Source organism: Arthrobacter agilis (genome assembly GCF_006494655.1).
Lineage (GTDB): Bacteria > Actinomycetota > Actinomycetes > Actinomycetales > Micrococcaceae > Arthrobacter_D > Arthrobacter_D agilis.
On sequence record NZ_VHIM01000009.1, the window covers coordinates 56322 to 112794 of the forward strand.

At 68.2% G+C, this 56473-nt stretch carries 55 protein-coding genes, 5 tRNA genes and 1 other RNA gene (1 of these 61 running past the window's edge); 25 read left to right on the forward strand and 36 right to left on the reverse strand.

From position 1 onward, the window contains the following. Positions 1-115, reverse strand: partial view of a mycothiol-dependent nitroreductase Rv2466c family protein gene (locus FJV46_RS13625; protein WP_087026526.1) — the 5' portion only. 503 nt of this gene lie to the left of the window's left edge; the window shows 115 of its 618 coding nt (coding positions 1-115); it begins with the start codon at positions 113-115; its stop codon lies off the left edge, out of view. A 211-nt stretch (positions 116-326) separates the two neighbouring features. Here FJV46_RS13625 and FJV46_RS13630 point away from each other — a divergent pair, with 211 nt between their 5' ends. Beyond that, positions 327-1820 (forward strand): glyceraldehyde-3-phosphate dehydrogenase, encoded by a 1494-nt coding sequence (locus FJV46_RS13630; RefSeq protein WP_256940803.1) that lies wholly within the window; start codon positions 327-329, stop codon positions 1818-1820. A gap of 129 nt (positions 1821-1949) precedes the next feature. On the opposite strand, the gene clpX is transcribed toward FJV46_RS13630, so the two are convergent. From clpX to FJV46_RS13655, 5 genes are all read right to left on the reverse strand, one after another. Beyond that, entirely contained in the window at positions 1950-3242 is a 1293-nt protein-coding gene (gene clpX, locus FJV46_RS13635; protein ID WP_087026529.1) for an ATP-dependent Clp protease ATP-binding subunit ClpX, read from the reverse strand. A 121-nt stretch (positions 3243-3363) separates the two neighbouring features. Next, positions 3364-4038 (reverse strand): ATP-dependent Clp protease proteolytic subunit, encoded by a 675-nt coding sequence (locus tag FJV46_RS13640; RefSeq protein WP_087026531.1) that lies wholly within the window; start codon positions 4036-4038, stop codon positions 3364-3366. Between the two features lie 43 nt (positions 4039-4081). After that, entirely contained in the window at positions 4082-4708 is a 627-nt protein-coding gene (locus FJV46_RS13645) for an ATP-dependent Clp protease proteolytic subunit (protein WP_269461561.1), read from the reverse strand. A 253-nt stretch (positions 4709-4961) separates the two neighbouring features. Then, on the reverse strand, positions 4962-6542 hold the full coding sequence (tig, locus tag FJV46_RS13650; protein WP_087026536.1) for a trigger factor: 1581 nt from the start codon (positions 6540-6542) through the stop codon (positions 4962-4964). A 69-nt stretch (positions 6543-6611) separates the two neighbouring features. Then, a tRNA-Pro gene (locus FJV46_RS13655) sits at positions 6612-6685 on the reverse strand. A 113-nt stretch (positions 6686-6798) separates the two neighbouring features. Here FJV46_RS13655 and FJV46_RS13660 point away from each other — a divergent pair. Next, positions 6799-6872: transfer RNA gene (locus tag FJV46_RS13660), tRNA-Gly, on the forward strand. A gap of 90 nt (positions 6873-6962) precedes the next feature. Here FJV46_RS13660 and FJV46_RS13665 read toward each other — a convergent pair. Both FJV46_RS13665 and FJV46_RS13670 read right to left on the reverse strand, forming a co-directional pair. Then, positions 6963-7841 (reverse strand): Fpg/Nei family DNA glycosylase, encoded by an 879-nt coding sequence (locus FJV46_RS13665; RefSeq protein WP_087026541.1) that lies wholly within the window; start codon positions 7839-7841, stop codon positions 6963-6965. Further along, positions 7834-8304 (reverse strand): ribose-5-phosphate isomerase, encoded by a 471-nt coding sequence (locus FJV46_RS13670; RefSeq protein ID WP_087026544.1) that lies wholly within the window; start codon positions 8302-8304, stop codon positions 7834-7836. Before FJV46_RS13670 ends, FJV46_RS13665 begins: the two co-directional genes overlap by 8 nt. A gap of 216 nt (positions 8305-8520) precedes the next feature. Between FJV46_RS13670 and pepN the strand changes: the two genes are divergently transcribed. From pepN to FJV46_RS13690, 4 genes are all read left to right on the forward strand, one after another. Further along, positions 8521-11079 carry an aminopeptidase N gene (pepN, locus tag FJV46_RS13675; RefSeq protein ID WP_087026780.1) on the forward strand — a complete coding sequence of 853 codons (2559 nt, stop codon included), beginning with the start codon at positions 8521-8523 and terminating at the stop codon, positions 11077-11079. 171 nt (positions 11080-11250) lie between these two features. Continuing rightward, entirely contained in the window at positions 11251-11727 is a 477-nt protein-coding gene (locus FJV46_RS13680) for an OsmC family protein (RefSeq protein WP_087026547.1), read from the forward strand. A 119-nt stretch (positions 11728-11846) separates the two neighbouring features. Beyond that, complete coding sequence (locus FJV46_RS13685; protein ID WP_087026550.1) at positions 11847-12470, forward strand: mechanosensitive ion channel family protein; 624 nt, start codon at positions 11847-11849, stop codon at positions 12468-12470. Positions 12471-12595: 125 nt separating this feature from the next. Then, positions 12596-13024, forward strand: coding sequence for a globin (locus FJV46_RS13690; protein WP_269461570.1), 429 nt, complete (start codon positions 12596-12598; stop codon positions 13022-13024). Positions 13025-13044: 20 nt separating this feature from the next. Here the strand turns inward: FJV46_RS13690 and FJV46_RS13695 are convergent, their stop codons facing one another. Together FJV46_RS13695 and FJV46_RS13700 are read right to left on the reverse strand one after the other, a co-directional pair. Continuing rightward, entirely contained in the window at positions 13045-13743 is a 699-nt protein-coding gene (locus tag FJV46_RS13695; RefSeq protein WP_087026553.1) for a DUF8185 domain-containing protein, read from the reverse strand. A gap of 9 nt (positions 13744-13752) precedes the next feature. Then, complete coding sequence (locus FJV46_RS13700) at positions 13753-14217, reverse strand: acyl-CoA thioesterase (protein ID WP_087026556.1); 465 nt, start codon at positions 14215-14217, stop codon at positions 13753-13755. A gap of 180 nt (positions 14218-14397) precedes the next feature. Here FJV46_RS13700 and tesB point away from each other — a divergent pair, with 180 nt between their 5' ends. Further along, a complete protein-coding gene (tesB, locus tag FJV46_RS13705) occupies positions 14398-15312 on the forward strand; it encodes an acyl-CoA thioesterase II (RefSeq protein ID WP_232008396.1) in 915 nt (304 codons plus the stop codon). Between the two features lie 186 nt (positions 15313-15498). Here tesB and ettA read toward each other — a convergent pair whose 3' ends face one another. Beyond that, positions 15499-17181 carry an energy-dependent translational throttle protein EttA gene (gene ettA / locus FJV46_RS13710; protein WP_087026786.1) on the reverse strand — a complete coding sequence of 561 codons (1683 nt, stop codon included), beginning with the start codon at positions 17179-17181 and terminating at the stop codon, positions 15499-15501. Between the two features lie 246 nt (positions 17182-17427). Beyond that, positions 17428-18036, reverse strand: coding sequence for a single-stranded DNA-binding protein (gene ssb / locus FJV46_RS13715; RefSeq protein ID WP_087026559.1), 609 nt, complete (start codon positions 18034-18036; stop codon positions 17428-17430). A 203-nt stretch (positions 18037-18239) separates the two neighbouring features. Between ssb and FJV46_RS13720 the strand changes: the two genes are divergently transcribed. Then, positions 18240-18683 carry a DUF6098 family protein gene (locus FJV46_RS13720; RefSeq protein ID WP_087026562.1) on the forward strand — a complete coding sequence of 148 codons (444 nt, stop codon included), beginning with the start codon at positions 18240-18242 and terminating at the stop codon, positions 18681-18683. Between the two features lie 58 nt (positions 18684-18741). Here FJV46_RS13720 and FJV46_RS13725 read toward each other — a convergent pair. From FJV46_RS13725 to mptB, 3 genes are all read right to left on the reverse strand, one after another. Next, positions 18742-18814, reverse strand: a tRNA-Arg gene (locus FJV46_RS13725). A gap of 42 nt (positions 18815-18856) precedes the next feature. Then, complete coding sequence (locus FJV46_RS13730) at positions 18857-19276, reverse strand: DUF3224 domain-containing protein (RefSeq protein WP_087026565.1); 420 nt, start codon at positions 19274-19276, stop codon at positions 18857-18859. Positions 19277-19369: 93 nt separating this feature from the next. After that, complete coding sequence (mptB, locus tag FJV46_RS13735) at positions 19370-20890, reverse strand: polyprenol phosphomannose-dependent alpha 1,6 mannosyltransferase MptB (protein WP_087026567.1); 1521 nt, start codon at positions 20888-20890, stop codon at positions 19370-19372. Positions 20891-21181: 291 nt separating this feature from the next. Between mptB and orn the strand changes: the two genes are divergently transcribed. The 4 genes from orn (at position 21182) to def (ending at position 23902) form a co-directional block, all read left to right on the forward strand. After that, on the forward strand, positions 21182-21784 hold the full coding sequence (gene orn, locus FJV46_RS13740; protein WP_087026570.1) for an oligoribonuclease: 603 nt from the start codon (positions 21182-21184) through the stop codon (positions 21782-21784). Positions 21785-21918: 134 nt separating this feature from the next. Then, positions 21919-21991: transfer RNA gene (locus FJV46_RS13745), tRNA-His, on the forward strand. Between the two features lie 160 nt (positions 21992-22151). After that, positions 22152-23324 carry an acyl-CoA dehydrogenase family protein gene (locus FJV46_RS13750; RefSeq protein ID WP_087026573.1) on the forward strand — a complete coding sequence of 391 codons (1173 nt, stop codon included), beginning with the start codon at positions 22152-22154 and terminating at the stop codon, positions 23322-23324. Between the two features lie 5 nt (positions 23325-23329). Then, on the forward strand, positions 23330-23902 hold the full coding sequence (def, locus tag FJV46_RS13755; protein ID WP_087026576.1) for a peptide deformylase: 573 nt from the start codon (positions 23330-23332) through the stop codon (positions 23900-23902). Between the two features lie 78 nt (positions 23903-23980). Here the strand turns inward: def and FJV46_RS13760 are convergent, their stop codons facing one another. Beyond that, positions 23981-25288, reverse strand: coding sequence for an MFS transporter (locus FJV46_RS13760; protein WP_087026579.1), 1308 nt, complete (start codon positions 25286-25288; stop codon positions 23981-23983). Positions 25289-25853: 565 nt separating this feature from the next. Beyond that, positions 25854-26249, reverse strand: an RNA gene (gene rnpB / locus FJV46_RS13765) — RNase P RNA component class A. Positions 26250-26363: 114 nt separating this feature from the next. Between rnpB and FJV46_RS13770 the strand changes: the two genes are divergently transcribed. Further along, a complete protein-coding gene (locus tag FJV46_RS13770; protein ID WP_087026582.1) occupies positions 26364-27125 on the forward strand; it encodes a YaaA family protein in 762 nt (253 codons plus the stop codon). A 33-nt stretch (positions 27126-27158) separates the two neighbouring features. Here FJV46_RS13770 and FJV46_RS13775 read toward each other — a convergent pair whose 3' ends face one another. From FJV46_RS13775 to FJV46_RS13785, 3 genes are all read right to left on the reverse strand, one after another. Next, entirely contained in the window at positions 27159-28097 is a 939-nt protein-coding gene (locus tag FJV46_RS13775; protein WP_087026585.1) for a reverse transcriptase-like protein, read from the reverse strand. Further along, the gene (locus tag FJV46_RS13780; protein WP_087026587.1) at positions 28094-28843 is read right to left on the reverse strand and encodes a zinc ribbon domain-containing protein; all 750 of its coding nucleotides are present in this window, start codon (positions 28841-28843) and stop codon (positions 28094-28096) included. The genes FJV46_RS13775 and FJV46_RS13780 overlap by 4 nt, the downstream gene beginning before the upstream one ends. 130 nt (positions 28844-28973) lie before the next feature. Beyond that, positions 28974-29909: a Nif3-like dinuclear metal center hexameric protein gene (locus tag FJV46_RS13785; protein ID WP_087026589.1), complete on the reverse strand. Its 936-nt coding sequence runs from the start codon at positions 29907-29909 to the stop codon at positions 28974-28976. A 106-nt stretch (positions 29910-30015) separates the two neighbouring features. On the opposite strand from FJV46_RS13785, the gene msrA reads away from it, so the two are divergent. The 3 genes from msrA (at position 30016) to epsC (ending at position 32249) form a co-directional block, all read left to right on the forward strand. Continuing rightward, on the forward strand, positions 30016-30540 hold the full coding sequence (gene msrA / locus FJV46_RS13790; protein WP_087026592.1) for a peptide-methionine (S)-S-oxide reductase MsrA: 525 nt from the start codon (positions 30016-30018) through the stop codon (positions 30538-30540). Positions 30541-30663: 123 nt separating this feature from the next. Further along, entirely contained in the window at positions 30664-31599 is a 936-nt protein-coding gene (cysK, locus tag FJV46_RS13795) for a cysteine synthase A (protein ID WP_087026595.1), read from the forward strand. A 62-nt stretch (positions 31600-31661) separates the two neighbouring features. Then, on the forward strand, positions 31662-32249 hold the full coding sequence (epsC, locus tag FJV46_RS13800) for a serine O-acetyltransferase EpsC (RefSeq protein ID WP_087026597.1): 588 nt from the start codon (positions 31662-31664) through the stop codon (positions 32247-32249). Positions 32250-32314: 65 nt separating this feature from the next. Here the strand turns inward: epsC and gnd are convergent, their stop codons facing one another. Next, positions 32315-33754 carry an NADP-dependent phosphogluconate dehydrogenase gene (gene gnd / locus FJV46_RS13805; RefSeq protein WP_087026599.1) on the reverse strand — a complete coding sequence of 480 codons (1440 nt, stop codon included), beginning with the start codon at positions 33752-33754 and terminating at the stop codon, positions 32315-32317. A gap of 228 nt (positions 33755-33982) precedes the next feature. Here gnd and rlmN point away from each other — a divergent pair, with 228 nt between their 5' ends. Then, the gene (gene rlmN, locus FJV46_RS13810; protein ID WP_232008397.1) at positions 33983-35209 is read left to right on the forward strand and encodes a dual-specificity RNA methyltransferase RlmN; all 1227 of its coding nucleotides are present in this window, start codon (positions 33983-33985) and stop codon (positions 35207-35209) included. Positions 35210-35308: 99 nt separating this feature from the next. Next, positions 35309-35381, forward strand: a tRNA-Val gene (locus FJV46_RS13815). A gap of 87 nt (positions 35382-35468) precedes the next feature. On the opposite strand, the gene FJV46_RS13820 is transcribed toward FJV46_RS13815, so the two are convergent. The 4 genes from FJV46_RS13820 to FJV46_RS13835 form a co-directional block, all read right to left on the reverse strand. After that, positions 35469-36254 carry a hypothetical protein gene (locus tag FJV46_RS13820; RefSeq protein ID WP_140995581.1) on the reverse strand — a complete coding sequence of 262 codons (786 nt, stop codon included), beginning with the start codon at positions 36252-36254 and terminating at the stop codon, positions 35469-35471. A 225-nt stretch (positions 36255-36479) separates the two neighbouring features. Continuing rightward, on the reverse strand, positions 36480-37439 hold the full coding sequence (locus FJV46_RS13825) for an NAD-dependent protein deacetylase (RefSeq protein WP_087026608.1): 960 nt from the start codon (positions 37437-37439) through the stop codon (positions 36480-36482). A gap of 30 nt (positions 37440-37469) precedes the next feature. Continuing rightward, the gene (locus FJV46_RS13830) at positions 37470-37934 is read right to left on the reverse strand and encodes a redoxin domain-containing protein (protein ID WP_087026612.1); all 465 of its coding nucleotides are present in this window, start codon (positions 37932-37934) and stop codon (positions 37470-37472) included. Positions 37935-37937: 3 nt separating this feature from the next. Further along, the gene (locus tag FJV46_RS13835; RefSeq protein WP_087026615.1) at positions 37938-38357 is read right to left on the reverse strand and encodes a DUF3052 domain-containing protein; all 420 of its coding nucleotides are present in this window, start codon (positions 38355-38357) and stop codon (positions 37938-37940) included. Between the two features lie 358 nt (positions 38358-38715). On the opposite strand from FJV46_RS13835, the gene aceE reads away from it, so the two are divergent. From aceE to fabF, 6 genes are all read left to right on the forward strand, one after another. Then, the gene (gene aceE / locus FJV46_RS13840; RefSeq protein ID WP_087026618.1) at positions 38716-41469 is read left to right on the forward strand and encodes a pyruvate dehydrogenase (acetyl-transferring), homodimeric type; all 2754 of its coding nucleotides are present in this window, start codon (positions 38716-38718) and stop codon (positions 41467-41469) included. 116 nt (positions 41470-41585) lie between these two features. Continuing rightward, positions 41586-42878: a PucR family transcriptional regulator gene (locus FJV46_RS13845; RefSeq protein WP_087026621.1), complete on the forward strand. Its 1293-nt coding sequence runs from the start codon at positions 41586-41588 to the stop codon at positions 42876-42878. A 98-nt stretch (positions 42879-42976) separates the two neighbouring features. Further along, positions 42977-43942, forward strand: a complete 966-nt coding sequence (locus FJV46_RS13850; RefSeq protein ID WP_087026624.1) for an ACP S-malonyltransferase — start codon at positions 42977-42979, stop codon at positions 43940-43942. Continuing rightward, a complete protein-coding gene (locus FJV46_RS13855) occupies positions 43939-45000 on the forward strand; it encodes a beta-ketoacyl-ACP synthase III (RefSeq protein WP_087026625.1) in 1062 nt (353 codons plus the stop codon). Before FJV46_RS13850 ends, FJV46_RS13855 begins: the two co-directional genes overlap by 4 nt. Before the next feature lie 75 nt (positions 45001-45075). Further along, positions 45076-45321: an acyl carrier protein gene (locus FJV46_RS13860; protein ID WP_087026628.1), complete on the forward strand. Its 246-nt coding sequence runs from the start codon at positions 45076-45078 to the stop codon at positions 45319-45321. Between the two features lie 115 nt (positions 45322-45436). Then, positions 45437-46672: a beta-ketoacyl-ACP synthase II gene (gene fabF / locus FJV46_RS13865; protein ID WP_087026631.1), complete on the forward strand. Its 1236-nt coding sequence runs from the start codon at positions 45437-45439 to the stop codon at positions 46670-46672. Positions 46673-46839: 167 nt separating this feature from the next. Here fabF and FJV46_RS13870 read toward each other — a convergent pair whose 3' ends face one another. The 6 genes from FJV46_RS13870 to FJV46_RS13895 all read right to left on the reverse strand — a co-directional run bounded on the left by FJV46_RS13870 (position 46840) and on the right by FJV46_RS13895 (position 52521). Then, positions 46840-47343 (reverse strand): DUF3145 domain-containing protein, encoded by a 504-nt coding sequence (locus FJV46_RS13870; RefSeq protein ID WP_087026634.1) that lies wholly within the window; start codon positions 47341-47343, stop codon positions 46840-46842. Positions 47344-47566: 223 nt separating this feature from the next. After that, complete coding sequence (locus FJV46_RS13875) at positions 47567-48505, reverse strand: tyrosine recombinase XerC (RefSeq protein WP_420836680.1); 939 nt, start codon at positions 48503-48505, stop codon at positions 47567-47569. A 153-nt stretch (positions 48506-48658) separates the two neighbouring features. After that, positions 48659-49306 carry a methylated-DNA--[protein]-cysteine S-methyltransferase gene (locus FJV46_RS13880; protein ID WP_087026641.1) on the reverse strand — a complete coding sequence of 216 codons (648 nt, stop codon included), beginning with the start codon at positions 49304-49306 and terminating at the stop codon, positions 48659-48661. A 118-nt stretch (positions 49307-49424) separates the two neighbouring features. Continuing rightward, positions 49425-50624 carry a DNA-processing protein DprA gene (gene dprA / locus FJV46_RS13885; protein WP_087026645.1) on the reverse strand — a complete coding sequence of 400 codons (1200 nt, stop codon included), beginning with the start codon at positions 50622-50624 and terminating at the stop codon, positions 49425-49427. Beyond that, entirely contained in the window at positions 50621-52156 is a 1536-nt protein-coding gene (locus FJV46_RS13890; RefSeq protein WP_087026790.1) for a YifB family Mg chelatase-like AAA ATPase, read from the reverse strand. The genes dprA and FJV46_RS13890 overlap by 4 nt, the downstream gene beginning before the upstream one ends. After that, on the reverse strand, positions 52156-52521 hold the full coding sequence (locus FJV46_RS13895; RefSeq protein ID WP_179195189.1) for a YraN family protein: 366 nt from the start codon (positions 52519-52521) through the stop codon (positions 52156-52158). The genes FJV46_RS13890 and FJV46_RS13895 overlap by 1 nt, the downstream gene beginning before the upstream one ends. 308 nt (positions 52522-52829) lie before the next feature. Here FJV46_RS13895 and FJV46_RS13900 point away from each other — a divergent pair, with 308 nt between their 5' ends. Continuing rightward, positions 52830-53159: an Rv3202a family protein gene (locus FJV46_RS13900; RefSeq protein ID WP_087026647.1), complete on the forward strand. Its 330-nt coding sequence runs from the start codon at positions 52830-52832 to the stop codon at positions 53157-53159. 136 nt (positions 53160-53295) lie between these two features. Here FJV46_RS13900 and FJV46_RS13905 read toward each other — a convergent pair whose 3' ends face one another. The 5 genes from FJV46_RS13905 to rplS all read right to left on the reverse strand — a co-directional run bounded on the left by FJV46_RS13905 (position 53296) and on the right by rplS (position 56368). Beyond that, positions 53296-53622 carry a DUF2469 domain-containing protein gene (locus tag FJV46_RS13905; RefSeq protein WP_087026650.1) on the reverse strand — a complete coding sequence of 109 codons (327 nt, stop codon included), beginning with the start codon at positions 53620-53622 and terminating at the stop codon, positions 53296-53298. A gap of 7 nt (positions 53623-53629) precedes the next feature. Next, positions 53630-54370 (reverse strand): ribonuclease HII, encoded by a 741-nt coding sequence (gene rnhB / locus FJV46_RS13910; protein WP_087026653.1) that lies wholly within the window; start codon positions 54368-54370, stop codon positions 53630-53632. Further along, a complete protein-coding gene (lepB, locus tag FJV46_RS13915; RefSeq protein ID WP_087026656.1) occupies positions 54367-55224 on the reverse strand; it encodes a signal peptidase I in 858 nt (285 codons plus the stop codon). The genes rnhB and lepB (FJV46_RS13915) overlap by 4 nt, the downstream gene beginning before the upstream one ends. A gap of 91 nt (positions 55225-55315) precedes the next feature. After that, entirely contained in the window at positions 55316-55999 is a 684-nt protein-coding gene (gene lepB, locus FJV46_RS13920) for a signal peptidase I (protein ID WP_240046478.1), read from the reverse strand. A 9-nt stretch (positions 56000-56008) separates the two neighbouring features. Further along, positions 56009-56368: a 50S ribosomal protein L19 gene (gene rplS, locus FJV46_RS13925; RefSeq protein WP_087026661.1), complete on the reverse strand. Its 360-nt coding sequence runs from the start codon at positions 56366-56368 to the stop codon at positions 56009-56011. Positions 56369-56473: the final 105 nt, after the last annotated feature.

Here is a 56473-nt window from a genome sequence, read left to right on the forward strand (position 1 = left end):
CCGAGATATTGCGTACCTGCTCCACCTCGCCGATCCAGCGTGAAGTGATCCACGCGAAGGGGCAGAGGGGATCGAACCAGAAATCAGCCATTTCGGGGGCAGCGGACTCGCTCATGCAGTACTCCTTCAGACGTGGGGAAGGCCAGCAGGCCTTTTCCGGTGCAACCCGCCGCGTCCGTCCGCTATTCCGCCCGGATTGGTGCAGCGCACGCCGAGGCGGTCTAATGAAGGGACACGACCAGTCGACGATGCCTGGCGCTCTCCCTGCGTCACCTCCGACTGGATTCAGCCGCATCGGGCAACCCGATGCAGGAAGGGGCGCCCTCTTGCCGCACGACCGCACCGAGAACCACGAGGCCTGGCTTCACCGGGAAGAGCTCGCGGAGGCCATGATCCCGCTGATCGGCCACCTCTACCGCAGGAACAACGTGGTGACGAGCATCCACGGGCGGAGCCTCATCAACAAGTCTGCGATGAACATCCTCAAGGCCCACCGCTTCGCGCGCCGCATCACCACCGAGGAACTCCGCCTCGAGGACACCGCCCCCCTGCTGCGCCTCCTCACCGAATTGGACCTCGGCGCCGCAGCCATCGATCTCGGCCGGCTCCGCCTCGCCTACGACAGATGCGACGACGGCCGCAGCCTCGAGGAGTTCGTCCGCGCGGAACTCGCCGGGATCGTCGGGCAGGGCGGGCGCGACGAGCGCACCAGCACCGATGTGGTCCTCTACGGCTTCGGCAGGATCGGCCGGCTCGTGGCACGGCTGCTCATCGAGAAGGCCGGAGGCGGTCATGGCCTGCGACTCCGCGCCGTCGTCGTGCGCCGAGGCTCGGACAACGACCTCGCCAAGCGGGCCAGCCTGCTCCGCCGCGACTCGGTCCACGGGTCCTTCGAGGGCACCATCCAGGTCGACGAAGCGACCAACACGATCACGGCCAACGGCATCAGGATCCAGGTCATCTACTCGGACGATCCGGCGTCGATCGACTACACCGCCTACGGGATCCAGGACGCGATCATTGTCGACAACACCGGCCGGTGGCGCGACGCCGATGGTCTCTCCCAGCATCTGCGCAGTACCGGCGTCGCGAAGGTCCTGCTGACGGCGCCCGGCAAGGGCGACCTCAAGAACATCGTCCACGGCATCAACCAGGCAGCCATCGAGGACACGGACCGCATCATCACCGCGGCCTCCTGCACCACGAACGCGATCACCCCGGTGCTGAAGGCCGTCAATGACCGCTTCGGCGTGGTCCATGGGCATGTGGAGACGGTGCACTCCTTCACGAACGACCAGAATCTCATCGACAACTTCCACCGCGGTGACCGGCGGGGCCGCTCCGCCGCCCTGAACATGGTGCTCACGGAGACCGGCGCGGCGACGGCAGTGGCCAAGGCGCTGCCCGAGCTGGCGGGCAAGCTGACCGGCAGTTCCATCCGCGTGCCCACTCCGGACGTATCCATCGCGATCCTCAACCTCACGCTGCAGCAGGGGACCACGAAGGAGGAGGTCAACACCTACCTGCGTGAGATGTCCCTGCACTCCGGCATGCGGAAGCAGGTCGACTACATCGACAGCCCCGAAGTGGTCTCGACGGACTTCGTCGGTTCACGACGCGCGGGAATCGTCGACGGGCTCGCGACCATCGCCGACGGCACCTACCTCGTGCTCTACGTCTGGTACGACAACGAGTTCGGCTACAGCTGCCAGGTGGTGCGCGTTCTGGAGGAGATGGCGGCCGTCCATCCGCCGTCGTTCCCCACGGCCGCCACGGTCGCAACCGAGGCGAGGGACGCCGGGGTCGCGGCCGGCGTCTGACCATCACCGGGCTCCCCAACTGCTCGGCACCGGCACTCACCGGCCGTCAGGGGCCCGGAACGGCACGGGTGCGGCCGGACGCACGAAGGGCCCGACCACGATGGCCGGGCCCTTCGCACGCCGTACCGCTCAGGCGGACTTGTTCCTGCGCTTGGCGACCACCTCGTGGGAGATGAGTGTGGGCTCGGCACGCTTGGCGACGACGTCGTCCGTGATCACCACGGTCGCGATGTCCTCGCGGCTCGGGAGGTCGAACATGACCGGAAGCAGGACTTCCTCCATGATGGCGCGCAGGCCACGGGCCCCCGTTCCACGATCCAGTGCGAGGTCGGCGATGGCCTCGAGCGCCTTCGGCTCGAACTCGAGCTCCACCCCGTCCAGCAGGAACATCTTCTGGTACTGCTTGATGAGGGCGTTCTTCGGCTCGGTGAGGATCTGCATGAGCGCCGGCCGGTCCAGGTGCGTGACCGTCGTGATGACGGGCAGGCGGCCGATGAACTCCGGGATGAGGCCGAACTTCAGCAGGTCCTCCGGCATCACGTCACCGTAGCTCGCCTCCTCGTTCTTGAGGGAGCTGAGCGGCGCACCGAAACCGATGCCCTTCCGGCCGGCGCGTGAACCGATGATCTCCTCCAGGCCGGCGAATGCCCCCGCCACGATGAACAGGACGTTCGTCGTATCGATCTGGATGAACTCCTGGTGCGGATGCTTGCGCCCGCCCTGGGGCGGCACCGACGCGACCGTGCCCTCGAGGATCTTCAGCAGTGCCTGTTGCACTCCCTCCCCCGAGACATCACGCGTGATGGAGGGGTTCTCGCTCTTCCGGGAGATCTTGTCGATCTCGTCGATGTAGATGATGCCCTGTTCGGCCTTCTTGACGTCGTAGTCGGCCGCCTGGATGAGCTTCAGCAGGATGTTCTCGACGTCCTCGCCCACGTACCCGGCCTCGGTGAGGGCCGTGGCATCGGCGACGGCGAAGGGGACGTTCAGCCGCCGGGCCAGGGTCTGCGCCAGGTAGGTCTTGCCGCAGCCGGTCGGTCCGATCAGCAGGATGTTCGACTTCGCGATCTCGACGTCCTCAGCCTCCGCCGCATCTGCGAGGGTGCCGGAGGTACGCGGCGCGCTGCCGGACTGGATGCGCTTGTAGTGGTTGTACACGGCCACCGCGAGGGAACGCTTCGCGGGCTCCTGGCCCACCACGTACTCCTGCAGGAAGTCGAAGATCTCGCGGGGCTTGGGGAGCTCGAAAGTGCCCAGGTCCGCGACCTCGGACAGCTCTTCCTCGATGATCTCGTTGCACAGGTCGATGCACTCGTCGCAGATGTACACGCCGGGCCCGGCTATGAGCTTGCGAACCTGCTTCTGGCTCTTCCCGCAGAAGGAGCACTTGAGCAGATCGGTGCTCTCACCAATGCGAGCCATGGTTCAATCCCCTTAGGTATAACGCGATTGCTATGTCCACTCTAGGCCACATGCCTGACGGAGCCAGTAACGAAATGCCCGTGATGCCTCTCGGCGTCACGGGCATTTCGGCGACCGGGGATCAGGGCGTGTTGATCTTCGGCGGGGTGATCTTGCGGGAGTTCAGGACTTCGTCGACCAGTCCGTACTCCACGGCGTCGGCCGCGGTCAGGATCTTGTCGCGCTCGATGTCGATGTTGACCTGCTCCGGGGTGCGTCCCGAGTGCAGGGCCAGCGTGTCCTCGAGCCAGGTGCGCATGCGCATGACCTCGTTGGCCTGGATCTCCAGGTCGGAGGCCTGTCCGCCCTGACCGCCGGACAGGGCGGGCTGGTGGATGAGGACCCGGGCGTTCGGCAGCGCGAGGCGCTTGCCCGGAGCTCCGGCGGCCAGCAGCACCGCGGCCGCGCTGGCTGCCTGGCCGAGGCAGACCGTCTGCACCTCGGGGCGGATGAACTGCATGGTGTCGTAGATGGCCGTCATGGCGGTGAACGAGCCACCGGGCGAGTTGATGTAGAGCGTGATGTCGCGCTCCGGATCGGTGGACTCGAGGACGAGCAGCTGCGCCATGACGTCGTCCGCCGAGGCGTCGTCCACCTGCGTACCGAGGAAGATGATGCGGTCCTCGAACAGCTTCGTGTAGGGGTCCTGGCGCTTGAACCCGTAGGGCGTGCGCTCCTCGAACTGGGGAAGGATGTAACGGCTGGTGGGAAGGTTCTGCGCCTTGGATCCCGCGGCTGCCTGGAAATCGTGGTTCATGGTGTCTCCTGTTGGACGACTGGTCGGACGGGGGCTGCTGCGGTTACTCGCTCTGCTCGGTGCCGCCGCCGCCGGCGACGGAGCCCGAGTGGGCGGAGATGTGGTCGAAGAAGCCGTACTCGAGCGCCTCCTGGGCCGTGAACCACTTGTCGCGGTCGTTGTCCTTGAGGATGGTCTCGACGCTCTGGCCGGTCTGCTCGGCCGTCAGTTCCGCCATGACGCGCTTCATGTGGAGGATCAGCTCGGCCTGGATACGGATGTCCGTCGCCGTACCGCCGATGCCGCCGGAGGGCTGGTGCATCAGGATGCGGGCGTGGGGCGTCGCGTACCGCTTGCCCTTCGTCCCGGACGACAGCAGGAACTGGCCCATGGAGGCCGCCAGGCCGGTCGCGACCGTGACGACGTCGTTCGGGATGAACTGCATGGTGTCGTAGATCGCCATACCGGCGGTCACCGAGCCGCCCGGCGAGTTGATGTAGAGGAAGATGTCGCGCTCGGGGTCCTCGGCCGACAGCAGGAGCAGCTGCGAGCAGATGGCGTTCGCGTTGTCGTCGCGGACCTCGGAACCGAGCCAGATGATGCGCTCCTTGAGGAGCCTGGTGTAGATGTATTCGTCACGACCGCCCATTTCGGGGCCGGCCATGCTCGGGGTGCTTGGTTCGGTTGCCATTGACGTTAGCCTCTCACTCTGGCGGGCCGCTGCCATTCCGGCCGACCCGTCCGTTTCTCTCTCCATGGACACTAACCCGCTGCGGCGGGCAATTGCTCCCGCGCCTCGAACTGTTCGCTGACGGCGCACGGTCGCCGGACCGGGACGTGGCCGGCGTTCGCTGAGGGCTCCCGGCTGCTCGCGGCAAGCTTAACCGAAGACAGCGGCGCCACCGCCCGGAGGCTGTGGCACCGCTGTCGGTGATGCGGGGTCGCTACTCGGCAGCAGGCTTCTTCGCTGCGGCCCTCTTCGCGGGTGCCTTCTTGGCGGGTGCCTTCTTGGCTGCCTTCTTCGGAGCCTCGTCGGCGTCTGCCGCCTCGGTTCCTGCTGACTCGGTCTCAACGGGAGCATCGGCTGCCGCTTCGGCGGGTGCTTCGGCGGGTGCTTCGGCGTCGGCCGGGGCCTCGGCGGGAGTCTCGGCTGTCTCGCCGGCCTGAGCGTCCTCGACGGTGTCCTGCTCGGTCTCGAGGTCCTCCGCGTTGATCGTCTCCGCGTCGTCGCCTGCAGGGCGGACGAACTCGGTGAGGTCGATCGTGGCACCGGTCGTGTCGGTGACGGCGGCGTACTCGAGGACCTTGGCGAGAGCCTTGCGACGGCGCACCTCGCCGACGATCATGGGCACCTGACCGCTCTGGTCGAGCATCTGGGCGAACTGGTTCGGCTCCATGCCGTACTGGCCGGCGGTCGAGACGATGTAGTCGATCAGCTCGCTCTGGCTGACGCCGACCTCTTCCTTCTCTGCGACGGCGTCGAGGATGACCTCGTTCTGGAAGGCGCGCTCGGTGTTGGTCCGGACCTCGGCACGGTGCTCCTCGGTGTCGTGGTCCTCACCGGCGCTGTGGGCGTTCTCGCCGTTGAAGTGCTGCTCGAGCTGCTCCTCGATGACGCTCTCGGGGACGGGTACGGCCACGAGCTCGACGAGCTTGTCGAGCACCTTGTCGCGCGCCTCGACGCCCTGGTCCATGAGCTTGGACTCGGAGGCCTGCTTGGCGAGGTCGCTGCGCAGTTCCTCGGCCGTGTCGAACTCGGACGCCAGCTGGGCGAACTCGTCGTCGACCTCGGGGAGCTCGCGCTCCTTGACGGCCTTGACCAGCACCTTGACCTGCGCGTCGGAGCCGGCGTGCTCGCCGCCGGCGAGCTTGGTCTCGAAGGTGGCATCCTCATCGGCGGAGAGTCCGGTGACGGCCTCGTCCATGCCCTCGAGCATGGTTCCGGAACCGATCTGGTAGGAGAGGTCCTGCGCCGAATCGACGTCCTCGCCGTCCACGGAGGCCGTGAGGTCGATGGTGAGGAAGTCGCCGTCCTTGGACGGGCGGTCGACGGCGGTGAGGGTGCCGAAGCGCCCGCGCAGCTCGTCCATGGCCTTCTGGACGTCCTCGTCGGAGGCCTCGACGGGCTCGACGGTGACCTCGAGGCCCTTGTAGTCGGGCAGCTCGATCTCGGGCCGGATGTCCAGCTCGACGGTGAAGGTGAGCTGTCCGTCCTTCTTCGACGGATCGGGAACCTCGGTGATCTCCACCTCGGGTCGGCTGAGCGGACGGATCCCGGTCTCCTGCACGGCGCTCTGGTAGAAGCCGTTGAGGCCGTCGTTGATGGCCGTCTCGATGACGTAGCCACGGCCCACGCGCTGGTCGATGAGCTGCTGCGGGACCTTGCCCTTGCGGAACCCCGGAACCTGGACCTGGGTGGCGATGGTCTTGTAGGCCTCGTCGATGCTGGGCTTCAGCTCCTCGAAGGGAACCTCGACGTTCAGCTTCACCCGGGTGGGGGAAAGGGTTTCAACAGCGCTCTTCACAGCGTAGGACTCCTGAGATGATTGGGATTGGTTCTGCAGCGGAGGCACTTTCCTCATCACACGACAGAGTCGGGGTGACAGGAGTTGAACCTGCGACTTCCTGCTCCCAAAGCAGGCGCTCTACCAAGCTGAGCTACACCCCGTAAGTGCGAGTGTCAGTCTACGCATCTTTGCGCCAACCACGCACATTTGGCGATAGCCTCCGCGCTGTGGTGTAGTTATATGCGTTCCGCGAGGCCCTCAGAAGGTCCGCTGCGGGGATGTAGCTTAATGGTAAAGCCTCAGTCTTCCAAACTGATTACGCGGGTTCGATTCCCGTCATCCCCTCCATCTCACCACCGACACCCGGACCCTTGGTCCGGGTGTTCTCGTTTCTGCGGCCGGCTCCTGTCGGAGGTTCCGCCCGCGCCCGCAGGAGCGTCAGTCCGCCTGGCAGGAGGGACACCAGTAGACCGTCCGCGCTGCCATGTCGTCGCTGAGGATGGCTGTCCCGCAGCGGCGGCACGGCTCCCCCGTCCGCTTGTACACGTAGTTCGGCGCTGACCGCTTCGGCCGTCCGTTGCGGGCCTCGGGCGTCGTCGTGATGATGCGGCCCTCGCGAACGCCGTCCTTCATGAGCCTGACTGTCTCGCTCCAGATCGCCCGCGCCTCGTCCTCCCGCAGGAGCTTTCCCGGCCGGCGGGGGTTGATGCCCTGGAGGAAGAGCACCTCGGCCCGGTAGATGTTGCCGATCCCCGCGATGACCGCCTGGTTCATGAGCTGGATGCCTACCGGCGTGATGCTGGCCATGATCTTCGCGACGAACGCCGAGCCGTCCGATCGGGGCTGCAGCGGGTCGGGTCCGAGCTTCGCGCGGGCAAGCTTCTCCTCCGCGGTGGTGATCACCTCGCAGGCGGTCGGTCCACGGAGATCGGCCCAGCCGTGGTCGGACACGAGCCGCACGCGCACGGCGCCGACAGGCGCCGGCGGGCCGGCATAGACCGGCGGACCGCTCTCGGAGGGCGCCTCGCTCTCCCCGACCCTGCGGGGTGCGCCGATGCTCGACGCCCCCCGGAACGTCGCATCGCCGCCGAAACTCCACGCCCCGTAGAGCCCGAGGTGCACACGGAGCACGCGGTCGTTGTCGAAGCGCAGGAACATCTGCTTGCCGTGTGCCAGGGCGCTGAGCAGCGTGGCACCGTCGAGCTGCTCGGCGCCGGCGGCGAATCGCCCCTGGGGGCTGGAGACGGCGAGGCGCTGTCCGCTGAAGACCGAGGTGAACTGCTTCGCCAGGCGGTGGACCGAGTGGCCCTCAGGCAACGCTTCCCGTCTCCTCGAACCGTGCCACCTGGGCGATCCTCCTGCTGTGCCGCTCCGCCCCGCTGAAGGGTTCCGCCAGGAAGGCCTCGATGATGGCTGTTGCCTCGTCCACCGAATGCTGGCGCCCACCCACGGCCACGACGTTCGCGTCGTTGTGCTGCCGGGCGAGTCGAGCGGTGTCGAGGCTCCACGCGAGCGCAGCGCGGATACCCCCCACCTTGTTCGCGGCGATCTGCTCCCCGTTGCCCGAACCTCCGAGGACGATGCCGAGGGCTTCGATGCCTGCCGCGCGGTCCGCGACGACGGCTTGTGCTGCGTCGATGCAGAACGAGGGGTAGTCGTCCTCCGGATCGTACGAGGTCGGGCCGTGGTCGACGACGTCGTGACCGGCCTGCGTGAGGTGCGAGAGGAGGTGGGCACTGAGCTCCATGCCCGCGTGGTCGGTGGCGAGGTGGACGCGCATGACGGTGTGTTCCTTCTGGAGGGCGCCGGTCGGCCCGGCAGCGGCTGCGCGGGGTCCCCGGCGGTAGAGGCGGGACGATCCCAGCCTAGTGCGCTGCGGGGCGGCGGAACCACGCGCGCAACGACCCCTCCCGGAATGAGAGAATCGGAGCGCCGCGTAACCCGCATCACACGCGCCGTACCCGTATCCCCACCCTGGAGGCGATCCTTGCCCGGTCTGAACCTGACGCGCGACGAAGCACGCACGCGCGCCGATCTGCTCACCGTCCACTCCTACGAGGTCACGCTCGACCTGACGCGCGGTGACCGCGTGTTCCGGTCGACGACGGTGGTCTCCTTCGACGCACAGCAGGACGCATCGACGTTCATCGACGCCGTCACGGACACCGTCCACCGCGTCGAGCTGAACGGCGTCGAGCTCGACCCCGCCGAGGTGGCCGACGGCGTCCGCATCCAGCTCCCGTCCCTCGCCGCGAGCAACAGGCTCGTCGTCGAGGCCGACATGCTCTACATGAACACCGGCGAGGGCCTCCACCGCTTCACCGATCCGGTGGACGGCGAGGTGTACCTCTACACCCAGTTCGAGGTCCCCGACTCCCGCCGCGTATTCACCGTGTTCGAGCAGCCGGACCTGAAGTCGACGTTCCGCTTCTCCGTGACCGCGCCGTCGCACTGGGACGTCATCTCGAACTCCACCACCCCGGAGCCCGTCCAGGCGGTGTCCGACGCCGACGCCGACGCCGGCGCGGCGTCCACGTGGTTCTTCGAGCCGACGCCCGTGATGTCCTCGTACGTGACCGCGCTGATCGCCGGCCCGTACCAGTCCGTGCGCAGTGAGCTCACCAGCTCCGACGGCAGGACGATCCCGCTCGGCGTCTTCGCCCGCAAGTCCCTCATGCAGTACATGGATGCCGAGAACATCTTCGCGCTGACGCGGCAGGGCTTCGCGTTCTACGAGGAGCAGTTCGGTGCGCCGTACCCCTTCGAGAAGTACGACCAGCTGTTCGTGCCCGAGTTCAACGCCGGTGCGATGGAGAACGCCGGGGCCGTCACCTTCGTCGAGACCTATGTCTTCCGGTCGCGCGTCCCGGACGCGACGGTGGAGCGCCGCGCCATCACGATCCTCCACGAACTGGCCCACATGTGGTTCGGCGACCTCGTCACCATGCGGTGGTGGAACGATCTCTGGCTCAACGAGTCCTTCGCCGAGTTCATGTCCACGCTGGCCGCCGCCGAGGCAACCGAGTTCACGCAGTCCTGGACGACGTTCGCCATCCTCGAGAAGGGCTGGGCGTACCGCCAGGACCAGCTGCCCTCGACGCACCCCATCGTGGCGCAGATCAACGACCTCGAGGACGTCCAGGTCAACTTCGACGGCATCACCTACGCCAAGGGCGCCTCGGTCCTCAAGCAGCTCGTGGCCTGGGTGGGCCAGGAGGAGTTCATGCAGGGCGTCCGCCAGTACTTCGCGAAGCACTCGTGGAAGAACACGGAACTCGTGGATCTCCTCTCCGAGCTCGAAGCGGCCAGCGGACGCGACCTCAAGGCCTGGTCCGCCCTCTGGCTCGAGACCGCGGGCGTCAACACGCTGCGTCCCGTGTTCGAGACGGACGACGACGGCAGCTTCACCTCCTTCGCCATCCTGCAGACCGCGATCGACGCCTTCCCGACGATCCGTCCGCACCGGCTCGCGGTCGGCTTCTACGATCTCGACGACAACGGGGCGCTGGTGCGCGTGCACCGCGTGGAGCTCGACGTCGACGGCGAGCGCACGGAGGTCCCCGAGCTCGTGGGCCTGCAGCAGCCCGCGCTCATCCTGCTCAACGACGACGACCTCGCCTACGCGAAGATCCGCCTCGACCCGGCATCGCTGCGCACCTCGGTCCGGCACATCAGGGACTTCCAGGATTCGTTGCCCCGGACGCTCGTCCTCGCGTCGGCCTGGGATGCCGCGCGTGACGGCGAGACACCGGCCCGCGACTACGTCGACCTCGTGCTGCAGAACATCGGGGCCGAATCGGACTCCTCCGTCGTCCTCGTTCTGCTGCGCCAGCTCGCGTCGACCCTGACGTTCTATGTCGCGCCGAATGACCGGCAGGCGATGGGTGACGCCGCTGCGGACAGCCTGCTGGAGCTGGCCCTCGCGGCCGACGCCGGCTCCGATGCCCAGCTGCAGTTCACCCGGGCCTTCTCCTCGCACGCCCGCACCGACGGCCAGCTCGACACGGTCGAGGCCATGCTGACGGGTGGCAACGTCCCCGAGGGCCTCGCGGTGGACCAGGATCTCCGCTGGGAGCTGCTCACCTCCCTGGTGGCCGGCGGACGCTACGGAGCCGCGGAGATCGAGGCCGAACTGGCACGCGACTCGACGGCGACGGGCGAACTCGCAGCGGCGGCGGCCACGGCGGCACTCCCGACGGCGGACGCGAAGGACGCCGCGTGGTCGGCCCTCGTCGACGCCGCCGATCTGCCGAACGCCACGCAGCGCTCGATGATCTCCGGCTTCACCCGGGTGCACGACCGCTCGCTCCTCGAGCCGTTCGTCGAGCGCTACTTCGCGTCCATCCGCCAGGTGTGGGCCACCCGCACGCACGAGATCGCGCAGCAGATCGTCGTCGGGCTCTATCCCTCGCTCCTCACCACCCAGGAGACCCTCGACCGGACGGACGCCTTCCTCGCCGATTTGGGTGACTCGTCGCCGTCGCTGCGGAGGCTCGTCCTCGAGTGCCGTGACGGGATCGTCCGCGCGCTCACGGCACAGGCCGCCGACAGGTAGCCCGGCTGCTGTCCGCTCTCCGGCGCCCTGCCGCGCGAGCGGATCGGATCACGTCGGGGAGGGCCACGCGGTCCTCCCCGGCCTCCTTCCCGCGGCCCCCGCCCACCAGCTCACGGCGTCCCGCACTCCTGGTCGAGGGCACTCCCCCTCGGCGGCGGCTAGGGTCGGATCATGAACCTGCAGGAACACCACTACGCCGCCCGCCTCCGGTGGACGGGGAACCTCGGCTCAGGCACCTCCGGGTACCGCTCCTACAGCCGCGACCACCAGATCGAGGTCGACGGCCCCGGACTGCTGCTCGGCACCGCGGACCCGACCTTCCACGGCACCCGGGACCGATGGAACCCCGAGCAGCTGCTCCTGACCGCCGTCGCGCAGTGCCACATGCTCTCCTATCTGCACGTCGCCGTGAGATCCGGAGTCGTCGTCACCGCGTACGCGGACACGCCCGTCGGAACGATGCGGGTCCATCGCGACGGCAGCGGGGAGTTCACCAGCATCCTCCTCCGGCCCCACGTGGAGGTCGAGGACGCCGGCCAGACCGGTCTCGCCGATTCCCTGCACGCCGAAGCCAACAGTTTGTGCTTCATCGCCCGCTCGGTCTCGTTCCCCGTCCACCACGAACCGACCTCCGCAGGACCCGCCTAGTCCACCCGCAGCGGCGGCCGGCGGGTCCTCGGTCAGCGCCGCCGCTGTAGCCTGTTAAGGCATCTCCGCGCCCACCCCTCGGGGCGGACCTCCCGGACGCCTGCGTGAAAGCGATTCCCATGACATTCCTTCCCTCCCTCGGCTACGGCGGCCAGGTCATCGGCGCACTGATCATCCTGATCGGTGCGCTGCTCCTCTGGCTCGTGGTCCGGTTCCTCATCGCGCGCTCGGTCACCCGTGTGCAGAACGGGTACAGCGTCTTCAAGAAGCCCCACTTCAAGTGGGCGCAGCCGGCGTTGCGGCCGTTCGACAGCGCCCGCCGGGTGCAGCGGGCCCAGACCATCGGCGGCCTCCTCTCCAGCGTCAGCGCCGGCACCATCGCGATCATCGCCGTCCTCATGGCCATCGAGACGCTCGGGTTCACCATCGGTCCCATCCTCGCGAGCGTGGGGATCGTCGGCATCGCCATCGGCTTCGGCGCGCGTGAGGTGATCCGGGACGCCTTCCTCGGCTTCTTCATCACCATCGAGGACCAGTACGGGATCGGCGACACCATCGAGGTCGGCGACACCGTGGGCGTCGTCCAGTCCCTCGGGCTGCGGATCACGCGGATGGTCGATGCGGACGGCGCCATCTGGTACGTGCGGAACGGTGACATCACGAAGGTGGGCAACCGGTCACAGGGCGAGTACGCACCGCCCACCGATCCCGCGACACCCGCCACCCCGGAGGTCCAGGCATGAGCGAGCCGCTTCCCGATCGATCAGACCGCTCCGAGGATGCGACGCCTTCCGCAACACCGACCGACGGCCCGGCCGACGGCGCGACCGGACGTCCGGACCTGCAGGCGCCCGGCGGGCGGGCAGCCCTGCCCGTCGAACGCCTGGTCGCCTCGGGCCAGACGTTCAGCCAGCCCGAGTACACGGAGAACTTCTACGAGGCGATCGGCGGGCACCCGACCTTCGTGAAGCTCGTGGACGCGTTCTACGAAGGCGTGGCCGATGACGAGATCCTGCGTCCCATGTACCCGGAACAGGATCTGCGGCCTGCGAAGGAGCGCCTGCTCCTGTTCCTCGAGCAGTACTGGGGCGGGCCGAAGACCTACGGCGAGCAGCGTGGGCACCCGCGCCTGCGCATGCGGCACATGCCGTTCCGCGTGGGCCCGCAGGCGCGTGACGCCTGGCTCCGACACATGCGCCACGCCGTCGACCGCCTGGACCTCGCTCCCCTGCACGAGGCGACCCTCTGGGACTACCTTGAGCGCGCCGCGCTTTCGATGGTGAACGCCGCGGACTGACCCGCTCGGAACCGCTCCCGTCAGAACAGCGCGGCAGCGCGCACGAGGACGTGGCCGCGGGACGTGCTCACCCGGGACCATCGGCCGTTTGTGTGGACCGTGGCCTCGCCGTCGGGCTCGAGGAATCCCAGTGAGTAGGCACCGAATGCCGCGCCCGCCGCAACCGGTCCGGGCACACCGTCGAGCGGACGGCCCCAGACGGCCGTGCGCGCACTGCTGATCACAGGCGCTCCGGGTCGTTCCGGAAGGCTGCGGGCCACCTCGGCGATGCCGTCCTTTGCGGCCTGCTCGAGCACACGGCAGGGCACGGTGCCTGCCGCAGTCCAGCCGCTCCGGGGCGGAAGAACGCCGGCCCAGTTCACCGTGACCGTCACCGGCGGGACGGTGAGGTGACGTCCGCCCTCGGGAATCCTCGCGAGCCTGTCGAGGACCGATCCGAGTGCAACGGTGGCGTCGACGGGCACGTCATCGGCGTCGACACCGAGGTCCGCGTCGGCAGCGGCGTCCGGTCGTCCCAGAGCCATGATGCGGAGCCCGAGGACCGTCGGCAGTGCTTCGCCGAGCACGGACGGGGCGAGGGTGCAGACGTACGCGGCGAGGATCTGCCCGTTCGAGACCAGGCGCATGGCGCCGTCCTCGTTGGCCCGCGCACGCGCAGTGAACGTCCTGAAATCGGCCAAGGTGTGCGCGTCCGCGAAGTGCAGCACGGGATCCGCCATGGTGCTCCCCTACCTCGTGCGTGGACGGCGGAAGGGGACGGCAGGTCCGTCCCAGGAGTGCAGGATGCCCCGCTGGCCCTCGGACAGGCGGACCGGCCGGCCCGTGCTCCGGCTGACGAGGACCATGGTCACCGCCGCAACGGCGGCCGTCGTGCTGCCCTCGACCTCCACGCGGTCCCGCACCGCGTACCCCAGCTCGAAACTGGACGCACCGACCGCCGTGGTCCACAGGTCGACGGCGGCGGGCCGGGTGCTGAAGTTCAACGGCGCCCGGTACTCGATTTCCTGCCGCCCCACGAGGGTGAAGTGGTCGGGGTCGAGGGAATCCATGAAGGAATTCTGCGCGGCCGGCCGGCTCATCAAGTGCACGCGGGCGTCCTCCAGGAACTGGAAGTACCGCACGTTGTTCACGTGGCCGTAGGAATCCTCGTCGCCGAAGCGCAGGGAGAGGGGAATGGTGTGTACCGGGGACATGGTGTCATTCTCTCAAAGTCCGCCCGGCCCCGACCATTCGCCGCATCGGGGCGGGGCCGTGTGAGGAACACCATGCGCCGCACGCCGTGCCCGTGTTGAGTGCCGGCAGAGCGCCGTCTAGTGTCAGGAGACCCGGGAGCGTGGGCTCCCATCGATCGGCAGACCGAGGAGATCCCGCAGATGGCGAAGCACGAGCCGATGGTCGAGGCGTCCGGCACCGCGAAGCACGACCCGACGGCGGCCCTGCTGGCGCTGCTCGACCTCAGCCCGGCCGAGGGCGCGCAGACCGACGAGGAGATCTTCGTCGGCGCCTCCGCGAGGCAGCCGGGCCGCCGGGTGTTCGGCGGACAGGTCCTCGCGCAGTCCCTGGTGGCCGCGATGCGCACCGTCGAGCCTTCCCGTGACGTCCACTCCATGCACGGCTATTTCCTGCGGGCGGGCGACGCCGAGAAGCCGATCACGTTCGGCGTCCAGCGACTCCGTGACGGGCGGTCCTTCTCCGCGCGACGGACGCATGCCTATCAGGACGGCGTCCCGATCCTCTCGATGATCGCCTCCTTCCAGGAGCCGGATGACGGGATCACCCACCAGGACACCATGCCGGCCGACGTCCCGGAGCCGGAAAGCCTGCCGTCGACGGCCGAGCTCCTGGGCAACCTGGATCACCCGGTGGCCCGCGCGTGGGCCTTCGAGCGCCCCTTCGACATCCGGCACATCGACGCTCCCCTCTATTTGAGCAACGAGGGATCGACCGAACCGCGCAACGCCGTCTGGATGCGCAGCCTCGGCCCGATGCCGGATGACCCCGACCTCCACCGCGCAGCACTGGCCTATGCGAGTGACTACACGCTGCTCGAATCCATCCTCAGACCCCACGGGCTCAGCTGGACCCGGCCCGGCATGAGCGTGGCCAGCCTCGATCACGCCATGTGGTGGCACCGCCCCGTGCGGGTGGACGACTGGCTGCTCTACGTCCAGAGCTCTCCGAGTGCGTCGGGAGCCCGCGGCCTTGCGGCCGGCCGTATCTACGACCGCAGCGGTCACCTCGTGGCGAGCGTCGCCCAGGAGGGCATGATCAGGATCCCCTCGGCCTGATCCCGCGGCTCGTCCGTCGACGCGCGGGCATCGCTGCATGGAACGAACCGGCGGTCCGCGCCGCTCGGAACGAACGAGGGGACGTGGCAGAAGCCACGTCCCCTCGTTCGGTGCCGGCGGCGTCGTCCGGCGCCCTGGCTGGAGCAGGCCTCCCCCCGCTCTCGTGGCGGAAGGCCTGCTGCGCTGTCAGTCGCGCGTGAGCCGTCGGTGGGTGACACGGTGCGGCTTCGCAGCATCCGGGCCCAACCGTTCCACCTTGTTCTGCTCGTACGCGTCGAAGTTGCCCTCGAACCAATACCAGTTGTCGGGGTCGTCCTCCGTGCCCTCGTAGGACAGGATGTGCGTCGCCACCCGGTCGAGGAACCACCGGTCGTGCGAGACGACGACGGCGCAGCCGGGGAATTCCAGCAGGGCGTTCTCGAGACTGGACAGAGTCTCGACGTCGAGGTCGTTGGTGGGCTCGTCGAGGAGCAGCAGGTTGCCGCCCTGCTTCAGTGTCATCGCGAGGTTCAGCCGGTTGCGCTCTCCGCCGGAGAGCACGCCGGCCTTCTTCTGCTGATCAGGGCCCTTGAAACCGAACGCCGAGACATAGGCGCGCGACGGCATCTCGACCTGGCCCACCTGGATGAAGTCGAGGCCGTCGGAGACGACCTCCCAGAGCGACTTGTTCGGGTCGATGCCCCCGCGGGACTGGTCGACGTAGGAGATCTTCACCGAATCGCCGATCCGGAGCTCTCCGCCGTCGAGCTCCTCGAGACCCACGATCGTCTTGAAGAGCGTGGTCTTGCCGACGCCGTTGGGGCCGATGACGCCCACGATGCCGTTCCTCGGAAGCGAGAACGACAGTCCGTTGATGAGGACGCGGTCGTCGTAGCCCTTCTTCAGGTTGTGCGCCTCGATAACCTGACTTCCGAGGCGCGGGCCCATCGGAATCTGGATCTCCTCGAAGTCGAGCTTCCTGGTGCGATCGGCCTCGGCAGCCATCTCCTCGTACCGGTTGAGCCTGGCCTTGGACTTGGTCTGGCGTCCCTTGGCGTTCGAGCGGACCCACTCGAGTTCCTCGGACAGACGCTTCGAGAGCTTCTGGTCCTTCTTGCCCTGGACCTCGAGGCGTGCGCGCTTCTTCTCGAGGTAGGTCGAGTAGTTCCCCTCGTAGGGGTACAGGTGCCCGCGGTCGACCTCGGCGATCCATTCCGCGACGTGGTCGAGGAAGTACCGGTCGTGGGTGACGGCGAGGACGGCGCCGGCGTAGGAGGAGAGGTGCTGCTCGAGCCAGAGCACGCTCTCGGCGTCCAGGTGGTTGGTCGGTTCGTCCAGCAGGAGGAGGTCCGGCTTCTGGAGCAGCAGCTTGCAGAGCGCGACACGGCGGCGCTCGCCACCGGAGAGTACCGTGACGTCGGCATCCGGCGGCGGGCAGCGAAGAGCGTCCATGGCCTGCTCGAGCTGGGAATCGAGGTCCCAGGCGTCGGCGGCGTCGATGGCCTCCTGCAGCTTGCCCATCTCGTCGAGGAGGGTGTCGTAGTCCGCGTCGGGGTTCGCCATCTCCTCCGAGATCTCGTTGAAGCGCTGGATCTTTCCGAAGATCTCACCGACGCCCTCCTGCACATTGCCCAGGACGGTCTTCTCCTCGTTCAGAGGCGGCTCCTGCAGCAGGATCCCCACCGTGTACCCGGGGCTCAGGCGGGCTTCACCGTTCGAGGGGGTGTCGAGCCCTGCCATGATCTTCAGGATGGTGGACTTACCCGCACCATTCGGACCGACGACGCCGATCTTCGCACCGGGGAAGAACGACATGCTGACGTCGTCGAGGATAACTTTGTCGCCAACAGCCTTGCGGGCCTTGGTCATTGTGTAGATAAATTCCGCCATGACCATAAGGCTAGTGGGTGCCCGCCCTGAACTCACACTCGGCCGGGCGGGCTCCCGCCTGGCTGTCTTGACCACGTAGCCCGGGCGACGCCCCCGAGACGAGGTCCTGGCCGGTCGCCGATGGTTCCTGGCGCGCCGCGCCCGGTCCTGCACCCAAGCCGCACACGATCGCCGGTCCTCCTGACCCGAAAGATCGCCGCATCCCGAGTCCTCACACGGCATCGCGCCGGCCGCGGCAGTGACGCGTCAGAACGGCACGCGCTCCTCGTCGAAGACCTCCTCGTCCGAGCTGTCCGCCTGCTCGCCGTCGTCGTGCCCGTCAGCCTCTGCTCCTTCAGCTCGCTCCGCCTCCGGTGACTGCCCGGTTTCGTACACCTCCCCGGTCGCCAGGTCCACGCCGTCGGGTACGCCGCCGTCGACCGTGCTTTCCGCTGCGAATCCAGCACCGCCCTGCTGGTCCAGCGCGGGCGCTCCCTGCGACGCCTCGGAACGGCCCACCGTGGTCCGCTTGAAGTTGGCGGTTCCCCACATGAGATCGTGGCCCGCGGTCTCGGCGTCGATCTCCACCGACGTCCCGGTCCTGCCGTCGGAGTTGATCCAGGGCCTCACCTTCAGCCGCCCGGTGACGATGACCCGGTCACCCTTCCTGATGCTCGCTCCCGCGTTGGTGGCCAGTTGGCGGAACATGGAGACGGAGTACCAGTTCGTGTGGCCGTCGACCCACGAATTCGACTCACGGTCGAAGCGACGCTCCGTGGAGCACATGCGGAACCCGGTGATGGGCAGGCCGCTCTGCGCGAGGGTCAGGCGAACCTCGGTGGCAACGTAGCCCCGTACGGTGATGATGTCGGTCATGATCAGTCCTTCCGTTGGCCTCGTGGGCGGCGGTGTGTGCCGGCCCGGAACAAGTCTCGATCGGCCGACGGGCTCCTGTGGCACCGTGGCCGCCTATGTGGACAACCACGTGTGGAGTACCTGAGATCTGACCGGTGGCAAAGGATTTCATCGCTCGGCGCTGGTGGTTGAGCCCGGCGCCTGGTGCTTCCTAGCGTGATGGCATGGACACTGCATCTCAGACCCACCCGATCGGCACCGGGCGCACGATCATCAGGACCCTTGCCGAGCTGGGCCGGATCCTGCAGCACCACGACTCCGTCTACCTTCGCTACTCCCGCGGGTACGAGGCGGACCGCGATTCGACGAGCAGGGACGGCGAAAGCGGTCTTGTGCTCCCGGGCCTCTCCGTCAATCCCCTGACCCCCGAGGACTGGTGGACGCGGCCGCTCGAGGACTGGCTCGCGCGGCAGATCTGCCAGTATCGCCACGTGGCCGAGGAGGAGGACCGGTGCGCCTGGATCCTGACAGGCACCACCGTCGGCAGGGGACCCGACTGCGAACCCCTCCTGGTGGACGTCACGCCGCTCGGCACACTTCACGAAGGCCTGCTGCAGGAGGCGGTGCGGATCTATGGCGAGAGGTTCGAGGCGGGCAAGCGGCCCTGATGATGCTCACCGGCGCGACGAAGGGCCGGGCATCTCGATGCCCGGCCCTTCGCGTGCGTGCCCCCGGCAGGATTCGAACCTGCGACCAGAGGATTAGAAGGCCCCTGCTCTATCCCCTGAGCTACGGAGGCAGTGCCTCGAGTTTACTATGGACGGCGATCGTGCTCAGTGGGTCAGGACACGTCGTCCGGGAAACTCACCCGCAGCTCGAGTCGGTGCTGGCCGTCCGGATCCTGGGAGTACACCGCCTTGCCCGAGATGCCGCGAAGCCCCTCGGTGCCGGACCCGGGGATGATGTGGCCGGAACTCGCCGCGTCCGAGCCCTCGGCGACGCCCCAGTGCTGGACCGTCATGGAGCCGGAGCGCTCACCGATCGTGCCGACGAACTGTTCGGACGCCACGTAGCCCGCGCCGACGTCGTTCCCGGCCATCAGGAGCTCCGCCGTGCTGTTCCCACTGATCTCGCCCTCGAAGACCTTGGCCGCCCGAACCCGGGACAGCTCTCCGGTGCTGCCGGGTTCGGAATACGGTTCTGCGTCCCACGCAGTGATCTCGAACTCACCGCTGTACGTTGTCATGCCTATGTCACTCATTGACCCAGTATCGTCGCTCTGCGCCGGTCCCGCATGCCGAATGCCGGCTGAGGACGGCCCGTCAGCGGCTGCAGCGCGGTCCGGCAGCGGGCGTCAGTGCAGCTGTCCGGGGGCCAGGGGGCTGTAGCGACGCCGGAAAAGGACCTTCGTGCTGCGGTCCAGGAAGACGAGGTACAGCGCGAAGGCGAGAGCCGCGACGGCCGCGAGCTGACGTGCCACCGCAAGGCTCAGATCGAAGTAGGGGAAGATGTCCAGCTGGTCGCTGATCGCGTAGACCATGAAGAACGCCACCGTGACATAGAGGAACTTGACCTGCCAGTCGTCCCGGATGCCCGTGACGGCGAACAGCGGTATCAGCCAGACCACGTACCAGGACTGGATCATCGGCGCGAGCAGGACGATCGAGGCGAAGGCGATGGCGAGGCGGCGCACGAGATGGCTGTGATCCCCCCGGAAGACCTGGATCGCGATGATGACGAGCGAGGCCACGCGTGCGAGCGTGTGGAACGCGTTGGCGAGGCCCCAGCCGTTGAGCTCGAGGGCGTCACCGAGGCTCGCGATGACCATCCCGATGAAGCCGATCGGCGCGTACCAGATCCAGACGCTGCCGGGCGTGCTGAGGGCGCCGACCCAGCCGAAGCCGAACGTATTGACGAGACCCATGATCCACAGGATGCCCAGGCTCAACCCTGCCGTCATGAACCAGTAGAGGAACTTGCGCGGCCAGGACGCGTTCCGGCCGGCCCACATGAGACCCACGAACGGAAGGAAGATCAGCGTGATCGGCTTGATACCGACCGAGAGGGTGATGAGCAGGATGCCGAGGACCGGCCGCTTCGTCGCTGTCAGGTAGAGGCCGGCCAGCGCGAGGCCGATCATCAGCGAGTCGTTGTGGATGGCCGCCACGAAATTGATGAGGAACAGCGGGTTCGCGGCCGTCAGCCAGAGAGCCCGCGTGCCGTTGATCGAGTGCAGCTCCGCCAGTTTGGGAACGAAGTAAACGCACAGGGCCACGCCGATCAACGCGATGACCCTGAAGAGGATGATCGAGGTGTCGGGGTGGCCGCCCGTGATCCGGACGACCCCCTCCTCGATCCACAGGAAGACGGGACCGTACGGCGTCGGGCTCTGTGCCCACAGGTCGTCGGCCCCGATTTGGAGGTAATTGGAGATCTGGGAGTAGCCGTCCACGTAGGGATTGAGCTTAGCCACCATGACCTGGCCCTGCGCGATGTAGGCGAAGACGTCCCTGCTGAACAGCGGGAGTGCCGCCGCGAGCGGGACAGTCCAGGCGATGATGGCCTTCAGGACGAAGGGCCGGCTCTCGTCGGACCACCCGTTCAGACGCTGGCCGAGGCGCAGCCACGCACGGATGAGCAGCATCCCGCCCAACGCAAGGAGCAACACGGACAGGATGGCGCCGACCGGCTCGAAACGGAGCCAGATGATGATGGGGTTGCGTCTCAGGTCGGCCGATGCCAGCGAGAGCCAGCCGACCCCCAGTGAGCCCATCCACATCATCAGGGACCCGATGAATCCCTGGATGATCGCGACGTTCGGCCGGTGGGGCCCGGGTTGCTTCTCCACCTGTGTGAGCGGGAGCTGGGCGGGCATCGGGTGGATCCAATCGTCGTCAGGCAGGAGTCGGCGTCGAACGCCCATATCCCCGGGCCGGTTGGCTGATCGGCGGTCGCCCGGCTCGCCGCGGAACGGTGCCCGCGCCGGAAGCAGCAGGATGACCCAGATCCCCCGCAGCCCTGAGCGAACTGTACGAATATTAGCATCGGGCGGCGCGGGACGGCGGGAGGACGTCGTTGCCGCCGGTCGAGTGACACTGCGCCGGGTGGGTCGGGCTGACGGCGCACTCCGCACGGAGGCGCACGCGCCGGACGGTACATTGGTCGGATGCCGATATCGAATGAACGCATCGTCTGGATCGACTGCGAGATGACGGGGCTGGACCTCACCCATGACGCCCTGATCGAAGTCGCCGTGCTGGTGACCGATGCCGAGCTCAACGTGCTCGGTGAAGGCCTCGACGTCGTCATCAAGCCCTCACCCGAGGCGTTGGGCCAGATGGGTGACTTCGTGCGGGACATGCATACGAAGTCCGGGCTGCTCGACGAGCTCGACGGCGGTATGTCCCTGGCGGATGCCGAGCACCAGGTCCTCGAGTACATCCGCGGCCTGGTCCCGGAACCGCGCAAGGCCCAGCTGGCCGGCAACTCGGTGGGCACCGACCGCACGTTCCTGGTCCGCGACATGCCCAGCGTCGTCGATCACCTGCACTACCGGATCATCGACGTCTCGACGATCAAGGAGCTCGCGCGTCGCTGGTACACGCGTGCCTATTTCCAGGCACCGGCGAAGACCGGTGGGCACCGGGCGCTCGGGGACATCGAGGATTCCATCCGCGAACTGCAGTACTACCGGGCCGCCGTGTTCGTCCCGGCACCCGGACCCGACTCGGCGACGAGCAAGGAGATAGCCCGGACGGTCACCGGCTGACGTTCCGCGGGCAGCGGGACGGACGCCTGGGCGCCGCTGTCAGGGGCACCACGAAAAGTGTGTAAACTTGTATCCGCTGCCTTTCGTAGACAGCCCGGACCGGTACAGCCGCCGGGCCGACAGCGAAGCACATGGTGGGTATAGCTCAGTTGGCAGAGCGCCTGGTTGTGGTCCAGGAGGTCGCGGGTTCAACCCCCGTTACTCACCCTCAGTTGTCAGGATCGGTCCTGACCACGGATGCCGTCCCGGAGATCGTCCGGGGCGGCATCCGCATTTCCGGCCCCAGCACGCCCACGCCCACGCCTTCCGCGCCGCAGTCCACGACGGCCTGCTCGCGCGAAGGCCGAGAGCACCGAAGGACCCCACCATGGAACGCACAGTGTTCGACGAGGATCACGAGCTCTTCCGCGACGTCGCCCGCGAGTTCAACGAGCGCGCCGTCGCCCCCCACTACGCCGCCTGGGACAGGCAGCACATGATGGACCGCTCCGTCTGGACCGCCGCGGGCGAGCAGGGCCTGCTCGGACTCGCTGTCCCGGAGGAATTCGGCGGAGCCGGCATGCCGGACTACCGCTTCCGCGCCGTCCTCGACGAGGAGTTCGCTCGCAGCAACCATCTCTCCGTGGGGCTCGCCTTCCACCTGCACGATGATCTCGTGCTGCCCCACGTGCTCGCGCACGGCTCCGACGACCTGAAGGAACGCTGGCTTCCTGGCATGGTGTCCGGGGAGATCGTGACCTCGTGCGCCTGGACCGAGCCGGGAGCGGGCAGCGACCTGCGAGGCATCCGTACCAAGGCCGTGCGCGACGGCGACGACTGGCTCATCAGCGGCCAGAAGGTGTTCATCGGCAACGGGATCAGTGGCGACGCGTCCCTCGTCCTCGCCCGCACGGACGGCAGCTCCGGACGCGGCGCCAGTGATGCCTTCTCCCTCTTCATGGTGCGCAGGGGTGAGGGCTACACGCCCGGACGCCAGCTGGACAAGATGGGCTTCCACGCCTCGGACACCGCCGAACTGTTCTTCGACAACGTGCGCGTGCCGGGCACCGACCTCGTCGGCGAGGTGGGCCAGGGCCTGCGGTACAGCCTCGAGCAGATCCCCCAGGGGCGGCTCGGCATTGCAGTGGCGGCAGCGGCACTCGCCCGGGCAACCTACGAGCAGACGGTCAGGTACGTGACGGAGCGCAGCGCCTTCGGCGAGCGGGTCCTCGACTTCCAGGCGACGCGCCACGTCCTCGCGGATCTCCTGACCGAAGTACAGGTCACGGAGGCGTTCGTCGACCAGGCCGTCCTCGCCTTCAACGCGGGCGCCCTGACGCCGACGGCGGCCGCACAGGCAAAGCTCTGGGCGAGCGAACGCGCGAAGTCCGTCACCGACCGGTGCCTGCAGCTGCACGGCGGGTACGGGTACATCCTCGAGTATCCCGTCTCGCAGGCCTTCCTGGCCGCACGGTTGCTGACCATCTTCGGCGGTACGAGCGAGATCATGCGTGAGTCCATCGGCCGCTCCATCGCGGACCGCGCCGCACAGAAGAGGTAGAGCCCATGACCGTCCATCCCATCACGATCACCGGCGAACCGGTCCTGCACCGGCGCGCACAGCCCGTCGAGGCGTTCGACGACGAACTCCGCGCGTTGATCGCCGACATGTTCGAGACGATGGACACCGCGAACGGGGTGGGTCTCGCCGCACCGCAGATCGGGGTGGGACTTCGCATCTTCGTGTACGGCATGGAGAACGACGACGACGTCCCAGCCCGCGGCGTACTCGTCAATCCGACGCTCGTCACCTCGAAGGTTCCTGGCGCCGATCCCGACCCGGACGAGGAAGCCGAGGGCTGCCTCTCCGTTCCGGGCGAGGCCTTCCCGCTGAAGCGGGCCGAATGGGCCCGCGTCTCCGGGTTCGACGGCGACGGCGCTCCGGTCGAGTTCGAGGCCACCGGGTGGTTCGCCCGGTGCATGCAGCACGAGTACGACCACCTGGACGGGAAGCTGTACGTCGACCGCCTGAATGCGAAGCATGCCCGCCGGGCGAAGAAAGCCACGAAGAACAACGGGTGGGGAGTTCCGGGACTGACGTGGATGCCCGGCGTCGACCCCGACCCTTTCGGGCACTGAGGGGCGCCCCGCCCCCTCTGATAGCGCGGATCGGGCCCCAGGAATCGCGGGGATCGTCGAGGTCCTGCCGGATCTGCCTTAAGCGGCATCCCGCGGCGCGGCGCTCGGCACGCCGTCGTCCAGCTCGGATGTGGGAGCCGAGGCAAGGTCCTCCAGGCGCCTGATGCCCCTCAGCGGGCCGAGCAGTGCGACCAGGGGTGCCATGCACGCGATGACGACGCCGGTCAGCACGCCCGCGCGGATGCCGATGGTCTCCGCGAGGATCCCTGCGGCGAGGCTGGCGAGGGCGAGCATTCCCCAGCTCACCGTCCGTGACGCGGCGCCCAGCCTGCCCATCATCCCCGGAGGGCAGACGCGTTGCCGGAAGCTCGACCCGACCACGATGTTCCAGGACACGCTGGCCCCCATGACGAACATGCCGGCGACGCCCCAGAGCATGCCCCAGCCCGGCGACAGCAGCAGGAGGCTGGCGTAGCCGAGCACGCCCGGCACCATGGACCAGCGCCAGAGCGGCCCGGTCCCGAAGCGGTCGCCCATCGACTGGGCGGTGATCCCGCCCACGGCTCCGCCCAGCGAGGCCGCAGCGAGCAGCATCCCGAGCCACACCTCCGATTCACCGACTGATCTGAGCACCAGCAGTACGAGAAGTGACGCGGCGATGTTGCCGCCCAGGTTCCACAGCGCGGCGTTGAACAGCAGGGCGCGCAGCGGCGCCGTACTGAAGGTGTAGCGCAGGCCGTCCGCCATCTCGCGCAGGATCGGTTGCCTGCTCGGCGGCGCCACGACTTCGCGGACGTCGAGGCGCTGCACGGCCACGAGGGACACGATGAACGCGCCCAGCTGGACCAGCAGCGTGTTCGACGCCCCGGCGATGGTCGTGAGCCATCCTGCTGCTGCCCGTCCGGCGGCATCCGCCGCAGCGCCCGAACCGGTGATCAACCCGTTGCCCTCGATGAGTTCATCCGGTGTCACGGCCTGTTGGACCAGTGCGGCGTCCGCCAGCTGGAAGAAGACCGACGCCGTCCCGGCGACGAAGGCCGTGGCGAACAGCAGTGGCGTGCTCAGGAAACCGAGCCAATAGCCGAGGGGCAGGAGCCCGAGGACGACGACACGCACGAGCAGCGCGCTCATCATCACGGGTTTCCGGGGCAGACGGTCCACCCACACCCCGATGACGAGTCCCAGGACCAGCCAGGGCAGGAAGGTCATGCCCGCGAGCGCAGCGACCTCGAAGTTGCTCGCTTGGAGTTCCACGGCCGCGATGATCGGCAGGGCCACGGCGGCGACGGCGTTCCCGAGGACTCCTGAGGTGCTCGAGACCAGGAGGGCGCGGAAATTGCTGTTACGCCTCAGCAGGTGCTGTCCCCCACCGCCCCCGTCGCTCATCAGATCACCCTAACGGAGCGGGCGATACATGATCGGGCGCTTCGGGTGCGCGCCGCAGAGCAGTTCGCCGGGCCTTGACGATCGGGGAGGCTCCGCTGATAATCCTCGGTCGCACGGCGGCGGCCCGACAAAGTTCCCGGTTTCACCGTTGGCTGATCCGGCCTGCGCGGATTGCCGCACCTCGCGGGGAGGCGGATCATTGGATATGGAAGGAAGTCCGGCGGTCGTTCCCCCAGCGGCATCGCCGTGGACTCCTTCCGAGGCGGCTATAGACGCCGGCGGCCCCTGCCTCTTGAGACCGGGCGGGGGCCGTTCACCCCCTCCGTGGTGACCAGACCGGCGGCATGCGGCCGTCATCGACCGTACGTCCTCTGCGAGCTTCGGGGCAGACGAACGGGCCAGCCCCGAAAGCCCCAGCTGTGGGCCGACCCGTTCTCACCGTCGCGCTTGCGTACGAGACCCACGGCGGCTTTCACAGATTAGGCCCATCACCGGCGCTGGACAACGTATGACGCGCCGCGCGCGGGTCGCCCTTGACGGCAGCGCCAGCAGGTGGGGTGGTCGAGGGATGGGTCGACCGATACGCCGGGTTCTGTCATCGCACGACGTCGCCATCGTGCAAGTGGCGGCCATCCATCTACGAACGCCGTTGCCGACGCCCTCCAGCGGCCTACCCGTGCACTCGGGCGGGCAGCCCTGATCACGCGCACTGTCTGGCCTTGCTCCGGGTGGGGTTTACCGAGCCGCATCGGTCACCCGATGCGCTGGTGGTCTCTTACACCGCCTTTTCACCCTTACTTCCCTCCGGCCTGGACCGGAAAGGGAAGCGGTCTCTTTTCTGTGGCACTGGCCTGCGGGTTACCCCGAGTGGGCGTTACCCACCACCCTGCCCTGCGGAGCCCGGACGTTCCTCGGTGGAGCAGCCCGTGGGCACCTCCAACGCGGCCGCCTGGTCGACCCATCCACCTCCAGTCTAGGCCCGCTCCCCTCGTCCCCGGTGCAGCATCGGCGTCGGCCGGCCGGCCGGCGTCGCCCGCCCACGGTCCCTACCCTCGACGTCGTATACGGTTGATCGGTGCTGATCCTGCTTCCCCCGTCCGAAGGCAAGTCCGCCGCTCGCCGGGGAGACCCGCTGGCCATCGAGGACCTTCACTTCCCGGAGCTCAACCCTGCCCGCAGAGCGGTGCTGCGCGCCCTCCGGACCGTGAGCGCCACGGATGACGCCCTCGGGGTCCTCGGTGTGGGAGCCTCGCTCATCGAGGACGTACGACAGAACCTCGTGCTCGAGGAAGCTCCCTCCGCGCCCGCACACGATATCTATTCCGGAGTGCTCTACGACGCCCTGGGCTTCGCCCGGATGACGCCGGTGCAGAAACGGAAGGCGAGGGACCACTGCGTCGTCGTGTCCGGATTGTGGGGAGCCATCGGCTTCGGCGACCCGATACCGGCCTACCGTCTCTCGATGTCCGTGGCCCTCCCGGAGATCGGCCGGCTCGCAGGGTACTGGAAGAAGCACCTCGCCGGCCCCCTGGCTGACCACGCCGGCCGGGATCTGATCGTCGACTGCCGCTCGAGCACCTACGCCGCCGCGTGGGCGCCGCCGCCGGAACAGACCGCCGCGGTTCACGTGGTCCAGGTCCGCAACGGAGTCCGGACCGTCGTCTCGCACTTCGCCAAGCACACCCGCGGCGAGCTGGCGCGGCACCTGCTCGTCCGCCGTGGAACGGCGCCCGAGACGCCTGAGGCGCTGCTCCGCGCCACCCGGGAGAAGTGGACCGCGGAACTCGAGCCGGCCACCGCGAGGAAACCTGCCCAGCTCACCATCCTGCTGGACTGACCGCGGCGAGCGGAACGGTCCAGGTGTATCGCGCTAGGACGCCACCAGCTCGATCTCGAACCCCTCCGCGTTCTCGAGGTAGGCCGCGTAGTGCTCGGGGCCGCCCGCGTAGGGGTGTGCGTCCCTGAACATCAGGCTCCAGCCGTGGCTGACCGCCCGGCGGGCAAGGAGATCGACGTCGGCGCGGGACCCGGCACGGAAGGCCAGGTGGTTGACGCCCGGCCGCCGCCGCTCATGGACGCTTCCCGTGACATCAGGGCCGCTCTCCAGCACGATGTAGAACGTCTCGGAACCGTAGCTGACGCCGTGCTTCCACTCTTCCCGTCGCGGGAAGCCCAGGCGCTCCAGCAGCCAGCCGAGGCTCGAGACGGCGGACGGCAGATCAGCGGTCCACACCTCCACATGGTGCAGCTGCCCCGCCGGGCGTGGCGTCTCCGCGGGCGCGGCAACCGGGACCGCTTCCTTCTCCGCGGCGCGCGGTTTCCACGGGACGCCTGCCATCCCGGCGTCCATGGCCTCGTTCGAGAGCCGGTCGGCGTCCTTGTTGCGTTCGCGCGGAATCCATTCGTAGGTCACCTGGCGGGGGTTCATCACCGTGCGTGCCTTGCCGGCGAGGACGCGCATGTCCGCATGCTTGATCTGCCACCGGCCGGACATCTGCTCCACCACCAGCTTGGAGTCCATCTTCACGTGGACCGATGCCTCCGGGTTGATCTCACGGGCGAGCTCCAGCCCCGACACGAGGCCCGAGTACTCGGCCACATTGTTCGACGCCTTGCCGATATAGGCGGCTTTCTCCACCAGTATCCGCCCCGTGTCGGGGTCCCGGACGAGCGCACCGTACCCGGCGTGGCCGGGATTACCCCGGGAACCGCCGTCGGCCTCGACGATCAGGCGCTGCGGTGCCCCGTCCGCGCCGGGCCCGGCCGTCCGGTCCGAGGCATGCGGGTCGAAGAGTTGCTGATCAGTCACGACTGCTGGTTCCCCCAGTCCTCGGACCGGACCAGGATGCACCCGGAGTCGGGGCAGAGCACGATGTCGTCTGCCGCGGCCCCGGCGATGTCGGCCAGGTCACCCGGGCTCAGCTGCATGCCGGAACCCTCGGACTTCCCGTTGAACAGACGGGCCGCACCGACCCCCCGGCGCGCGAGGATCCGCTCGTAGATCGCCAGGAGCGGGGCATCGAAGGTGGCTGCGAGGTCGTCCCGCTTCGCCTGCACGCCGATCCGCTGAGCCTCGATATCCGCGAGCTCGGCGTCGCGCGCCTCCTCGAGGGCCCGGAGTTCGTCGCGGACACCACTGGTGCGGCCCTGGACCTCCGCCCGAACACCCCGCGCGGTCTCGACGCGCTCCATGACGTCGAGTTCCACGTCCTCGAGATCGGACCGACGCTTGGTGAGGGACCCGACCTCGTGCTGGAGCGCCGTCAGGTCCTTGGACGTCCCGGTGCCGCTGTTCAGCCGCTTCTCGTCACGCTCGAGACGCGTGACCACGGACTGCACCTCGTCCTCCGCCTTCGTGAGTTCGCGTTCGAGATCCCCCAGCACCGTCGTCGCCCGGACCAGCTCCGCGTCGACCTCGGCGACCCGGGACGCCAGCACGGCGAGCTCCGGGTTGCTTCGGGCAGCGGACGCCTGCCGGACGAGCTTGTTCAGGGACGAGTCGAGGGCCTGCAGATCGAGCAGGCGGAGTTGTTCCTCGGGTGCAGCCTTGGCCACGGTAAACCTCCAGGATGGGAACGGGACGGACAGATGGGGCGGGGACAGCAGTGCGCGGGAGCAGGGTCGTTCAAGCCTAGGCCACCCGGCCGGACAGGACCCGCCCGCCTCGCCATCCCGGGCGCGGTGGTCAGCGCCCCGGTGTGAGGACGAAGTCCCAGGGATCCGTATTGACTCCGCTGACCCTGATGTCAGTGGTGAACCCGTGATCGGCCAGGACGTTCCCGAGGGCGTCCGCGGCCGGCGTGAGCCACAGCCATTCGCTGCCGAAGTGGGACACGTCGATCAGGAATGGGCCGGCCTGTCCCGCGGCTTCCCGCGCCTCCAGCGCCGGATGGTGACGCAGGTCGGCCGTGACGAAGACGTCGGCCCGGCTGGCCCGGACGCGCCCGAGGAGGGAATCGCCCGCGCCCCCGCACACGGCGATCCTCCGCACCAGGGCGTCCCTGTCCCCCGCGACCCGCACTCCCCCGGCCACCGCGGGGAGGATCGAGAAGACCGCCTCGGCGAAGGCCCCGAGGGGCACGGCGGTCTCGAGGTCCCCGACGCGTCCGATACCTTCCTCCGGCAGTCCGTTCGCCGCCTCAGCGAGTGGCCGCACGTCCCGCAGTCCCAGGGCGTCCGCGAGGACATCGGAGACGCCGCCGACGGCGCTGTCACCGTTCGTATGGACCGTGACGAGGGCGCAGCCGGACTCGATGAGCCGATGCAGCACCTCGCCCTTGAACCCCGAGGCCGCGACCGACGACACCGGCTTCAGCAGGAGGGGGTGGTGGGAGACGATCATCGCCGCGCCCCACTCGAGGGCCTCGTCGAGGACCGCAGCAGTGGGATCGACGGCAAAGAGGATCCTCGGCACCCGCGTGGTGGATCGCCCGGCGACCAGCCCGACGGCGTCCCACCCCTCGGCCAGACTCTCCGGCCACAGTTCCTCGACCGCGGCGAGCACGTCCGCCACGGTGGGTTCCTTCTGGTCGTCCGACCCGGCGAACCGACCTACCGCCGGCCTATCGGTGTCCTCGGAGGCGCTGGGGGTCGTACCGGCGTCGTGCCCGTTGTCATCCATGACACCAGTCATACCGCCGTCGGATCGCGGCTCCAAGTCGGAGCGGCTTCGCTGCCGGCTGATCCGGCCCGGGAATCTTCGACGGGTGCCGCGCATTGACACAGTCATGAAGACATTCGTGCTTGGAGGAGGCTGCTTCTGGTGCCTCGACGCCCTGTACCAGAAGACCCGCGGCGTGACGGAGGTGGTGTCCGGTTACACCGGCGGTCACACGCGACACCCCGACTACGACTCCGTGTGCTCGGGCATGACGGGTCATGCGGAGGTCGTCGCGGTGAGCTTCGACGAGACGGTGATCCCGGAGGACGTCATCCTGGACATGTTCTTCGTGTCCCACGATCCGACCACCCTCAACCGGCAGGGCTACGACGTCGGCACCCAGTACCGCAGCGTCATGTACTACCAGGATGCAGAGCAGCAGGCGCTCTTCGAGGACGCGATCGCGCGCAACCAGGAGAACTGGAAGAACCCGATCGTGACCGAGGTCAGCAGGCTGCCCGATTTCCATGTCGCCGAGGACTGGCACCAGAACTACTACGCGAAGCACCCGGAGCAGGGGTACTGCCAGGTGATCATCAATCCGAAGCTCTCCAAAGCCCGCAAATATTACTCCCAGTGGCTCGCGGCATAGGCCTGCGGACGCCCGGCCGTTAAACTGACCGCCGTCCGGCCGCGGCGGCTTCCGGGCCCCGCGCCGCACGAGCACGCGCCAGACCGCTGATATCCTCCGACTCCCGAACAGGCAGGCCCCCGCATGGCAAAGATCTACGACGACGTCACCCAACTGGTCGGTCGCACGCCCCTCGTCCGCCTCAATCGCCTGACCGAGGGTCTCGACGCGCAGGTCGCCGTCAAGCTCGAGTTCTACAATCCGGCCAACAGCGTGAAGGACCGGATCGGCGTGGCGATCATCGACGCCGCGGAGAAGGCCGGCGCGCTCCTGCCCGGCGGAACGATCGTCGAGGGCACCTCCGGCAACACGGGGATCGCGCTCGCGATGGTCGGTGCAGCACGCGGCTACAAGGTCATCCTCACCATGCCGGAGACAATGTCCACCGAGCGCCGCGTCATGCTGCGGGCCTACGGCGCGGAGATCGTTCTGACCCCGGGCTCGGAGGGCATGCGGGGAGCCGTCGAACGCGCCAAGGACATCGTCGCCTCGACGGAGAACGCCATCTGGGCCCAGCAGTTCGCCAACGCGGCAAACCCGGCCATCCATCGGGCGACGACGGCGGAGGAAGTCTGGGAGGACACGGATGGAGCGGTGGACATTTTCGTGGCGGGCGTGGGCACGGGGGGCACGATCACGGGTGTCGGACAGGTCCTCAAGAACCGCAAGCCCGGCGTGCAGATCGTCGCCGTCGAGCCCGCCGACTCGCCCATCCTGAACGGCGGGGCTCCGGGACCGCACAAGATCCAGGGCCTCGGCGCCAACTTCATCCCCGAGAATCTCGACCGTGACGCGTACGACGAGGTGTTCGACGCCACGGTCGAGGATTCCGTGCGTGTGGCGCGTGCGCTCGGCACCCAGGAGGGAATCCTGGGCGGCATCTCCTCCGGGGCCATCGTGTGGGCAGCACTCGAGCTCGCGAAGCGACCGGAGAACGCCGGTAAGCTCATCGTGGCCATCGTCTGCGATTTCGGCGAGCGGTACATCTCCACGGTGCTCTTCGACGACATCCGCGGCTGACCGGACCCGGCCGGCCGGATGTCCGGCACGAACAGCGACCACGAATCATGCGAAGGTGACCGGTGAGCTTCCTAGAACGACTGCGCGAGGACCTCGGGACCGCGCGCACCCATGACCCTGCGGCCCGCGGGTCACTCGAGACCACGGTGGTCTACTCGGGCCTGCACGCCATCTGGGTGCATCGCCTGACGCACCGGATGTGGCGCAACGAGAATCTCCGGTTTCCGGCGCGTGCCCTCGCCCAGCTCGCCCGGGCGCTCACGGGGGTGGAGATCCATCCGGCCGCGACCATCGGCCGCCGGTTCTTCATCGACCACGGCATGGGGATCGTGATCGGGAGCACGGCCGAGATCGGCGACGACGTGATGCTCTACCAGGGCGTCACCCTCGGCGGTCGATCGCTCGAGAAGGTGAAGCGGCACCCGACCATCGGCGACCGCGTCACCATCGGCGCCGGCGCGAAGGTCCTCGGTCCCATCACCATCGGTGCCGGCAGTGCGGTGGGCGCCAACGCCGTCGTCGTCAAGGACACCCCACCGGACTCGATCGTCACGGGCATCCCGGCGACGTTCCGGCACCGGGACTCGCGGCGCGAGACGCAGCCCGCGGTCGATCCGGCCGAGTACGTGGATCCCGCCATCTACATCTGACCCGGCGGGCACGAACGCACGAAGCCCCGGACCGCGGTCCGGGGCTTCGTGCGTTCCAGCGTGCGTCAGTGGGTGTCGACGGCTTCGATCTCCGACTTGTCCTCGCCCCAGAGGGTGTGGAACGTGCCCTCGGTGTCGACACGGTTGTAGGTGTGTGCGCCGAACAGGTCACGCAGGCCCTGGGTGAGCGCGGCCGGCAGGCGCGGACGGCGCAGCCCGTCGTAGTACGCGAGCGACGCCGAGAACACCGGCACCGGGATGCCGAGCTGGACGGCGGTCGCCACGACACGCCGCCAGGCCGGCACGGCACCGGCGATGGCCTCCGCGAACGCCGGTGCGAGCAGCAGGTTCGCCGGACGCTCGTCGGCCACGGCGTAGGCCTTCATGATGTCGTCGAGCAGTTCCGCCCGGATGATGCAGCCCGCCCGCCACAGCGAGGCGATCTCGTCGAGCTTGAGCTCCCACCCGTACTCCTTCGCTGCCGCTGTGAGCATGTCGATGCCCTGCGCGTAGCTCACGAGCTTCGAGGCATACAGTGCCAACCGGACGTCCTCGACGAACGTGTCCGGGAGTTCGACCGTACCCTCGTGGCCCTGCAGGATCTCCTGCGCCAGGGCCCGCTGATCGGTCTGCGAGGACAGCGCGCGCGCGAACACGGACTCCGCGATGCCCGACGTCGGACTCCCCAGCTCCAGCGCGGAGACGACCGTCCACCGTCCGGTGCCCTTCTGCCCGGCTGCGTCGACGACGACGTCCACGAACGGCTTGCCCGTGCGCTCGTCGGTGTGCCCCAGGACCTCGGCGGTGATCTCGATCAGGAACGAGGACAGCGTCCCGGAGTTCCAGTCGGTGAAGATCTTCGCCTGCTCGGCCGGCTCGATCCCGGCACCTGAGCGCAGGAGGTCGAACGCCTCACCGATGACCTGCATATCGGCGTACTCGATCCCGTTGTGGACCATCTTCACGAAGTGCCCGGCGCCGTCGGTACCGATCCACCGGCAGCACGGCTCCCCGTCGTACTTCGCGGAAATCTTCTCCAGCATCGGGCCCAGCGAGTCATAGGACTCGCGGGATCCGCCGGGCATGATCGACGGACCCAGCAGCGCGCCCTCCTCGCCGCCCGAGACACCGACGCCCACGAAGTGCAGATCCTGCTTCGACAGGGCAGCCTCACGACGCCGCGTGTCCTCGTAGTGCGAGTTCCCGCCGTCGATCACGATGTCACCAGGCTCCAGCAGCGGGGTCAGCTGGTCGATCACCGAGTCCACGGGCTTGCCGGCCTTCACCATGATCAGCACCCGGCGCGGCTTCTCCAGCGCGTCCACGAGCTCCTGCAGCGACTCCGTCCGAATGAAGTCACCATCATCACCGTGCTTCTCCAGCAACGAGTCCGTCTTCTCGATGGACCTGTTGTGCAGGGCCACCGTGTATCCGTTCCGAGCAAGATTACGAGCGAGATTCGCCCCCATCACTGCCAGTCCTGTAACACCGATCTGTGCGCTCACTGTTTCTCCGTCGTTAGTCAGCTGCATGCGCTCACGCTGCATGGTCCGGCACTCGGCGCGTCTCCGCGCGGGCCGTCCGGTCCCTTTCACACTATTACCGTCCGAACGCCTGCCGCCACACGGAGGGGCCGCGAAGGGCTTTTGTTGCGATCCGCTTCACCGGCGACGTGTCCGAGCCGACAGCTCGCCCGCTGGGTCGCTGGCGCCATCCGTGAAAGAATGCTACGGATGTCCGATCTTACTGTTACCCCCGCTGCCACCGCCCTTCCGCCCGCCCGCCCTCAGGTGCGGCCCGAAGTGGAGGGTGCCCAGCCCATCGTCGCGAGTGACGGCCGGCCGCTGCTGCAGTTCAAGTCGCCCCGTGTCAGCCAGCCGCCTGTGCACCTCGCGGACCTGACCCTCGCCGAGCGGCAGGACCGCCTCAAGGAGCTCGGGCACCAGGGATTCCGGGCGAAGCAGCTCTCGACGCACTACTTCTCGCACTACACCACGGACCCGGCCGCGATGAGTGACCTCCCCAAAGCAGGCCGCGAGGAGCTCGTCGCCGCGATGTTCCCTCCCCTGCTCACCGAGGTGAAGCGGTTGACGACGGACAACGGGGACACCATCAAATTCCTGTGGCGGCTGTTCGACGGGGCCCTCGTCGAGTCCGTCCTGATGCGGTATCCGGGCCGCGTGACACTCTGCGTGTCCTCGCAGGCCGGGTGCGGCATGAACTGCCCGTTCTGCGCCACCGGGCAGGCCGGCCTGACCCGCAACATGTCGACGGCCGAGATCGTGGACCAGGTGGTCGCCGCGAACCGCGCCCTCGCGGAAGGTGCACTGGGCGACCTGCGCACCGACGGCGGGCACGACGCCGATCGCGTCACCAACATCGTCTTCATGGGAATGGGCGAGCCACTCGCGAACTACAAGCGCGTCATGGGGGCCCTCCACCGGTTCGTCGACGACTCCCCCGAGGGCCTCGGCATGTCCGCGCGGAACATCACGGTCTCGACGGTGGGGCTCGTTCCCGCCATCAACAAGCTGGCGGCCGAGTCCCTGCCGGTGACCTTCGCCCTGTCCCTCCACGCGCCGGACGACGAGCTCCGCGACGAGCTGATCCCGGTCAACACCCGCTGGAAGGTCGACGAGGCACTGGATGCGGCCTACAACTACTACCGGACCACCGGACGCCGGGTGAGCATCGAGTACGCGCTCATCAAGGACATGAATGATCACGCCTGGCGCGCCGACCTGCTGGCCAAGAAGTTGAATCAGCGCGGGCGTGGCTGGGTCCACGTCAACCCGATCCCCCTCAACCCCACCCCGGGCTCCATCTGGACGGCGTCGGAGAAGAGCGTCGCGGCGGAGTTCATCAACCGACTCCGTGCGGCGGGCGTCCCGACCACGCTGCGGGATACCCGCGGCAAGGAGATCGACGGTGCGTGCGGCCAGCTCGCAGCCGGTGAATAGCGCCGCCCCTGATTGGCGCGATCGGTCGGCCTCCCGGTATAGTCGACCCTCGTGATGCAGCCGGGTCCGCCCTGATCGGATGGCTGCATCAGGTGCCAAGGGTCTTTAGCTCAGCTGGTAGAGCGCCACGTTTACACCGTGGATGTCATCGGTTCGATCCCGGTAGGACCCACCGAGCATGAGAAGAGGAACCCCGTGGCCGCGGGGTTCCTCTTCTCGTTGCAGGACACACCGGTCGCTGCCGGAACCCCGCAGAGGTCTAGCCCTGATTCTCCCCGCCGGCACCGACCACGGCGTCGACCAGCTTTAGGCTTTCATCCTCGTCGCCCGCCGAGGCACGCTCCGAGAGCACGGGGTCCTCGAAGATCGGCTCCAGCAGACTCGGATCGATGCCCGGCGGCGTCGGCTCATGGAAGGGCAGCGAGCCCTTCGGAGCACCCGGCTCCTCGAAAATCGGTTCCAGCAGACCCGGATCGATCCCCGGTGGCGTCGGCTCGTAGAAGGGCAGCGAGCCCGGGGGAAGGCAGGTGTAGGGATCGGCGGGGTCCGTCCACCAGGGGCCGGCAGCTGTAATCGGGCACTTGGGGTAGGGCGGGCTGGGCAGGGCCTCGGGCGGCAGGTCGCCGCCCATTCCGCTGCCCGTACGGTCCGGACCGGCGGTGGCCCCGACCGTCGCCGTCGGACTCTGCGGGGAAGTGACAACCGACCCTGCGGTGACCGCGCTGTCCTTGGGCTGGGACGCGACGGCGGGAGGCAGGCCGACCGACACGACCACCGGCGCCGCTCCGCCTGAGCCCATCCCTGCCGTGTTCTCGACCTCGACATCGACGTCGACCTCGACCGCAGGATCGAGCGGACCGGGTACGGCTGCTGATGGTGCATCGGGGACGGGGACGGGCGATACACGGACGGTCTCCGGTCTGGCCTGACGAACCGCGGCGGGTACTGTCCGTCCACGCGAGGCGACCTCGGCCGGAGCTGCATCCGCCGGGGCTGCGTCCGCGTCGTCGACCGACGCGAGCACTGCGCCGTCCTGCGATGCCACTCCGCCAGGCGGCGGCGCGGTCCCGGCATCGACCACGAGTGGCGCGACGACCACAGCCGCGGCGGCGGTGAGAGCTATGGCAAGAGACCTGATCGACGAACGCATTTTCCACCCCGGGTGTGAGACCTATGGGATCAACATAGGACTGGCCCGCAGGCAGGCGACACAGTATCCGTTACCCGAATCGGAACGTGACTACTTGCTTCGGGCAAACGACAATACGTGTCAGTACGTCCGATCCGGCAACCGGTCCGCCAGGTACGTCAGTGCCTCGGACACGCCGGCTTCGATCTTCATCGACGCGAACTCGTCGCCGCGGGTCCACCCCCGGTTGATGATCACCACGGGTTTTCCCGCCTTGACGGCATGGCGCACGAAGCGCAGGCCACTCATGACCGTCAGGGATGAACCAGCCACGAGGAGTGCTCCCGCGGCGTCCACCATCGCATAGGCATCAGCGACGCGGTCCTTCGGCACGTTCTCACCGAAGTAGACGAAGTCGGGTTTGAGCATGCCACCGCAGATCGGGCAGGGCGCCATCACGAAGTCACCCGTGTCATCGACGTCGGCGTCCGCATCCGGGGCTACGTCGCCCGCCTCCGACTCGCGTTCCAGATACCCGGGATTCAAGTCCTCCAGGATGTCGGCGATACGGGACCGGGCGAAGGTCGACGAGCACTGCAGGCAGACCACGCGGTCGAAGGTCCCGTGGAGATCGATGACGCGGCAGCTGCCTGCGGAGGAATGGAGTTTGTCGACGTTCTGCGTGATCAATCCCGACAGCAGTCCCCGCTGCTCCAGGTGCGCGACGGCGGCATGCCCGGCGTTGGGGTCCGCCCTGCGGAGATGGCGCCAGCCCACGTGGTTCCTGGCCCAGTACCTGCGCCGGAGCGCCTCGTCGCCGACGAACTGCTGATACGTCATCGGGTTGCGCGGCACGGAGTTGGGCCCGCGGTAATCGGGGATACCGGAATCGGTGCTGAGGCCGGCTCCGGTCAGGACTGCCAGTCGATGCCCGGACAGGAGGGAGACCGCCTCGTCCAGCAGCTTGCGCTCCTCCCCGGTCAGCGGGGCGAGCCCTCCTGCCGGCGTCGCGCTGACGAAGCCCGTGAGGCCCAGCCCGGGGTTCGACTCCGGGCCGGGGAGATCCTCGCGAAGCCGGGACCGATCACCCGGCGAACTCATCGCCGTGTCCGGGCCGGGATCATCGCACCGTCACAGAGCCGCTTCGACCGCTGACAGGGCCTGTGAGTAATCGGTGATCGGTCTGCCCTGGCCATGCTCCGAGGACACCACGGCGCGGACCACACCGCTACCGTCGAGGACGTAGCTGACGCGATCGGCGTAGCCCTTGGCGTCGTCGAACGCGGAGTACGCCCGCGTCACGGATCCGTGGGGCCAGAAATCGGCCAGCAGATCGAAGGGGATGTCGTTGGCGTCCGCGAAAGCCCGGAGCGTGTACTTGTGGTCGACCGAGACGGCGACGAGGCTGACGCCCGCTGCATCGAAGAGCTCGAGATTGTCGCGCAACTGGCCCAGTTCGTCGGTGCACACGCGCGAGAAGGCGAACGGGAAGAACACGACGACGGCGCCGCCGACGAGGGACGTGCTCTCCACTGTCTCGCCGAACTGGTTGGCCAGAGTGAAGGAGGGTGCGGTGGATCCGATGTCGAGAGGCAAGGCCTACTGCTTCCTTCTGCTGACGAGCCGCGTCGCAGCCCATTCCTTCGAGACACCGGCCGAGGAGGTGGAGTGCAGGCCCGCGGTCGGCGCCGCCTCCTGCACATCGGCGGGAGCGACGTATCCGGGGCGACCGGACTTGGGGGTGAGGAGCCAGACCACGCCGCCGGCATCGAGCGAAGTCAGGGCGTCGACGAGGGCGTCCACCAGATCTCCGTCGCCGCTGCGCCACCACAGCATGACGCCGTCGACGACATCCTGATCGTCCTCCGTGAGCAGTTCGGACCCGATGCCGTCCTCGAGCTGCTCCCGGAAATCGAAATCGACGTCGTCGTCGTACCCGAGCTCCTGAACAAGGTCTCCACTCTTGAAACCCATCTTGCCTGCCACATCGACCGCAGTGGCGGCTTCAGCCTCGCTCACTTAGCTCCTCCTGGAAAGACGGAACGTCGCGTGACGCGCCTTCGTATAGATGTTCATTGCTACCAGCCAACACCTTTATACGCCACGCATCAAGCCGGACGGCCGTTTTGGCGCGCTGAGCGCCGGCGGTGCTCCGCACCGCGCGGCCCGACGACGGGCTGCACCCACGCCCTCGGCGTAATGTGCCCGGAGGGCCCGGTCCCGCTACGCACGGAAGGCGCGGCGGCGATAGAGTGAATCGGTATATGGCCGCGGTGCTGACGCCGACCGGCCGAGCATGCATCTCTGCGCGGGCCCACGAGCCCTGCGCAGGCATAAAGCGACACAGACAACATCTGTGGAAGTGGAGAGATATCGCGTGGCTGTTGAACAAGGTACAGCGGATATTCTGAGCGGTCTGACGGTCGGCAAGGCCGACGGCGACCCCGAGGAGACCGCGGAGTGGATCGAGTCCCTCGACCAACTGATCCGCACCCAGGGCACCGAGCGCGCGCAGTACATCATGCGCTCGCTCCTGCAGCGGGCGGGCGCCCAGTCCGTGGGAGTCCCCATGGTCACGACGACGGACTACGTCAACACGATCCCCGCGGACCAGGAACCGGAGTTCCCCGGTGACGAGGAGATCGAACGGAAGTACCGCGCCTGGCTGCGCTGGAACGCCGCGGTCATGGTGCACCGGGCCCAGCGTCCCGAGATCGGCGTGGGCGGACACATCTCGACCTACGCGGGAGCGGCCACCCTCTACGAGGTGGGCTTCAACCACTTCTTCAAGGGCAAGGACCACCCGAGCGGCGGGGACCAGATCTTCTTCCAGGGCCACGCGTCCCCCGGCATGTACGCCCGCGCCTACCTCGAGGGCCGCCTCACCGAGGAGGACCTCGACGGATTCCGACAGGAGAAGTCGAAGGAGGGCCACGCGCTCTCCTCCTACCCCCACCCGCGGCTCATGCCCGAGTTCTGGGAGTTCCCCACCGTGTCCATGGGCATCGGTCCCATGAACGCCATCTACCAGGCGCAGTCCAATCGCTACCTGCACAACCGTGGGATGAAGGACACCTCCGAGCAGCAGGTCTGGGCCTTCCTGGGTGACGGCGAGATGGATGAGCCCGAGTCGCGCGGCCTGCTCCAGCTGGCAGCCAACGAGAACCTCGACAACCTGAACTTCGTCATCAACTGCAACCTGCAGCGCCTGGACGGACCGGTCCGCGGCAACGGCAAGATCATGCAGGAGCTCGAAGCCTTCTTCCGCGGTGCCGGCTGGAACGTCATCAAGGTGGTCTGGGGGCGCGAGTGGGACTCGCTGCTGTCCAAGGACAAGGACGGCGCCCTCGTCGACATCATGAACCAGACGCCCGACGGCGACTACCAGACCTACAAGGCCGAGTCGGGCGGGTTCGTCCGCGACCACTTCTTCGGCAAGTCCCCCGAGACGAAGGCCATGGTCGAGGACCTGTCCGACGCCGAGATCTGGAACCTCAAGCGCGGCGGACACGACTACCGCAAGGTCTTCGCGGCGTACAAGGCCGCCACGGAGTTCAAGGGCAAGCCGACCGTCATCCTTGCGAAGACCGTCAAGGGCTACGGTCTGGGGTCGCACTTCGAGGGGCGCAACGCGACGCACCAGATGAAGAAGCTGACCAATGCCGACCTCAAGGCGTTCCGCGACCACCTGCGCATCCCGGTCACCGACGAGCAGATCGACGACGACCTCTACAACGCGCCGTACTACCACCCGGGAGCGGATTCTCCCGAGATCAAGTACATGCTCGAGCGCCGCCGCGATCTCGGCGGATTCGTCCCCGAGCGCCGGACCAAGCACGCCGACGTCGTCCTTCCGGGTGACAAGGCGTACGAGATGGCCAAGCGCGGGTCGGGCAAGCAGATGGCCGCGACCACCATGGCCTTCGTGCGCATCCTGAAGGACCTGATGCGCGACAAGGAGTTCGGCAAGCGGATCGCCCCGATCATCCCCGACGAGGCACGCACCTTCGGGATGGACTCGTTCTTCCCGACCGCGAAGATCTACAACCCCAAGGGCCAGAACTATCTGTCCGTGGACCGCGACCTCGTCCTGGCCTACAAGGAGTCCATCGAGGGCCAGATCCTGCACGCTGGCATCAACGAGGCCGGCTCGATGGCCGCGTTCACCGCAGCCGGCACGGCCTACGCCACGCAGGGCCAGCCGCTCATCCCGATCTACGTCTTTTACTCGATGTTCGGGTTCCAGCGGACGGGCGACTCCATCTGGGCGGCAGCCGACCAGATGGCGCGCGGCTTCATTATCGGAGCCACGGCCGGCCGCACCACCCTGACCGGTGAGGGACTGCAGCACGCGGACGGCCACTCGCCGATCCTGGCGTCGACCAACCCGGCCGTCATCACGTACGACCCCGCCTTCGGATACGAGATCGGGCACATCGTCCGCGACGGCCTCAACCGGATGTACGGCGACATCGGTGACAAGCCGGAGTCCTTCCGCAACGTCATGTACTACATCACCGTCTACAACGAGCCCTTCGTGCAGCCCGCCGAGCCGGAGGACCTGGATGTCGAGGGCCTCCTTAAAGGCATCTACCTGCTCAAGCCGGCCAAGAAGGACGGCCCGCGGACGCAGCTGCTCGCATCCGGCGTCGCTGTCCCCTGGGCGCTCGAGGCACAGAAGATCCTCGCGAAGGACTGGGGCGTCTCGGCCGACGTCTGGTCCGTCACCTCCTGGAACGAGCTCCGCCGCGACGGGCTCGACGCCGAGGAGGAGGCGTTCCTGAACCCCGGCGCCGAGGCCCGCAAGCCGTTCGTCACGCAGCAGCTCGAAGGCGCGACCGGCCCGATCGTCGCGGTGTCAGACTTCATGAAGGCGGTACCCGACCAGATCCGCCAGTTCCTGCCGAACGAGTTCGCGACGCTCGGGGCCGACGGCTTCGGCTTCTCGGACACCCGCGCGGCAGCGCGCCGGTTCTTCAAGATCGACAGCCACTCCATGGTCGTCCGGGCGCTGGAGATGCTCGCACGCCGTGGCGAGGTCGACGCGAACGCTCCGAAGGAGGCCATCGAGAAGTACCGCCTGCTCGATGTCAACGCCGGAACGACCGGGAACGCGGGCGGCGACGCCTAGGGTCCCGTCCGCGCGGAGGTGACGGTGGGGAGCAGCACAGCGCTGCTCCCCACCGTCTTTTTTTGTAGCCTTCGCACAAAGCGGTCCCGCGGTAGGCGGGGCCGTATGCTCAGAGGATGCCGCAGCCCGACGACAATCCCGGTAGCCCGCCACATGCATCAGGCACCACCAACGCCGGTACGGCCCCACCGGACCCCGCCACCGTGGAGAAACTCCGCTCCACCATCGGCTCGCTCTCGACGGCGACCCTCCGGCAGCTCGACGCCGACCTGCCGTGGTACCGGGGCCTGCGGCCCGACGAACGATCCGCCCTCGGCCTCGTCGCTCAGAAGGGCATCGCCTCCTTCGTCAACTGGTACCAGAAGCCCGTCTCCCCCGCCTGGGTGCTGAGCGACGTCTTCGGGACGGCACCGACGGAACTCACGCGCTCCATCAGCCTTCAGAAGGCCCTGCAGCTCATCCGCGTGGTCGTTCAGGTGGTCGAGGACCACGTGCCCTTCCTGGCGCCCGCCGCCGACCAGGGCCCCCTGCGTGAAGCCGTCCTGCGCTACTCGCGGGAGGTCGCCTTCGCCGCGGCCGACGTCTACGCTCGGGCGGCGGAGACCCGCGGGTCCTGGGACACCAGGCTCGAGGCCCTCGTCGTCGATGCGATCCTGCGCGGTGAGAGCTCGGACGCCCTCCGGTCCCGCATCGCCGCCGTCGGCTGGACCTCGCAGGCACGCATCACCGTCATGGTGGGGAGTGCGCCGCCGGAAGCGAACGTCGGGTTCCTCAACGAGCTCCGGCGGGTCACCGGTCGGCTCGCCGAGGACGTGCTCGTGGGTATCCAGGGCGATCGGCTCATCCTCGTGCTCGGCGGAGTGCGCGACGCACCCAAGGCCTACCCGCGGATCAGCGAGCTGTTCGGGGACGGTGCCGTGGTGCTCGGGCCGGAAGCCGAGTCGCTCGTCACGGCGAGCAGTTCCGCGCAGGCGGCCTTCGCCGGACTGACGGCCGCCCGTGCGTGGCCCGGCGCCCCGCGACCTGTCTCGTCGGAGGACCTGTGGCCCGAACGCGTCATGTCGGGAGACGACACCGCGCGACGTTCCCTGGTGCGAACCATCTACCGCCCGCTCGTCGCGGCGTCCAACGGCCTGGAACCGACACTCTCCGCGTATCTCACCCTCGGTCATTCGCTCGAAGCCACCGCGCGCGCGCTGTTCGTCCACGCGAATACCGTGCGGTACCGCCTGCGGAGGGTCTCGGACGTGACCGGGTGGGACCCGCTGATACCCAGGGAGGCCTATGTCCTGCAGACGGCGCTCGTCGTCGGACGCCTCGCCGCGTCCGCCGCACCGGCCCCGACCGGGACCGGACCCCCTGCACCGACGGGGCGCGGCTCCCGGCCCGGCACCGTCCCGTCCCGATGACACAGCCGTGCTCCTTGTAGACTTCCTACAAAGAGCACCAAACAGCTTGGTTCAGCCGAACACCCGATAACCGCCCCCCGATTTGGAAAGCTGGAAGCGTGCTTGCAATCGCCTGCCCCGGACAGGGCTCACAGACCCCGGGATTCCTCTCCCCCTGGCTCGACCTCCCGGGAGTGGCCGATCATCTCGGCGGCCTGAGTGAGCGTGCCGGCATCGACCTCATCCGCCACGGCACCGAGTCCGACGAGGACACCATCAAGGACACCGCCGTCGCGCAGCCGCTCATCGTCGCCGCGGGGCTCATGACCGCCCGGTTGCTCCTGCAGGACTACCCGCTCACTGCTGCGACCGTGGTGGCCGGCCATTCCGTGGGCGAGCTCACGGCGTCCGGCATCGCGGGGGCACTCTCCGAGGACGACGCCGTCGCCTTCGTCCGGGTGCGCGCCAACGCCATGGCCGAGGCCGCCGCTGCCACGCCGACCGGTATGGCAGCAGTGCTCGGGGGTGATCCCGACGACGTCGCCGCCCGGCTGGCGGACCTCGGACTCACCGCGGCCAATGCCAACGGCGGCGGTCAGGTCGTCGCAGCGGGAACCCTGGAGCAACTCGCAGCACTCGCCGACAACCCGCCGGCCAAGGCGCGCGTCATCGCGCTGAAGGTCGCCGGAGCATTCCACACCGACCATATGTCCCCCGCCGTCACGGCCCTGGAGGCACTGCGTCCGCGCCTCACGCCCACGGACCCGGTGGGCACGCTGATCTCCAACCATGACGGCAGGCCGGTCGCCACGGGCGAGGGCAACCTGGACAGCCTCATAGCGCAGGTCTCTCGCCCTGTCCGCTGGGATCTCTGCATGGACTCGATGCAGGCCATGGGGGTTTCCGGGCTGATCGAACTCTCCCCCGCAGGCACCCTGGTGGGTCTCGCGAAACGCGGAATGCGCGGTACGGCGACTCTCGCCGTAAAATCTCCCGAGGACCTGGACGCCGCACGCAGCTTCATCGAGGAACACTCGCGCACCACGGACCTCGACCCCGCACCCCTCCCCGAAGGACCCCAGTGAGCATCACCGCGATCAAGCAAGCCCCACTCCGCGAACACACGCGGATACTCGGTGTCGGTGCGTACCGCCCGGAGATCATCGTGACCAACGAGGACGTCTGCCAGTGGATCGACTCCTCCGACGAGTGGATCCGGCAACGGACCGGCATCGTGACGCGCCACCGGGCGCCCCGCGACGTGAGCGTCATCGACATGGCGGAGGCTGCCTCCCGTGAGGCCCTGGCCGCAGCCGGGATCGACGCGTCCCAGCTGGGCGCCGTGCTGGTCTCGACCGTCACGCACCCCCATGCCACGCCCTCAGCCGCCGCCCAGCTGACCGATCGCCTCGGAGCAACACCGGCTCCCGCCTACGACATCTCCGCCGCGTGTGCAGGCTACTGCTACGGGATCGCCCAGGCTGATGCCCTGGTCCACGCCGGGACCGCCGAGTACGTCCTCGTGGTCGGGGTGGAGAAGTTGTCCGACTTCATCGACAACTCCGACCGCACCATCTCGTTCCTCCTCGGCGACGGCGCAGGCGCCGTCGTGATCGGCCCGGGCGAGGCTGCCGGCATCGGCCCCTCCGTCTGGGGGTCCGACGGCAGCAAGCACGAGGCCATCCGCATGACGCGGTCACTGCTGGACACACGCGACTTCTCCCTCGGCGCGCCCGCAGCGGACGGCGAGGCCGAGCCCGACTCCGACGCCGCCCGCCAGAGCCTCTGGCCCACCATGCGCCAGGACGGACCGACGGTCTTCCGCTGGGCCGTCTGGGAGATGGCGAAGGTCGCGCAGCGCGCCCTCGACGCCGCAGGCGTGTCGGCCGAGGACCTCGCAGTCTTCCTGCCCCATCAGGCCAACATCCGTATCATCGATGAGATGGTGAAGCAGCTGAAGCTTCCCGACCACGTCTACGTGGCCCGGGACATCGTCGACGCGGGCAACACGTCCGCGGCATCCATTCCCCTCGCGATGCACCGCACACTGAAGGAGCAGCCGGAACTGAGCGGCACGCTCGCACTTCAGATCGGCTTCGGGGCCGGCCTCGTCTTCGGGGCCCAGGTCGTGGTGCTTCCCTAGTTTCCAAGCCCAAATCGCGACAGCGCGATTTGATCATCCCGCCGGTGCACCGGCAGCAACAGAAAAGGAGCCATCATGGCTAGCAACGAAGAAATCCTGGCCGGTCTGGCAGAGATCGTCAACGAGGAGACGGGCCTGGCCCCCGAGTCGGTCGAGATGGACAAGTCCTTCACCGACGATCTCGACATCGACTCCATCTCCATGATGACCATCGTGGTCAACGCCGAAGAGAAGTTCGGCGTGCGCATCCCCGACGAAGAGGTCAAGAACCTGAAGACCGTCGGCGACGCCGTCACCTTCATCTCGGGCGCGCAGTCCTAGCTCCTGCCCTTCCCGGCGCTGCGGCCGCTCCAGGCGTCTCCCGCCGGGGGCGGCCGCATCCGTCATCCCTCCGCCCGGCTCCGCCGGCACACGTCCCAGCTTCGAAAGAGTGACCATGCCACGCAAAGTCGTCATCACCGGACTCGGTGCAACCACCCCGATCGGTGGAGATGTCCCCACGATGTGGGCCAACTCCCTGAAGGGCGTCTCGGGTGCGCGGACCATCGAAGCCGACTGGGTGCAGCAGTACGAGCTGCCCGTGACGTTCGCGGCCCAGATCGCCGTCCCGGCGTCGGAGGTGCTCTCGAGGGTCGAGGCCAAGCGCATGGACCCCTCCACGCAGTTCGCCGTCGTCGCTTCCCGCGAGGCGTGGCGCGACTCGGGGATCGAGGACGTCGACAAGGACCGTCTCGCCGTCGCGTTCGCGACCGGCATCGGCGGGGTCTGGACCCTGTTGGACGCGTGGGACACCCTGCGCGAGAAGGGGCCCCGCCGCGTGCTGCCCATGACCGTCCCGATGCTGATGCCGAACGGCCCCGCAGCCGCGGTGAGCCTCGATCTCGGTGCACGCGCCGGAGCCCACACCCCCGTCTCGGCCTGTGCCTCCGGGACCGAGGCCCTGCACCAGGGGCTCGAGCTCATCCGATCGGGCAAGGCTGACGTCGTCGTCTGCGGTGGCGCCGAGGCTGCCATCCACCCGATGCCCATCGCGGCCTTCGCATCGATGCACGCACTGTCCCGCCGGAACGACGAGCCGGAGCTGGCATCGCGTCCGTACGACACGAACCGCGACGGCTTCGTCATGGGCGAAGGCGCCGGCGCGATCGTCCTCGAGGCCGAGGAACATGCGCTCGCCCGTGGCGCCCGCATCTACGCGGAACTCGCAGGGACTTCCGTGACGGCCGACGCCTATCACATCACCGCACCGGACCCCGAGGGCCTCGGTGCCACGAGGGCCCTCAAGGCGGCGCTGTTCGATGCGCGGGCGCAGGCAGAGGACGTGGTGCACGTGAATGCGCACGCCACGTCCACCCCCGTGGGTGACAAGCCCGAGTACACCGCTCTGAGGGCTGCGCTCGGCTCGCACCTCGACCAGGTGGCCGTCTCGGCCACGAAGTCGCAGACGGGTCACCTACTCGGTGCCTCGGGCGCGGTCGAGGCCGTCATGACCGTCCTCGCGCTGCACGAGCGGAAGACACCGGTCACCATCAACCTGGACGATCAGGACCCGGAGATCCCGCTCGATGTCGTGACGAGCCCGAGGGATCTGCCGTCGGGCGATATCGTCGCCCTGAGCAATTCCTTCGGATTCGGCGGCCACAATGCCGTGATCGTGCTCCGCAGCGTCTGATCCTCCGGCGCGGAGAAGGCCCCACCCGCCGGGGGTGGTGCCTTCTTCGTTCGGCAGCCGATCATCCTCCTGCTCTGAAGGGCGGGTATCGATCGTCGACGCACCCGCCGACGACGTCAGGGCGCTCGGCTGAACCGTTCAGGAAGAGCGTGACCAGGTGGAGCGGGTCATCCGACCTGGTGCAGCCACCGCACGGGAGCACCTTCTGCTGCATGGCGGAACGGTTCCAGTTCCTCGTCCCAAGATTCACCGAGCGCAAGGGACAGTTCGTGGTAGACCGCTGCCGGATCGCCGGCACCCGCTTCGTAGGCATAGCGGATGCGGTCCTCGGTCACCATGATGTTGCCGTGCACGTCCGTCGTGGCGTGGAAGATCCCGAGTTCGGGTGTGTGGGACCAACGGCCGCCATCAGCTCCGGCGCTCTGCTCCTCGGTCACTTCGTACCGGAGGTGGGCCCAGCCGCGCAGTGCCGACGCGAGTTGCGCGCCGGACCCCTGGGGCCCGACCCATGACAATTCGGCCCGGAGCATTCCGGGCGCAGCAGGCTGCGCCGTCCACTCCATGTCGATCCGCTTGTCCAGCACCGAGCCGATAGCCCACTCGACATGAGGGCACAACGCAGTAGGGGCCGAGTGCACGTACAGGACACCACGCGCCATCACAACAGACATTCCATCCTCCATAGCTGTAGGTACGTCTTCCCCAACGACCTGCACTGGCTGATGAAACTGCGAACGGACGAGGCGCTGCCTTGTGAGACCCACCCGCGCCGTGGCGCGGGTTCTGTGTTAACACTGCTCATTGTGCACGACGAGCGCAAGTTTCGCCACTGTAACTACCGCGCTGTGCTTTTAGGGGCACCGCCGCGCCGGAGGTCGGCCACATCACGCCACGTCAGGCGCGTGGATGTGCCTGCTCGTAACTGCGCCGCAGGCGGTCGACCGAGACATGGGTGTAGAGCTGTGTGGTGGCGAGACTCGAGTGGCCGAGCAACTCCTGGACAGCGCGGAGGTCCGCCCCGCCGTCGAGCAGATGGGTGGCTGCAGTATGCCTGAGCGCATGCGGGCCGGTGGCAGCCGTGTCCCCCAGATCATCGAGCACATCCTTCACCTGACGCCGTACCGTTCTCGGATCGATCCGCCCACCGCGGCGGCCCAGGAACAGCGCCGGGCCGCTGTTCTCCGAGACCCACTGCGTCCTGCCGCGTCTCAGCCAGTCGTCGAGGGCGTGTCCGGCCGGTATGCCGTAGGGAACGGTCCGCTGCTTGTCGCCCTTACCGACGACGACGAGTACGTGCCGCTCGGTGTCGATGTCATCGAGGTCGAGCCCCACGAGTTCTCCCACGCGGATCCCCGTGCCGTACAGCACCTCCAGGATGGCCCGCTGCTGCAGTTGCCCAGGATCGCCCTGCTCCCGGCGCGCGTCGCCGTCCGCGAAGAGCGCCTGGGCCTGCCCCTGATTGAGCACGGCCGGCAGGGTGCCGGCGCGCTTCGGCGCCCGCAGCCGGAGGGCCGGGTTCGAGGGGATGACGTCCTCCCGGACCGCCCAGTCCATGAAGGTGCGGACGGATGCCGCGCGCCGCGCGAGGGTGGACCGCGCCAGGCCGGCCTCGTCGAGTACGCCCAACCACGTGCGGAAATGACGGAGCTCGAGGTGGCGGAGATCGGAGATCCCGGCGTGCTGGGCGTGCGTGAGGAAGAGCCCGACATCGGCCAGGTAGGCCCGCACGGTATGCGCGGACCGGTTCCGCTCGAGTGTCAGGTAGTCCTCGAACCCGGAGAGCGCTGCGGCGAGCGCGGGCGGACGTGCCTCAGCGGCCTTCACGTCCGTCACGGCGTTCACCTCCGTCACCGTCCGTCGCCGTCCGTCTCGATGCGGGTCACCAGGAGCCATGTCACCAGTATCCATGCCTTGCGGCGTCCGGTCCGGGTCCCCCGTCGGCAGCCGAACACGCCGAGGCTCTCCCGAAGGCAGACATGGCTGAGCTCAGCCGCCCGCCATCCGTGACAGCGCCTCTGCCTCACGGTCGAGCAACCGGATCTTCGTCTCGACGCCGGCGGCGTAGCCGATGACGGTCCCGGTACTACTGACGATCCTGTGGCCCGGCACGATGATCGACACCGGATTGGCGCGCACAGCGGCACCGATGGCCCGGCCCATACCGGCATTGCCGAGCTGCTCGGCGATGTCACGGTAGCTTCGGCGTTCGCCGAACGGGATGTCGATCAGTGCGGCCCACACCGCCCGCTGGAAATCGGTGCCGCGCAGTACCACAGGGACGTCGAAACGCTGCCGGTCCCCTGCGAAGTACTCCTCGAGTTCGACGGCCGCGCGGCCGAGCAGGCCGCATTCGGGGGTCTGCGGACTGTCGATCACCTTCCCCGCCGCGTCGGCGGTCGGCTCCGAGGATCGGGCCGACGGCGAGGACAACAGTGAGGACGACGGTGAGGACGCCGGCTGTCCGAGGAGGTCCGGCGCGGGACTCGGTGAATGATCGCCATGGTAGAGCCCGACGATGGCCGCGGCGTCGACCACGATGCGGAGCGGACTCACGGGGCTGTCGACATCGAGGTACGTGCGCTCGCCGCGCGGTGTGCGATCGTCCTGGTCATCGCGGGGTTGCCTGGTGGACATTGCGTTCTCCTTCGGGTGTGTGGCGTGGAAAGCTCGATCGTGGAGTTAGGCGGTACGCAGTAGGCGATTACTGGCAGGGCGGGGACGGGGGACGAGGGATGAGGAACGGGCGAACGTGTCAGCCCTTCTGCCGGAGCCATCCTTCGCTGGTTCTGATGGCAAGCCCGGCGAGTTCGAGCCGTGCAAGTCCACTCAGCACCTCCCGGGGAGCCAGTCCGGCGACGACGGCGAGCTTGTCCACTGTCGTGGAGGACCGGACGGGGAGGGCGTCCAGCACCAGCAGGTCGGGGATCGTGAGGCCGTCCTGGTCCCGGACCGGCGCGGTGGCCTCCCGCAGGCGATCGCCTGTCGGCACGCTGCCGATGGGCCCGGCAAGTTCGGCTACATCTGCCGCATCGGTGACGCAGACGGCCGTTCCGTCCCTCAGCAGCCGGTGGCACCCCGCGGAGTTGGCCGAATGGACCGAGCCGGGCACAGCCCCAACGGGCCTGCCGAGCCCGGCAGCATGATGCGCCGTGTTCAGTGCACCCGACCGCCAGCGCGCCTCCACGACGACGGTCACCCCACTCAGGGCCGCGATCACCCTGTTCCGCTGCAGGAAACGCCATCGTGTCGGCGAACTCCCCGGCGGCACCTCGGAGATCAACAGCCCCCGGGAGGCTATGACCCGCAGGAGCTCCTCGTTCCCTGCCGGGTAGTAGCGATCGACACCACAGGCCAGAATGGCGACGGTGGGCGGCTGATCGTCGTCACCCGAGGCAAGGGCTGCACGGTGTGCCTGTGCGTCGATTCCGTAAGCACCACCGGACACCACGGAATACCCACGCAGCACGAGACCTGAGGCCATCTCGGCGGTCACGGACGCCCCGTACGAGGTGCTGTCCCTCGATCCGACGACTGCCGCCAACCGATCGAGGGGAGGGACGGCGTGGACGCCGCGCACCCACAGGCACAGGGGAGCCGCAGACTGGAGATCGTCCAGAGCAGCGGGCCACTCCCCCGACTCCGGGGTGACCAGCCTGCCCGAGAGCCGCCCGAGCGTCGCCAGATCCCGGTCGGGAGCCAGGTCCGGGACCCGGGGCGCCCACCGGTCGAGCCCCTCCTGCAGGTGGTCACGGCGACCATCCCCGTCCATGCCCAGGAGCTCGTAGAGTGACGTCCGCACCTCCCGACCCGCTGTGAGGTCACCCCGGGCGATCCGCAGGGCGTCCACAGGGCCCACGACGGCGGCGAGTCCGAGGCCGACGGTGTCGGACGGCTCGAAGAGTCTCGACAGCGCCGCCCGCGCGCGAGAGGTTTCGGGGACGGAGGCCGTCATGCCGCTCGCTCCTGCAAACGGAAACCGAGAGCGGTGATGACGTCGTCGGCGTCGGGCCTCTGCCGGCCGACGAGGTCGGCGATGGTCCATGCGACGCGCAGCACACGATCCCACCCGCGTGCACTGACGAGGCCGCGGTCCAGGGCCTTGTCCAGGGGAGCCGTCACCGACCGAGGAAGAGCGAGCTCACCGCGCAGGACACGGCCCTCCACTTCCGCATTCGTGGAATGGTTCCAACGGCTCAGACGACTGCGCTGTGCGGCCCGCGCCTCGGCGACCCGCGCCGCGACGACCTTCGAGGTCTCGGCCGACGGCCCGCATGCGTAGTCGGCGAGACTCACGCGCTGCACGGCCAGTTGCAGGTCGACGCGGTCCAGCAGCGGTCCCGACAGCCGGTTGAAGTATCTGCGGCGCTGTTGAGCCGTGCATAGGCAATCGATCCCCTTCCCGTTGGCGAGACCGCAGGGACAGGGATTCAGTGCGAGGACCAGCTGGAACCTGGCAGGATACGACGCAGTGCCCGAGGCCCGGTGGAGGACCAGACGTCCGCTCTCGAGCGGCTCCCGGAGCGCTTCGAGCACCCGACGTTCGTACTCCGGCGCTTCGTCCAGGAACAGGACGCCGCGATGCGCTCTGGACGCCGCGCCGGGCCGCGGGATACCGCTTCCACCGCCGATGATCGATGCCGGCGTGGAGGTGTGGTGCGGACTCTCGAAGGGTGGTTTCCGAACGAGCTCTGCGCAGTGCTGCTCACCACTCAGACTGTGGATGGCGGTCACCTCCATGGCGTGATCGTCCTCGAGGTCCGGCAGGATGCCGGGAAGCCGCTCGGCCAGCATCGTCTTGCCCGCGCCCGGCGGACCCATCATCAGGAGATGGTGCGCACCGGCCGCAGCGATCTCGAGAGCGAACCGCGCTTCGTGCTGGCCCGCGATGTCCGCCAGGTCCTTCACGGCCACCGGCTGCGGGACGGATGTGACCGCTGCCGTCCGCGGCACGGAATCGACAGGACCACCGCCGGTGATGTCGGCGCCGAAGGCCAGGGCCACCGCGGTGAGCGTGGAGAAGGACCGCACCTCGGCGGCGGGGACGAGGGCCGCTTCCGCTTCGTTCTCCGTCGCCACGACGATGCACCGGTGTCCGGCCTCGACGGCCGCCATGACCGCCGGCAGGACCCCCCGCACGGGACGGAGCTGTCCATCGAGCCCGAGCTCGGCGATGAAGACTGTGGGACCGCACCCCCGCACGTCGCCCGCAGCGGCCAGGGCTGCCATGACGATCGCCAGGTCGAATCCGGACCCCCTCTTCGGCAGGGATGCCGGAATGAGGTTCACAGTGATCTTGCGCCTGCTCAGCGGCGTCCCGGCGTTGCGCGCAGCTGCCCGGATGCGATCCTTGGCCTCGTTCAGCGACGCGTCCGGGAGGCCGAGCAGCACGAACGCCGGGAGCGTCTGTCCGATGTCGGCCTCGACCTCCACGACGTGGCCGTTCATCCCGACCAGGGACACGGCGTAGGTCCGGCCGAGCACGATCAGATCACCGACCGCACGTGTTCGATCCGGGGAGCACCGGAACCGTCGTCGAGGACCCCCACCGCGTCGATGCGGAATCCGCTGAAGCGCAGGTTGTGTGCGCGTGCCCATTTCGACGCGAGCAGGTACAGCCGCGCGAGCTTGCTCGCCGTGATGGACTCGAGCGGCTGCCCGAAATCGTCCGAGCTACGCGTCTTGACCTCGACGATCACGAGCGTGGACCCGTCCACGGCCACCAGGTCTATCTCACCGGCCGGGCACCGCCAGTTCCGGTCCACGATCCTCAACCCGCTACGTTCCAGATATTCGGCAGCCGTCGCTTCCCCGCGGCGGCCCAGTCGGTCCTTCGCCAACATGGCCATCACCTCCTCGTCCAGCCTCCGACCAACCACGGGGGCACAGGGGAAGAAGGGCAGCTATGTGGACAACGGCCGCCGAGCATCTGGTCACGTCACGGCAGGGCAGACCCCGGGGCGGAATCCACCGACACCTGGCGGGGAATCACGACAGAAAGGGTCCCGCCGCGGACCTGACGACCCCGTGACGGGCGGAGGGGCCAGGAGACAACCGCGGCAGCGCGCCCAGAATTCGGTGGCCCGCCCGCCGCTCCGCCTCGTAGCGTGGAGGAACAGCGGCGCCGACCGACGCCGGACGAGCAGTGAGGGAGAGAGCCGTGTCCGAGCCGAACGATATCCAGACCGGCGGCAGCGAAGCCGACGTCCAGGAACAGGGTGGGGTCGACCAGCCCGGTGGATCTCCGCCCGCCGCCCGGGGAAACGGGGACGGGACCGGCGGATCGGAGGCCGACCGGCAGGAGCAGCGGACCCCGGCACTCGTCGACGACGCCGAAGGCCGTGAGATCGGCGACGTCGGTGAGGCCGGGATAGCAGGCGAGGGAACCGGCGGCTCGGAGGCCGACCGTCTGGAGCAGGCCTCGGACGTGCGGACCGACGGCGAGGACGCCTTCCCCCGAGGATCAGCCGAGGACGGCCCCACGACCTGACCGGCTGTGGCGGCGGACGCCACCGCCGGCGTACCCGCCCTACACGCTCAGCGCGAGGCGATCAGCGCGACGCTGCCCGCCCGACGCGATCAGCGAGATGTGCTCCGTCCGACGCGATCAGTGAGATGCGCCCGGATCAGTTGCCGAGCGTGCCGTCCTTTGGCAGGGCGATGTCGTCGGACTTCGCCAGCTCCTCGACGTTCACGTCCTTGAAGGTGATGACGCGGACGTTCTTCACGAAGCGGGCGGAACGATAGACGTCCCACACCCAGGCGTCCTGCAGGGTCAGGTCGAAGTAGACCTCTCCGTCCGCGGACCGCGCCTGGAGGTCGACGTTGTTCGCCAGGTAGAACCGGCGCTCGGTCTCCACCACATAGCTGAAGAGCCCCACGACGTCGCGGTATTCGCGGTAGAGCTGAAGCTCCATGTCGGTTTCGTAGTTCTCAAGATCCTCGGCACTCATTCGACCATCATCCCGTACTTTCCAGGCGTGGCGTGCCCGGCCGCTCCGCGCTCCCGAGCCGCCAGGTCTTCCGGTGGTGGTCGCTGGGCCCCACGGCGTCGATGGCGCCCCTGTGCATCCCGGTGGCGTATCCCTTGTTGACCTCCCAGCCGAACGCCGGGTGCTCGGCCGCGAGGGCGACCATCAAGGCGTCACGCTCCACCTTCGCGAGCACGCTCGCCGCAGCGACGCTCAGGCAGGTGAGATCCGCCTTGATCTTCGTGTGGACGGGCGCGGCGCAGCCGCGTGTCCGGTCCGGCAGGGCATCCCCTCCAGTGGGGAAGAGGACGTCCTGCGACGGAGCGGAGAGCCAGTCGTGATTGCCGTCGAGCACGACGACGTCGGGCGTGAGATCCTCGAGCACGGAATCCCAGGCGCGACCTCCGGCGGTCCGGAGCGCAGCCATGAGTCCCAGGGCGTCGATCTCCGCTGCGCTCGCGTGCCCGACGGCGGACGCCACGGACCAGCGACGGATGCGCGGCACGAGCGCCACACGCTCGGCGGGAGTCAGCAGCTTGCTGTCACGCACGCCGCGGAGCCCCGCCGCGGAGGCGAGATCCACGACGACGATGCCGACCGACACGGGTCCCGCCAGCGCGCCCCTGCCCACCTCGTCGCAGCCGGCGACGAAGCGGTGGCCCAGGTCGAGGAAGGTCTTCTCGAACCTCAGGGTGGGAGCCTTCGATCTCTTGCCCCGCGGCCGCGTCATGGGCCCGACGGTGTGGGCCGCGCAGCCGCCTCCGGGTCGGGGATGCCGTCGAAGACGTCGGGGTAATTTCCGAGGAAACCGATGCGGTTGAGGGGCCAGGCGATGACGGCCGCCTTGCCCTCGATGTCCTCGACGCTGACGAAACCCTCCCCCGGCTTGTCCCGATTGGCCCGCGAGTCGGCGGATGCGTTTCGGTGATCGCCCATGACCCAGACCTTCCCCTCGGGCACGACGACGTCGAACGGGGTGTCCGACGGGTTCGCGCCGGGGAACAGGTAGGGCTCGTCCAGCGGTTCGCCGTTGACCGTGATGCGGCCCTCGGCGTCGCAGCAGATGACCTGGTCCCCGGCGAGCCCGATCACGCGCTTCACGAGATGCTGCTGGGACTCGTCGGGGGCGAGGCCGATGAAGATCAGGGCTTCCTTGAACCAGCCGACCTGGGATTCGGCCTGCGGGGGCAGCCACCCTTCGGTGTCGCGGAAAACCACGATGTCACCGCGCTGGAGGTCGAAGGGCTGCGGCACGAGCTGGTTCACGAAGATGCGGTCGTCGATCTCGAGGGTCTCCTCCATCGAACCCGAGGGGATGAAGAACGCTCGGAAGAGGAAGGTCTTGATGAGGAAGGAGAGGAGCAGCGCGATCACCACGATCGTGGCGATCTCCTTCAGCCAGGCCCCGAATCCGCGGTCCGATTCCTTCCTGTCCTGTGGGGTGTGCGAGGACCGGGAGGCCCGCCTGGAGGTCCCCTCAGCGCTCTGGGCGTCCGCCGCTCCCCCGGATTCCTGGGAGTGGACGGGATCCGTGGCGGGTGCCTCGGCCCCCGCCGGCGACTTCCTGCGGAAGCTGCGTGCCATGTGCTGATGTCCTCCGGGATCGTGGTGGCCGGCGGTCGTCCCACCGACGGCATTGCTGCGTGGGCGGGGTTCTGCCGCCCGGCCCGTCGGCTCAGCCGTCGTGCCGTTCGAGCGGCCCGAACCGGTCCACAGGCCAGACTAGCTGAAAGGCCCGCCCGATGATCCGTTCCCCGGGTACGAGTCCTCCTCCGGGAGCGCCCAGCAGGGACCTCGAGTCCATGGACACGGACCGGTGGTCGCCGAGCAGCCAGACCCGTCCGTCGGGAACGACGACGTCGAAGGCCTGCTCGCTCGGGACGTCGCCGGGGAAGACGTACGGTTCGTCCACGGCGCGTCCATTGACCCTCAACCGACCGTCCTCGGCGCAGCAGACCACGCGGTCTCCGGCGACGCCGACGACGCGCTTGATGTAGACGGTGTCGCTTCCTGCCAGGCCGAGCCACTGGCCGGCACCCGCGATGACCCGCTGCGGGAGGCTCCGCTGGTCGGTGATGGGATCGAAGGAACCCCTGCCGTCGAACACCACCACATCCCCCCGCCGCACATCGGCCCCGGTGTCCTCGAGTTTGTTCACGAGAACGCGGTCCCCTTCCGTCAGGAGTGGTTCCATCGATCCGGAGGGGATGAAGTACACGTCGATCAGGAACGCGCGGACCAGGCCGGTGATGACGGCCGCGACGAGGATGGCGGAGAACACGAAACGCCAGCCCGTTCGACGGGACCGGCGTTTCGTGTGCTCTCCGACTGCGCGTCGGGAAGCGGGGGTTTCATGCACCAGGAGAGGTTACTTGACCGTCTTGGGGTCGCGCTTCTCCTTGATCTTGGCTGCCTTGCCGCGCAGTTCACGCATGTAGTACAGCTTGGCGCGGCGCACGTCGCCCCGGGAGACGAGCTCGATCTTGTCCAGCACCGGGCTGTGGACGGGGAACGTACGCTCCACGCCGACGCCGAAGCTGACCTTGCGGACCGTGAAGGTCTCGCGGATGCCGTCACCCTGGCGGCCGAGGACGAACCCCTTGAAGATCTGAACACGGGTGTTCTTGCCTTCGATGATGTTGACGTGGACGTTGACGGTGTCTCCGGCGCGGAAGTCGGGGACGTTGTCGCGGAAGGATCCGGCGTCGACGGAATCGAGAATGTGCATTGTCGTACTCCTGGTGAACGCCACAGGTCATTCACGTGGGTCACGGCGATCAAGGACAGGACGAAGCCCGGGCAATGTCGCCGAAGAGATTGTCCCGGCCGATCC

Bases quoted from the DNA above. Each gene is read 5' to 3' on its own strand.
- FJV46_RS13670 (WP_087026544.1), bottom strand. From the start codon at position 8,304: ATGCGCGTCCACCTCGCCACCGACCACGCGGGCATGGAGCTCAGTGCC.
- cysK (WP_087026595.1), top strand. From the start codon at position 30,664: ATGGCAAAGATCTACGACGACGTCACCCAACTGGTCGGTCGCACGCCC.
- FJV46_RS13825 (WP_087026608.1), bottom strand. From the start codon at position 37,439: ATGAGTTCGCCGGGTGATCGGTCCCGGCTTCGCGAGGATCTCCCCGGC.
- rlmN (WP_232008397.1), top strand. From the start codon at position 33,983: ATGTCCGATCTTACTGTTACCCCCGCTGCCACCGCCCTTCCGCCCGCC.
- rnhB (WP_087026653.1), bottom strand. From the start codon at position 54,370: ATGACGCGGCCGCGGGGCAAGAGATCGAAGGCTCCCACCCTGAGGTTC.
- FJV46_RS13870 (WP_087026634.1), bottom strand. From the start codon at position 47,343: ATGTCTGTTGTGATGGCGCGTGGTGTCCTGTACGTGCACTCGGCCCCT.
- fabF (WP_087026631.1), top strand. From the start codon at position 45,437: ATGCCACGCAAAGTCGTCATCACCGGACTCGGTGCAACCACCCCGATC.
- def (WP_087026576.1), top strand. From the start codon at position 23,330: ATGACCGTCCATCCCATCACGATCACCGGCGAACCGGTCCTGCACCGG.
- FJV46_RS13640 (WP_087026531.1), bottom strand. From the start codon at position 4,038: ATGAACCACGATTTCCAGGCAGCCGCGGGATCCAAGGCGCAGAACCTT.
- FJV46_RS13785 (WP_087026589.1), bottom strand. From the start codon at position 29,909: ATGGATGACAACGGGCACGACGCCGGTACGACCCCCAGCGCCTCCGAG.
- lepB (WP_087026656.1), bottom strand. From the start codon at position 55,224: ATGGCACGCAGCTTCCGCAGGAAGTCGCCGGCGGGGGCCGAGGCACCC.
- FJV46_RS13685 (WP_087026550.1), top strand. From the start codon at position 11,847: ATGACATTCCTTCCCTCCCTCGGCTACGGCGGCCAGGTCATCGGCGCA.
- FJV46_RS13845 (WP_087026621.1), top strand. From the start codon at position 41,586: ATGCCGCAGCCCGACGACAATCCCGGTAGCCCGCCACATGCATCAGGC.
- orn (WP_087026570.1), top strand. From the start codon at position 21,182: ATGCCGATATCGAATGAACGCATCGTCTGGATCGACTGCGAGATGACG.
- FJV46_RS13695 (WP_087026553.1), bottom strand. From the start codon at position 13,743: ATGGCGGATCCCGTGCTGCACTTCGCGGACGCGCACACCTTGGCCGAT.
- tesB (WP_232008396.1), top strand. From the start codon at position 14,398: ATGGCGAAGCACGAGCCGATGGTCGAGGCGTCCGGCACCGCGAAGCAC.
- FJV46_RS13860 (WP_087026628.1), top strand. From the start codon at position 45,076: ATGGCTAGCAACGAAGAAATCCTGGCCGGTCTGGCAGAGATCGTCAAC.
- FJV46_RS13750 (WP_087026573.1), top strand. From the start codon at position 22,152: ATGGAACGCACAGTGTTCGACGAGGATCACGAGCTCTTCCGCGACGTC.
- dprA (WP_087026645.1), bottom strand. From the start codon at position 50,624: ATGACGGCCTCCGTCCCCGAAACCTCTCGCGCGCGGGCGGCGCTGTCG.
- FJV46_RS13905 (WP_087026650.1), bottom strand. From the start codon at position 53,622: ATGAGTGCCGAGGATCTTGAGAACTACGAAACCGACATGGAGCTTCAG.
- FJV46_RS13880 (WP_087026641.1), bottom strand. From the start codon at position 49,306: ATGTCCACCAGGCAACCCCGCGATGACCAGGACGATCGCACACCGCGC.
- FJV46_RS13760 (WP_087026579.1), bottom strand. From the start codon at position 25,288: ATGAGCGACGGGGGCGGTGGGGGACAGCACCTGCTGAGGCGTAACAGC.
- FJV46_RS13730 (WP_087026565.1), bottom strand. From the start codon at position 19,276: ATGAGTGACATAGGCATGACAACGTACAGCGGTGAGTTCGAGATCACT.
- FJV46_RS13700 (WP_087026556.1), bottom strand. From the start codon at position 14,217: ATGTCCCCGGTACACACCATTCCCCTCTCCCTGCGCTTCGGCGACGAG.
- msrA (WP_087026592.1), top strand. From the start codon at position 30,016: ATGAAGACATTCGTGCTTGGAGGAGGCTGCTTCTGGTGCCTCGACGCC.
- FJV46_RS13720 (WP_087026562.1), top strand. From the start codon at position 18,240: ATGGACACTGCATCTCAGACCCACCCGATCGGCACCGGGCGCACGATC.
- FJV46_RS13680 (WP_087026547.1), top strand. From the start codon at position 11,251: ATGAACCTGCAGGAACACCACTACGCCGCCCGCCTCCGGTGGACGGGG.
- mptB (WP_087026567.1), bottom strand. From the start codon at position 20,890: ATGCCCGCCCAGCTCCCGCTCACACAGGTGGAGAAGCAACCCGGGCCC.
- clpX (WP_087026529.1), bottom strand. From the start codon at position 3,242: ATGGCTCGCATTGGTGAGAGCACCGATCTGCTCAAGTGCTCCTTCTGC.
- ettA (WP_087026786.1), bottom strand. From the start codon at position 17,181: ATGGCGGAATTTATCTACACAATGACCAAGGCCCGCAAGGCTGTTGGC.
- FJV46_RS13645 (WP_269461561.1), bottom strand. From the start codon at position 4,708: ATGGCAACCGAACCAAGCACCCCGAGCATGGCCGGCCCCGAAATGGGC.
- ssb (WP_087026559.1), bottom strand. From the start codon at position 18,036: ATGACCGACATCATCACCGTACGGGGCTACGTTGCCACCGAGGTTCGC.
- rplS (WP_087026661.1), bottom strand. From the start codon at position 56,368: ATGCACATTCTCGATTCCGTCGACGCCGGATCCTTCCGCGACAACGTC.